Source organism: Pseudomonas sp. MF7453, assembly GCF_016405455.1.
Taxonomy (GTDB): Bacteria; Pseudomonadota; Gammaproteobacteria; order Pseudomonadales; family Pseudomonadaceae; genus Aquipseudomonas; species Aquipseudomonas paralactis.
The window spans coordinates 114217-171887 of sequence record NZ_JAEKCN010000012.1 but is presented as its reverse complement, the minus strand read 5'-3'; the positions used below and the strand labels follow the sequence as shown (position 1 = coordinate 171887).

The window sequence follows — 57671 nt, the reverse complement described above, 5'->3', positions numbered from 1 at the left end:
ACCGCCAGGAAACCACCGATAAAGGTGTAGGCAATCGTTGCCGCAGCACCGGCCCACAGCGCCGTCTCGTAGGACATGCCGAAGGTGCTTTCGAACAGGCGGGCACCGGCGACGATGCCGGAAGCACAGTAAATGGTGAAGAACACCAGGATCACCACCGCGGAGATGATCCGCAGCAGGCCGCTTTTATCTTCGAAGCGGCTGGAGAAGTAGTCCGGCAGGGTCAGGGCGTCGCCGTTGTGTTCGGTCTGCACCCGCAGGCGGCCGGCCACGAACAGCCAGTTGAGGTAAGCACCGACGATCAGGCCGATGGCAATCCAGCTTTCCGACAGGCCGGACATGTAGATGGCGCCCGGCAAGCCCATCAACAACCAGCCGCTCATGTCGGAAGCACCGGCCGACAAAGCTGTCACCACGCTACCGAGGCTGCGACCGCCGAGGATGTAATCGGAAAGGTTGTTGGTGGAGCGATAGGCCATCAAGCCGATCAGCACCATTGCTGCGATGTAGATCACGAACGTGATCAGGGTTGGATTGCTAACGCTCATATGAGTGACGCCCTGGCTTTGTTTTTATGTAGCGACGGTCTGTCAGTTCGCTACGGGTTGATAACCTAAGTAGACGAGCCTGCTAGCCGCGCATTTATGACTGGCGTTTCCCCAGGAAAGCCGCCAGCCGATGAACCAAACCTTAGAGGTGGTTGCACCTTGGTGCGCGAATGCTATTCAACAAAGCAAATAAGGTGCAACCAGTTTCTTGCGAATAAGTTGCACCCAAGCGTGATTTAGGACAAACGCCCTGTTTTTGCTCCTTTTCGGAGCAAGAACAGCCGATCTCAGAAGCAAATGCACCAATGCAAAGCGGATTTTGTCGAAGGCCTGTTTTTTTCCGATCAACCGTCGAAAATTTCCTGAACAAAAGGGTTGCACCCGGTTGCACCTCTGCATGGGCAAAGCTAATCTTGCCGCCAGCAGATGCCACTCGGTAGTGGCACCCATGAGGATAAGAAAATGGCAACGACCACCCTTGGGGTCAAACTCGACGACCCGACCCGCGAACGCCTCAAGGCCGCCGCGACCTCCATTGATCGCACGCCGCACTGGCTGATCAAGCAGGCAATTTTCAATTACCTGGAGAAACTCGAGGGTGGTGCAACCCTGTCCGAGCTCAATGGCTTGAGCAGCAAGGAAGCCGAAGACGCGGGTGAGATCCAGGTTGACCACGCCCACCAGTGCTTCCTTGAGTTCGCTGAAAGCATCCTGCCCCAATCGGTACTGCGCGCGTCGATCACCGCCGCTTACCGCCGCCCGGAGCCGGAAGTGGTGCCGATGCTGATCGAGCAGGCGCGCCTGCCGGCAGACATGGCCGAAGCCACCAACAAGCTGGCCGCCACCATTGCCGAAAAACTGCGCAACCAGAAGAGCGCCGGTGGCCGTGCCGGTATCGTCCAGGGCCTGCTGCAGGAATTCTCCCTGTCGTCCCAGGAAGGCGTGGCGCTGATGTGCCTGGCCGAAGCGCTGCTGCGCATCCCGGACAAAGGCACCCGTGACGCGCTGATCCGCGACAAGATCAGCACCGGCAACTGGCAGCCGCACCTGGGCAACAGCCCATCGCTGTTCGTCAACGCCGCCACCTGGGGCCTGCTGCTGACTGGCAAGCTGGTATCGACCCACAACGAAGCGGGCCTGACCTCGTCCCTGAGCCGCATCATCGGCAAAAGCGGCGAGCCGATGATTCGCAAAGGCGTCGACATGGCCATGCGCCTGATGGGCGAGCAGTTCGTCACCGGCGAAACCATCGCCGAAGCCCTGGCCAATGCGAGCAAGTTCGAAGCCAAGGGTTTCCGCTACTCCTACGACATGCTCGGTGAAGCCGCCCTCACCGAACACGATGCCCAGAAGTACCTGGCCTCGTACGAACAAGCCATTCACTCCATCGGCAAAGCCTCCCATGGCCGCGGGATCTATGAAGGCCCGGGCATCTCCATCAAGCTCTCTGCCCTGCACCCGCGCTACAGCCGTGCGCAGTACGAGCGCGTGATGGACGAGTTGTACCCGCGCCTGCTGTCGCTGACCTTGCTGGCCAAGCAGTACGACATCGGCCTGAACATCGACGCCGAAGAAGCCGACCGCCTGGAACTGTCCCTGGACCTGCTGGAGCGTCTGTGCTTCGAGCCGCAACTGACCGGCTGGAACGGCATCGGTTTTGTGATCCAGGCTTACCAGAAGCGTTGCCCGTATGTGATTGACTACGTCATCGACCTGGCCCGCCGCAGCCGCCATCGCCTGATGATCCGTCTGGTAAAAGGCGCGTACTGGGACAGCGAAATCAAGCGCGCCCAGGTCGAGGGCCTGGAAGGCTACCCGGTCTACACCCGCAAGGTGTACACCGACGTTTCCTACATTGCCTGTGCACGCAAACTGTTGTCGGTGCCGGAAGCCATCTACCCGCAGTTCGCCACGCACAACGCCCACACTCTGTCGGCCATCTACCACATCGCCGGTCAGAACTATTACCCCGGCCAGTACGAGTTCCAATGCCTGCACGGCATGGGTGAACCGCTGTACGAACAAGTGGTGGGCAAGGTTTCCGAAGGCAAGCTGAACCGTCCGTGCCGTGTGTACGCGCCGGTCGGTACCCACGAAACGCTGCTGGCCTACCTGGTACGCCGCCTGCTGGAAAACGGCGCCAACACCTCGTTCGTCAACCGCATCGCCGACCAATCGATCTCGATCCAGGAACTGGTGGCCGATCCAGTGGCCAGCATTGAGCAGATGGCCACGCTGGAAGGCGGCTTCGGCCTGCCGCACCCGCGTATTCCGCTGCCGCGTGACCTGTATGGCAGCGACCGCGCCAACTCGGCCGGTATCGACCTGGCCAACGAACACCGTCTGGCGTCGTTGTCCTGCGCCCTGCTGGCGACCGCCCACAACAACTGGAAAGCCGCGCCGATGCTCGGTTGCGCCTCCAGCCAGGAAGCCGCACAGCCGGTACTGAACCCGTCCGACCTGCGTGATGTAGTCGGTCATGTTCAGGAAGCCACCGTCGAAGACGTCGACAATGCGATCCAGTGCGCCATCAGCGCCGCGCCGATCTGGCAGGCCACCCCGCCCGCCGAACGCGCCGCGATCCTGGAACGCGCCGCAGACCTGATGGAAGGCGAGATCCAGCCGCTGATGGGCCTGCTGGCCCGTGAAGCCGGCAAGACCTTCGCCAACGCCATTGCCGAAGTGCGTGAAGCCGTGGACTTCCTGCGTTACTACGCGGTGCAGGCGCGCAACGACTTCACCAATGACGCCCACCGCCCACTGGGCCCGGTGGTGTGCATCAGCCCGTGGAACTTCCCGCTCGCCATCTTCAGCGGCCAAGTGGCTGCAGCGCTGGCTGCCGGTAACCCGGTGCTGGCCAAGCCTGCCGAGCAGACGCCGCTGGTGGCCGCCCAGGCCGTGCGTATCCTGCTTGAAGCCGGTATTCCGGAAGGCGTGTTGCAACTGCTGCCGGGCCAGGGCGAAAGCGTCGGTGCCCGCCTGGTGGGTGATGAGCGCGTCAAAGGCGTGATGTTCACTGGCTCCACCGAGGTTGCACGCTTGCTGCAACGCAATGTCGCCGGTCGCCTGGATGCCCAGGGTCGCCCGATTCCGCTGATCGCCGAAACCGGTGGCCAGAACGCGATGATCGTCGACTCCTCAGCGCTCACCGAACAAGTGGTGATCGACGTCGTGTCGTCGGCCTTCGACAGCGCCGGTCAACGTTGCTCGGCCCTGCGTGTACTGTGCCTGCAGGAAGATTCGGCAGATCGCGTAATCGAAATGCTCAAGGGCGCCATGGCTGAATGCCGCCTGGGTAACCCGGAACGCCTGTCGGTCGACATTGGCCCGGTGATCGACGCCGAAGCCAAGGCCGGCATCGAGAAACACATCCAGGCCATGCGCGACAAAGGCCGCAACGTCTATCAGGTTGCGATTGCCGACGGTGAAGAGATCAAGCGCGGCACCTTCGTGATGCCAACCCTGATCGAGCTGGAAAGCTTCGACGAGCTGCAACGCGAGATCTTCGGCCCGGTACTGCACGTGGTGCGCTACAAGCGCAAAGAAATCGACCAGTTGATCGGCCAGATCAATGCGTCGGGCTACGGCCTGACCCTGGGCGTGCATACCCGTATCGACGAAACCATCGCCAAGGTGATCGACAACGTCAACGCCGGTAACGTCTACGTCAACCGCAACATTGTGGGTGCCGTGGTCGGCGTGCAACCGTTCGGCGGCGAAGGCCTGTCGGGTACTGGCCCGAAAGCCGGTGGCCCGCTGTACCTGTACCGCCTGCTGTCGACTCGTCCTACCGATGCGATCGAGCAATCCTTCGTACGTGGCGACGCATTGACTGCACCGGACGTACGCCTGCGCGATGCCATGAGCCAACCGCTGACCGCTCTGAAAACCTGGGCTGACAGCCATAAGTTCAGTGAGCTGAGCGCGCTGTGCACGCAGTTCGCGGCGCAGTCGCAAAGCGGTATCACTCGCCAACTGGCTGGCCCGACCGGCGAACGCAACAGCTATGCGATCCTGCCACGTGAACACGTGCTGTGCCTGGCTGACGTGGAAGGCGATCTGCTGACTCAACTGGCGGCAGTGTTGGCCGTCGGCGGTTCGGCGGTATGGCCGGAAACCGAGCTGACCAAGGCCCTGTTCCCACGCCTGCCGCGAGACATTCAGACGAAGATCAAGCGCGTGGCCGACTGGACCAAGGACGACGTGGTGTTTGACGCCGTCCTGCATCACGGTGACTCCGACCAACTGCGTGCGGTGTGCCAGCAAGTGGCGCAGCGTGGTGGGGCGATTGTTGGGGTGCATGGCATGTCTCAAGGTGAGACGGCGATTGCCCTGGAGCGCCTGGTGATCGAGCGAGCGTTGAGCGTTAACACTGCTGCGGCAGGCGGTAACGCCAGCTTGATGACCATCGGCTAACTGACACAACGCGGTAAAAGTGTGGGAGCTGGCTTGCCTGCGATAGCGGTGAGCCAGTGACCTAGATGTCGACTGGCACAGCCTCATCGCAGGCAAGCCAGCTCCCACACTGATCGCGCTCCACCTTGCGCCAGCGTTCTGCCCTTCCATCACCCAGATCAATCTTGCTATCCAGCCTCTATTCACGCGCTTAGACTCGGGCCAATTCCTTCAAAGGTAATCCGCCATGTCCGAGACGCTGCTCAGTTCCCGCAATCTGGCTTTCGAGCTGTACGAAGTCCTCGATGCCGAGGGCCTGACCCAGCGTGAGCGGTTTGCCGAGCACAACCGCGAAACTTTCGACGCTGCAATCAGCACGGCGCGCAGCATCGCCGAAAAGTACTTCGCCCCCCACAACCGCAAGAACGACGAAAACGAACCGCGTTATGAGAACGGCCAAGCAATCCTGATCCCGGAAGTCAAACCCGCCGTAGACGCCTTCCTGGAGGCCGGTTTCCTCAACGCAGCCCGCAGCTTCGAAGCAGGCGGCATGCAACTGCCGACCTTGCTGTCCCAAGCCTGCTTCGCCCACTTCCAATCTGCCAACGCCGCTTCAACCTCCTACCCGTTCCTGACCATGGGCGCTGCCAACCTGATCGAAAGCTTCGGTACCGAGGAGCAGAAGCAGCGCTTCCTGCAACCGATGATCGACGGGCGCTTCTTCGGCACCATGGCCCTGACCGAGCCCCATGCCGGTTCCTCCCTGTCGGACATTCGCACTCGCGCAGAACCAGCGGCTGACGGCACTTATCGGCTCAAGGGCAACAAGATCTTCATCTCCGGCGGCGACCACTCGCTGTCGGAAAACATCGTGCACATGGTGCTGGCCAAGTTGCCGGACGCTCCCGCAGGCGTGAAGGGTATTTCGCTGTTTATCGTGCCTAAATTCCTGGTCAACGAGGACGGCAGCCTGGGCGCTCGCAATGATGTGCTGCTGGCGGGGCTGTTCCACAAGATGGGCTGGCGCGGCACCACATCCACGGCACTTAACTTCGGTGATAACGGCAACTGTGTCGGCTATCTGGTGGGCAAACCGCACCAGGGCCTGAGCTGCATGTTCCAGATGATGAACGAGGCACGCATCGGCGTGGGCATGGGCGCGGTGATGCTCGGTTACGCCGGTTACCTCTACTCGCTGGACTATGCCCGTGAACGGCCCCAGGGGCGCCTGCCCGATAGCAAAGACCCGAGCACCGCACCGGTGGCGATCATTCAGCACGCCGACATCAAGCGCATGTTGCTGACCCAGAAAGCCTATGTAGAAGGCGCCTTTGACCTGGGCCTCTACGCAGCCCGACTGTTCGACGACACCACCACCCTGGCAACCGACACCGAGCGCAAGCAAGCCCACGAACTGCTCGACCTGCTCACCCCCATCGTCAAATCCTGGCCGTCGGAGTTCTGTCTCAAAGCCAACGAACTGGCGATCCAGATTCTCGGCGGCCACGGCTACACCCGCGAATACCCGGTGGAGCAGTACTACCGCGACAACCGCTTGAATCCGATCCACGAAGGCACCCACGGCATCCAGTCCCTGGACCTGCTCGGGCGCAAATTGGCGCAGAACGGGGGCGCCGGTTTGAAGCAACTGATTCGCCTGATCGCCGAAACCGGAGCCCGGGCGCAAAAGTACACCTCACTCACGGCACTGCGAGAGCCTCTGGAGCAACTGGTAAACCGGCTGCAAAGCGTCACGCTTGGCCTGCTGACCGATCTCGCCCAGGGCAAGGTCAACAGCAGCCTGGCGAACTCGGCACTGTACTTGAAAGTGTTCGGGCACACGGTGATTGGCTGGCGCTGGCTGGAACAGGCGATCCGCGCCGAAGAAGGGCTGGCCAAGGATGACGCGGCCGATGCGGCCTTCTACAAGGGCAAGCTCCAGGCTGCCCGGTACTTCCTGACCTGGGAAGTACCGAGCTGCCATCATGAACTGGCGATTCTGGAGGCACGCGACGATACGTGCCTGGGGATGCAGGATGGGTGGTTCTAAGGCTGGATCGCCTTGGAAATCACCTCGACCGTGGCGCTGACTTGCTCTTGGTAACGGTCGAGTTCCTGCTGGTGAGCCTGTTGCATTTCGATCTGCTCGGCGCACAGGTTCAGCGCGGCCAATACCAATAATTTGTCACCGATCAGGGTCGGGTACTTTTTCTTGGTAACCGCCAGGGACGCCTTGAGCATGGTCACGGCATGCATCAGGGTCTGATCTTCGCCGGCCGGTGCCTTGATCGAGTAATCCTCTCCGAGAATCGAAACGACCTTTATCCCCTCATTCATGCGCTGACAGGCCCTGCACTCACACGCTCAACCAGTGCCTGGATGCGTGCGGCGGTGGCGCCGTGCTTTTCTTCCTGTTCCATCAGGTTCAGTTGCAGGCTGTCGTTTTCGTCCTTGGCGCGAGCCAGTTCGGCCTTAAGGGATTCGTTGCTGCCCAGCAGCTCTTGATTCTGCTGTACCAGGTCGCTGACCAGTTGTTCCAATTGACTGAGAGATGCTTCTAACATTTTGATTTCCAGGGCTTTTAAAAAGGGCGGTGACGATAAAGAAAATTCACCTCGGATGCCAGGGTTATCCCCCGGCGTGCAGCCCGATTTATCGGGGCCGGGCCGCACTATCGAGCCTTAGTGACTGCAATTACCCGATCTGGTTCCTCCAAGCCCCCCAACCCTTCGTCTGATGCGACAAAAGCGCGCAGCCCCTTAAGACTTTAGTCGCAGGGCCGATAACGCAGGCACACCTCGTCTCATGGCCGCACGGATCGCGCTTCCCTCCAGGATTCCAGCATGTCTCTTCGTAATATGAATATCGCCCCGAGGGCCTTCCTCGGCTTCGCGTTTATTGGCGCCCTGATGTTGTTGCTCGGTGTGTTCGCCCTGAACCAGATGAGCAAGATTCGCGCAGCCACCGAAGACATCACCTCTGCCAGCGTGCCGAGCATTCGTGCCCTCGACGAATTCACCCAATTGACCCTGCGCCTGCGCGTGCTGTCGTACCGCTTGCTGACCAACCGCGAGCCGGATGTACAGCAAAAGACCCTGGAAGCCTTCGAATTGCGCAATCAGCAGATTCGCACGGCCCAGGGCGTTTACGAAAAACTGATCGCCAGTACGCAAGAACGCAACGCCTACGACGAATACGTGCGCCTGCTGGGCCAGTACCGCCAGATTGAAGAGCGCATGAAGAGCCTGTCGCGCGCCAATCAGATTGACGAGCTGCGCAGCCTGCTGAACAACGAGCTGCTGAATAACTCCGAGCAGGTCAACGTGGTCTTGACCCGCTTGCTGGATATCAATAACGACGACGCCAACGCCACCAACCAGCGCGCCAAAGACCAATACGACATGGCCTTCAACCTGGTGGTGGGCCTGTTGGTGGTTGCCACGGCGCTGACCGTGTTATTTGCCTGGCTGCTGACCCGCAGTATTACCCTGCCCATTGCCCGCGCCCTTGAAGCCGCCGAAGAAGTGGCTGAAGGCAACCTCACGCGCCCGATCACCGTGGACGGCAACGATGAAGCCGGGCGCCTGCTCGCCGCCATGGCCAAGATGCAGAACAAGCTGCGCGACACCCTGCAACGCATCGCCGGCTCTGCCACCCAGTTGGCGTCTGCCGCCGAAGAGCTGAACGCCGTCACCGACGAAAGCGCCCGTGGCCTGACCCAGCAAAACAACGAAATCGAACAAGCCGCCACCGCCGTCAACGAGATGACCAGCGCCGTTGAGGAAGTCGCGCGCAACGCCGTGAGCACTTCCGAAGCTTCGCGCAACGCCACTACCTCTGCCGGTGACGGCCGTGACCTGGTGCAGGAAACCGTCAGCGCCATCGAGCGCATGAGCGCTGATGTGCAGGCCACCGCCTCCCTGATTGGCGACCTGGCCAATGAATCGCGGGATATCGGCAAAGTGCTGGACGTGATCCGCGGCCTGGCCGACCAGACCAACCTGCTGGCCCTGAACGCAGCGATTGAAGCTGCGCGCGCCGGCGAAGCCGGACGTGGTTTCGCCGTGGTGGCCGATGAAGTACGGGCCCTGGCCCATCGCACCCAGCAGTCCACCAGCGAGATCGAACGCATGATCGGCAGTATCCAGACGGGTACCGAACATGCGGTGGATTCGATGCGCAACAGCACCGAGCGGGCCGAATCGACGCTGAATATCGCCAAAGGCGCGGGCATGTCGCTCGATACCATCAACACTGCGATTGTCGAGATCAACGAGCGCAACCTGGTGATCGCCAGCGCGGCAGAAGAACAGGCCCAGGTGGCGCGGGAAGTGGACCGCAACCTGGTGAATATCCGCGACCTGTCGGTGCAATCGGCCACCGGCGCCAGCCAGACCAGCGCAGCGAGCAACGAACTGTCGCGCCTGGCCGTGGACCTGAACGGGATGGTTGGCCGTTTCCGCCTCTGAAATAAGCCTTTGCTCACACCGCATACCTTGTGGAAGCTGGCTTGCCTGCGATAGCAATCTGTCATCTGACGCCCATGGCGCTTGGCACACCGCAATCGCAGGCAAGCCAGCTCCCACATTTGAGCGATGTGCAGCTACAAAAGCTTTTTGACAGCGCAGCAATTCAACAGGTTAGAATCGCTGGCACGCAGACTGCATGGTCAGTTTGCGCCCCGTCTTCCCTGCTCTGGAGTACTGCCTTTGAATGCGACGACCATCAACAGCCTGTTCTTGATCGGCGCGTTGCTGGTAAGTGCGAGCATTCTGGTGAGTTCCCTTTCGTCCCGCCTGGGCATCCCGATCCTGGTGATCATCCTGGCCGTGGGCATGACCGCCGGTGTCGATGGCGGCGGCATCATTTTCGATAACTACCCAACTGCCTACCTCGTGGGCAACCTCGCCCTGGCCGTGATCCTGCTTGACGGCGGTTTGCGCACACGGGTGGCGAGTTTCCGCGTGGCGCTGTGGCCGGCCTTGTCCCTGGCCACGGTGGGGGTGTTGATTACCACCGGCCTCACCGGCATGGCCGCGGCCTGGCTGTTCGACCTTAATATCATCCAGGGCCTGCTGATCGGCGCCATTGTTGGCTCAACAGACGCCGCGGCGGTGTTCTCGCTGCTGGGCGGCAAGGGCCTCAACGAACGGGTCAGCGCCAGCCTGGAAATCGAATCCGGCAGTAACGATCCGATGGCGGTGTTCCTTACCGTCACCCTGATCGACATGCTCGCCAGCGGCCAGACCGGCCTGCACTGGAGCCTGTTGACCCATCTGATTCGCGAGTTCGGCATCGGTGGCCTGCTGGGCCTGGGCGGCGGCTGGCTGATGTTGCAGTTGGTCAACCGTATCAACCTGGCCAACGGTCTGTACCCGATTCTGGTGATCGCCGGCGGCCTGTTCGTTTTCGCCCTGACCAACGCCCTGCACGGCAGCGGCTTCCTCGCCGTGTACCTGTGCGGCTTGGTCATCGGCAACCGCCCGGTGCGCAGCCGCCATGGCATCCTGCATATGCTCGACGGCATGGCCTGGCTGGCGCAGATCGGCATGTTCCTGGTGCTGGGCCTTTTGGTCACGCCCCATGACCTGCTGCCCATCGCCCTGCCCGCCCTGGGCCTGGCGCTGTGGATGATCCTGTTTGCGCGGCCTCTTTCGGTGATGGTTGGCCTGTTGCCGTTCAAGGCCTTCCACGGTCGCGAAAAAGCCTTTATCGCCTGGGTCGGCCTGCGCGGCGCGGTACCGATCATCCTCGCGGTGTTCCCGCTGATGGCCGGCCTGCCCCATGCCCAGCTGTACTTCAACCTGGCGTTCTTTATCGTGCTGGTTTCGCTGCTGGTGCAAGGCACCAGCCTGCCGTGGGTGGCCAAGTTGCTTAAAGTCACCGTACCGCCGGACCCGGCGCCGATTTCCCGGGCAGCGCTGGAAGTGCACGTCACCAGCGAGTGGGAGCTGTTCGTCTACCGCCTCGGTGCCGAGAAATGGTGCATCGGCGCGGCCCTGCGCGAGCTGAAAATGCCCGAAGGCACGCGCATCGCCGCGCTGTTTCGTGGCCAGCAACTGCTCCATCCGTCGGGTAGTACGGTGCTGGAAGTCGACGATTTGCTCTGTGTGATCGGCCATGAACACAACCTGCCGGCCCTGGGCAAACTGTTCAGCCAGGCACCGCAACGGGGCCTCGATTTGCGCTTCTTCGGCGACTTCGTACTGGAAGGGGACGCCCAGCTGGGCGCGGTTTCCGCCTTGTACGGGCTCAAGCTTGAGGGTATCGACCCGGACATGCCGCTGAGCCGTTTCATCACCCAGAAGGTTGGCGGCGCACCGGTGGTGGGCGACCAGGTGGAGTGGAACAACACCATCTGGACCGTCGCGGTCATGGACGGGAACAAGATTGGCAAAGTCGGCGTCAGATTCCCCGAAGGAAGTCGCCCGGGCCCCGGACTCTTCCTCTAAACTGCGGGGCTATTACGCCCCGATTCTTCACCTTGCAAGACCGGTCTCTATGCCAACCCTGCGCACTTTTATCGCCACTGCCCTGCTGGGCCTGACCCTTTGCGTCGGCAGCGTTCACGCTGCCGACCCGCCCAGCGCCGACGCCATCCAGCAAACCCTGGATAAACTGCCCGACCGCAAGCTGCCCGACGCTGACATGAAGGCGTTGCAGGGCATCCTGCAGCAGACCCTGACGTACCTGGCGAACCAGCAGGATTACGAGCAGCGCCTGGCCGATCTCAAGCGCCAGCTGGAAGAGGCACCGCGCCAAACCAATGAGAACCAGCGTGAGCTGGCTCGCCTCAAGGCCACCAAAATCATCCCCGTGGCCCAACGCTATGCCTCCCTGCCCGTGCCGCAGCTGGAGCAATTGCTGGTGCAACGCAGCACCCAGCAAGGCGACCTGCAAAAAGAGCTGGCCGACGCCAACAGCCTGACCATCGCCGCCCAGACCCGCCCGGAGCGCGCCCAGACCGAAATCAGCAGCAGCCAGACGCGCATCCAGCAGATCAACGCCACGCTCAAGCTCGGCAAAGACAACGGCAAAGCCCTCAGCGGCGACCAGCGCAACCAGTTGAACGCTGAACTGGCGGCCCTGAATGCGCTGATCCCCCTGCGCCGCCAGGAGTTGGCCGGCAACAGCCAGCTGCAAGACCTGGGCAACAGCCAGCACGACCTGATCCAGGAAAAAACCGCACGCCTGGAGCAGGAAATCCAGGACCTGCAAACCCTGATCAACCAGAAACGCCTGGCCCAGTCCCAGCAAACGGTGACCCAACAGTCCATCGAAGCCCAGAAAGCCGGGGGCAGTAGCATCCTGGCCAAGGAAAGCGCAGACAACCTCAAGCTCTCCGACTACCTGCTCAAGAGCACTGACCGCCTCAATGACCTGACCCAGAAAAACCTGCAGACCAAGCAGCAACTGGACACGGTCAACCAGAGCGATTCGGCCCTGGACGAGCAGATCAACGTGCTCAAGGGCAGCCTGCTGCTTTCCAAGATTCTGTATAAGCAAAAACAGGCCCTGCCGCGCCTGACCGTCGACCGCGACCTGGCTGACGATATCGCCAACATTCGCCTGTATCAGTTCGAGGTCAACCAACAGCGTGAGCTGATCAGCTCCCCCAGCGCCTATGTGGATAACCTGCTGGCCAACCAGCCACCGGATGAAGTCACGCCGCAACTGCGTCGCACCTTGCTGGAACTGGCGATCACCCGCAGCGACCTGCTGGAGCGCCTGAGCCGCGAGCTGAGCGCGCTGCTGAACGAATCCATCACCCTGCAACTGAACCAGAAACAACTGCTCAGCACCGCCACCACCCTGCGCGCCACGCTGGATGAGCAGATGTTCTGGATCCCGAGCAACAAGCCGCTGGACACCGAATGGCTGGAAACCGTGCCGGCGCACCTGAGCAAGCAAGTCGCCACCCTGCCCTGGGCATCCAGTGTCAGCGAATTGTATGACGGCCTGACCCAGCGCCCATTGCTGTTCCTGCCGCTGCTGCTGTTGATCGGCGCGCTGTTGTGGCGGCGCAAGGCCTTGTACCAGCGCCTCAACAAGGTCCACCTGGACATCGGTCACTTCAAGCGCGACAGCCAGTGGCATACGCCGCAGGCGATCCTGATCAATATCTTGCTGGCAATGCCGGTGTCTCTGGGCCTGGCGCTGTGCGGCTATGCGTTGCAGATCGACGCCCGCGGGCAAAACGCCAACCTGGGCTCGGCCCTGCTGCAGATCGCCCAGGCGTGGCTGGTGTTCTATACCGCCTACCGCATCCTGGCGCCGGGCGGCGTGGCCGAACTGCACTTTCGTTGGGAGAAACCCCAGGTCCAGTTCCTCCAGGGCTGGGTACGCAAGCTCGGGCTGGTGGTACTGGCCCTGGTGGCGGTGGTGGCGATTGCCGAACACCAACCGGCGGCACTGGCCGAAGACGTGCTGGGCATCGCCGTGGTGCTCACCTGCTATGGCTTGATGGCGTGGCTGCTGGGTCGCCTGCTGCTCAACAGCCCTACACATGAAAAGGCCTCGCTGTTTCGCAAGGCCATCGGGGTGGTGTTCACCGCCCTGCCCATCGCCCTGTTTATTGCCGTGTGCTTTGGCTATTACTACACCGCGCTGAAACTCAGCGACCGGCTGATCAACACCCTGTACCTGCTGATGTTCTGGCTGGTGATCGAAGCCACCTTCGTGCGCGGTCTAGGCGTGGCCGCCCGGCGCCTGGCCTATGCCCGCGCCCTGGCCAAACGTCAGGCGGCCAAGGAAGCCGGGGATGGCGAAACGGTGATCGAGGAGCCGACCCTGGACATCGAACAGGTCAACGAACAGTCCATGCGCCTGATCCGCCTGGCGTTGCTCGGCGGCTTTATCGCGGCGCTGTACTGGGTGTGGTCGGACCTGATCTCGGTGTTTTCGTACCTGGATAACGTCACCCTGTACGAATACACCAGCGGTACGGGTACCAATATCAGCATGGTGCCCATCAGTATCGGCGACCTGCTCGGCGCGTCGATCATCATCGGCATCACCTTCGCCCTGGCGCGCAACCTGCCCGGTCTGCTGGAAGTGCTGGTGCTGTCCAAGCTGGACCTGGCCCAGGGCAGCGCCTATGCCACCACCACCTTGCTGTCCTACATCATTGCCGGCGTAGGGTTTGTCACCACCCTGTCCACCCTCGGCGTGAGCTGGGACAAGCTGCAATGGCTGGTTGCGGCGCTGTCGGTGGGCCTGGGCTTCGGTATGCAGGAGATCTTCGCCAACTTCATCTCCGGCATCATGATCCTGTTCGAACGCCCGGTGCGCATTGGCGACACCATCACCATCGGCAACCTATCGGGCACAGTAAGCAAGATCCGCATTCGCGCCACCACCATCACCGACTTCGACAACAAGGACATCATTGTCCCGAATAAGACTTTCATTACCGGGCAACTGATCAACTGGTCGCTGACCGACACCATCACCCGCGTCACCTTGAAACTCGGGGTGGACTACGGCTCCGATCTGGACTTAGTGAAGGAATTATTACTGAAAGCCGCACGGGAAAACCCGCGGGTACTGAAAGAACCCGAACCCCACGTGTACTTCCTCAACTTCGGCGAAAGCACCCTGGACCACGAGTTGCGCATGCACGTACGCGACCTGGGCGACCGCAACCCGGTGCTCGACGAGGTCAACCGCTTTATCAACCGTGAGTTCAAGAAACAGCACATCAACATCTCGTTCAGGCAGATGGAGATCTACCTGAAAAACCTCCACGGCCAGGAATACAAACTGGTGCCGGCCGAGGATGAGCGCAAGACCATCGTCGAGCCCGTCGACAAGCCCGACGCACCAGCGCCACCCGCCGGCAAAGTGGTGGATGCGCCGGAGCCGCCACCCAGCAAACTCGACTAAACGCCCTATCCCCAGCAGAATGCTCGGACATTCTGCTGGAGATGGCCGGTGAAAGCCCTCGACGAACTGACCTTCGACAACCGCTTCGCACGCCTGGGCGATGCGTTCTCAACCCACGTTCTGCCCGAGCCCCTCGACGAGCCGCGCCTGGTCGTGGCAAGCAAGGCCGCCATGGCGCTGCTCGACCTCGACCCGGCCGTGGCTGAAACGCCCGTGTTTGCCGAACTGTTTGGCGGCCACAAACTGTGGGCCGAAGCCGAACCACGGGCGATGGTGTATTCCGGGCATCAGTTTGGCGGCTACACCCCGCAATTGGGCGATGGCCGCGGGTTGTTGCTGGGCGAGGTCTACAACGAGGCCGGCGAACATTGGGATTTGCACCTCAAGGGCGCCGGGATGACGCCTTACTCGCGCATGGGCGACGGGCGTGCGGTGTTGCGCTCTTCGATCCGCGAATTCCTCGCCTCCGAAGCCCTGCATGCCCTGGGCATCCCCACCAGCCGTGCCCTGTGCGTGATCGGCTCCAGCACGCCGGTATGGCGGGAGAAACAGGAACGCGGCGCCATGGTTTTGCGCCTGGCCCACAGCCACATCCGCTTCGGGCACTTCGAATATTTCTACTACACCAAAAAGCCCGAGCAGCAGGCCGAGCTGGCCGAGCACGTGCTGAACCTGCACTACCCCGAGTGCCGCGAGCAGCCCGAACCTTACCTGGCGATGTTCCGCGAAATCGTCGAGCGCAACGCCGAAATGATCGCCAAATGGCAGGCTTATGGTTTTTGCCACGGCGTGATGAACACCGACAACATGTCGATCCTGGGCATTACCTTCGACTTCGGGCCCTTCGCGTTTCTGGATGATTTTGACGCGCACTTCATCTGCAACCATTCCGATCATGAGGGGCGTTATTCCTTCAGCAATCAGGTGCCGATCGGGCAGTGGAACCTGAGCGCCTTGGCCCAGGCGCTAACGCCGTTTATCAGCATTGACGCACTGAAAGAAGCCCTCGGCCTGTACCTGCCGCTGTACCAGGCCCACTACCTGGACCTGATGCGCCGCCGCCTGGGCCTGACCGCCGCCGAAGAAGACGACCAGACCCTGGTGGAGGGTTTGCTCAAGCTGATGCAGAACAGCGGCGTGGACTACACGCTGTTCTTCCGTCGACTGGGCGATGAGTCCGCGGAGCTTGCAGTGAAGCGGTTGCGCGATGACTTCGTCGACCTGGCCGGGTTTGATGCCTGGGCCGAGCGCTACAAGGCCCGCGTTGCGCGGGACGGGGATTACACCCAGGGACAGCGCCGCGAGCGCATGCATGCGGTGAACCCGCTCTACATCCTGCGCAACTACCTGGCACAAAACGCTATTGCCGCCGCCGAGTCCGGGGACTACAGCGAAGTGCGGCGGCTGCATGAGGTGCTTTGCAAACCGTTTGAGGAACAAGCGGGAATGGAGCAGTACGCGCAGCGGCCGCCGGATTGGGGCAAGCATCTGGAGATCAGTTGTTCGTCTTGACCTCTTAGATAAAGGTCTCCACCGACACCCCGAAACGCTCGGCCAGCCAACGAATCTGGCGCACGTTGAGCTGGCGTTTTCCGCTCAATATCTCCGAGACAACTGATTGCGCCCCAACGCCCGGAAGGTCACTCTGGGTGAGGTTGTGCTCGCGCATCATGTAGCGCAGCACATCGACCCCGCTGGCGACGGGCATTGGGCGATGCTCACGATCATAAGCTTCAATCCAGTCGCTCAAAATATCGACCAGGCTCATCAGCGGGCTGTCCTCGTCTTCACCCACCAGACTCAGTAGCTCATCCAAACCGCATACCAGCGCGTCGTAGTCTGCCTCGTTTTCCGGCTTGCGCAGCACAGGCGAAACGAACTGCCAGTGCTCTGCTGCAACGTGTATAAGTGCGCTCATCTGATTTTTTCCTTCCATTTGTCCTTCTCATAATCGCGATGGTCAAGCAGGTGCTTGATGTAAACGCGCTGCATTCGATACTGCACCGACGCAATCAACCTCAGCTTGTTACCGCCAATATCAAACACATGAAATTCACCCACCTTGTCCGTGGCGGGAAACATGGCTTTCATCGCAGCGAAGTCCTTGGGGGCGTTGCGCTTGATCACGCGATACCACTGATCCAAAGCCGTTGCCGAGCGCGGCCATTTTCCCTTTGCTTCCCAGATCCTGCTTTCACTGATGACTCGCATGCAACGTCCTTATCGCATCTTGCTATGAAGGTTAAACCTGAATTCGAACTATCGCAATTTGCTATAGCCGCAAACAGACCGGTGGCGCACAACGAAAGCCTAGTCACACGATTTATCCCGGCGCGGGCGAAACTGTGAGCGAATAAGTCCCCTGCACCCAGCCTTGATAAATCCCAGTTCCGGCACCAAATACACCTATTGGCCAGACCCCAAGGAGCCTCCGATGTCCGAACCTCTTGTCATCCCCTGCCCACATTGCAACGGCCTCAACCGCATCCCCAGCGAACGCCTGGGTGACGCGCCCAAGTGCGGGCGTTGCAAGCAGCCGGTGTTGCTGAACAAACCCTTTGATTTGAAACAGGGCGACTATGCCAGCCAGATCAAGGGCGACCTGCCGCTTTTGGTCGATGTGTGGGCCGACTGGTGTGGGCCGTGCAAGTCGTTTGCGCCGGTATTCGAACAAGCAGCCGGGCAGTTGGAAGGCAAGTGCCGGCTGGCGAAGCTGGACAGCGAGGCTAACCAGCAACTGTCAGCCCAGCTGGGGATTCGCTCGATTCCCAGTTTGATTCTGTTCAAGAACGGCCGCGAAGTGGCGCGCCAGAGCGGGGCATTCCCGTTGCCGCAATTGATGAGTTGGTTGCGTAGCCAGGGGGTGTAAACATTCCCCTTCCATCAACTCGGTCAATGTGGGAGCTGGCTTGCCTGCGATGCAGGCGACTCGGTCTGCCTGGTACACCGAGGTGATGCCATCGCAGGCAAGCCAGCTCCCACATTGAATGCATTTCAGCTTCAGGTCAGCGGGGCTTCGCGGTCCATCATCTGGCTGACCAGCATGACGCCCAGTTCGCTTAACTGGTGGATGGCCAGCGCTACGTCGCGGTGTTCGCCGGTGAGGTCGTTGGACAGGTTGAGCAGCAAGGTGCGCACCGAGGAGAAGGTTTCGTAGCTGTTGAGCACGAGGGTTTCGGTGGGGAGGTTGGGTAACACGGTATAGAGGTTAGTCATGGATCGTCTCCGGGTTGGGGAGCCGCAACCAGCCGCTACTAAACGGAGGGTGGCAGCTGTACGCAGGTTAGTAGACCGGGGAGACGCAACCGGCGCGCTCGAAAGCGCCCTCCGTACAGCCACCATCGAATCCAGGAAGATCCTGATCGACGATTTGCCGTACGTCTCACCACGGGCTACTAAACCCGATCACTGAACATTCAGCGACCGGCAAACCTTAGAGACGCCCATCCAGACGCACAAGCCGGCGGATTCTGGCGTAGCTGTAGGCAAGGTTACAAGGCACAAGCCCAATTGCCAGACCCGTCCTACAGACCCTGTGGGACAAATCCAACTCACCTGCCGGCATGCAATCCAAACTGTGGGAGCTGGCTTGCCTGCGATAACGGTGTTCCAAGCGACACATTGACTCAATGTGCCGCCCTCATCGCGGGCAAGCCCGGCTCCCACAGTGTTCGGTGTTGCCTGTGGGGTCAGGCGTTCTCAAGTAAGTTATGCAACTCCACAAACTGCTGAGTCAGCTTGTGCCGTGGGTCCAGATGAATCAGCGGCTTGCTCTCCTGGTGCGACTCGCGCATTCGCACCGAGCTGGCCAGGTACACGGGCAGCACCGGCAGCCCTTCGGCAATCAGTTCATCCAGAATCTGCTGCGGCAGGCTGGCCCGGGCCTGAAACTGGTTAACCACGATACCTTCCACTTCCAGGCCCTCATTATGGTCTTCCTTCAGTTCTTCGATTTCCGCCAGCAGGCCATACAGGGCCTGGCGCGAAAAGCTGTCGCAATCGAAGGGGATCAGCACACGATCAGCCGCAATCAGCGCAGAAACCGCATAGAAGTTCAACGCGGGTGGGGTGTCGAGGTAAATCCGGTCGTAATCCTCGCTCAACTCATCCAGCAGCTTTCGCAGCTTGTTGATCTTGTGCTTGGCTTCGAGCTTGGGCTGCAGGTCTGCCAGCTCGGCGGTGGCGGTGATGACGTGCAGGTTGTCGAACGGCGTTTCGTAGATATCAACCTTGTTCTTCTTCGAAAACGGCCCGGAAGACAATGTTTGCTTGAAAAAATCCGCGATCCCCATGGGGATGTCTTCGCCCGTCAGCCCAGTCAGGTACTGGGTTGAGTTGGCTTGTGCATCGAGGTCCACCAACAGGGTTCGGTAACCTTCGCTGGCGCTGACCGCCGCCAGGTTGCAGGCGATGCTGGACTTGCCCACGCCGCCTTTTTGATTGAACACCACGCGCCGCATGGAAAAACCTCCGTGTATCAATGAATGACCGAGTGTAGAGCGCAAAAGCGCCAGTTAGCTACCTCGTTCATCCGGGCGCCGCATCTGGCTAACAAACAAATAGGAGTGTGCCTATTCCACGGTCGGCCAGCGATGACTAACAATCTGTAAGTTCTTCCAACTTATTTGTGATCAATAGTGAACAAATTTTCACCAGTATTTGCTAGAACCCTGCGGCACCGGGATAATGCGCGCCATTCGGCCATTGCTCTCTGTCCCGGAATCCGGGGCCATTGGCCGCACATGGAAGCCCGCAGGGGCGGGATAACTTCTCAGTGATCAACTTCAACATCGCCCAATGGCGCGCCTGGGCTCCTGGCCTTGAGAGTGCGGACCACTGGCACGCCTGGTGCCGGGCCCCGGTGTTGCTGCCCGCCAGCGAAGCCTGCCCCGACGTGTCATTTTTGCCAGCGATGCAGCGCCGCCGCTTGAGCCGGCTGGCGCGCATGGCGTTCAGCGTCGGCTGGCCGCTGGCCGAGGGCCTTGCAGAGCTGCCACTGGTGTTTATTTCCCGCCACGGTGAAACCCCGCGCACCCTGAATATCCTCAGCGACCTGGCCAACGAGCAGCCGCTGTCGCCGACCCAGTTCAGCCTGTCGGTGCACAACGCGGTGATCGGCCTGTGGTCGATCCTGCGCAATGAAACCAGCGAGATGACCGCCCTCGCCGCCGTGGGCGATGGCCTGGAGCACGGCCTGCTCGAAGCCGCCGCACTGCTTAACGAAGGCGCCCCGGCGGTGCTGCTGGTGATCACCGAAGAACAGCCGCCCGAAGCCTACGCCGGCTGGATCCACGACGTACCGTTCCCCTATGCCCTGGGCCTGTTGCTCACACCGGGCGACGAGTGGCAGCTGGAACTCACCACCGGCACTGTCCAACCCACCACCATCACCCAGTGGCCCCACGCCCTGAACCTGCTGCGCACCCTGCTGACCGAACAGGGCGCCTGCCAACATGCCTGGAAGAACCGAGTATGGAACTGGCAACGCAAGCCCTGACCGACAAGCCTCGGGACGCCTATTACTGGCGCCTGTTCGCTACCGCCGCGAGCTTTTTCCTGTTCGGCGTGGGCGGCCTGTGCCTGCGTTTGCTGGTGTTTCCGCTGCTCAGTTGCCTGCCGGGCGACGCTATCGAGCACCAGCGGCGCGCACGCCATACCATCAGTTGCCTGTTCTGGTTCTTTATCCGCTTGATGAAATCCCTGGGCATCCTCACGTTCAGTGTCGAGGGCGCCGAAAAACTCGGGCGTCCTGGGCAGATGATCGTTGCCAACCACCCGTCGCTGATCGATGTGGTGTTCCTGATCGGCCTGATGCGCCAGACCAACTGCGTGGTCAAGCAGAGCCTGTTCCAGAACCCCTTCACCCGCGGGCCGGTGCGTGACGCCGGCTATATCAGCAACGACGGCAGCGCCGACATGCTTGATGCGGCGGCCGATGCCCTGCGCGCCGGCCAAACCCTGATCATCTTTCCCGAAGGCACCCGCACCACGCCAGGCGCGGCGCCCGCCTTTCATCGCGGCGGCGCGGCCATTGCCCTGCGGGGTGCGACAATCATCACCCCGGTGGTGATCAAGGTCAGCCCCACCACCCTGACCAAAGCCGAACCCTGGTATCGCATCCCCAAGCGTCGATTCCACTTCAGTTTGCGTGTGGGCGCCGATATAGAGCCACAGGCGTTCGCCGCGCTCGGCGCCGCGCCCCAGGCTTCACGCAAGCTCAACGATTACCTGCACCACTATTTCATTAAGGAGCTCGCCGAAGATGAGCGACCAACACCGCCTTGAGCACGACATAAAGACGCTGATCATCGAGGCCCTGGGCCTGGAAGACATCAGCGCCGACGACATTGGCAGCGACCAGACCCTGTTTGGCGAAGGCCTGGGCCTGGACTCGGTCGACGCCCTGGAATTGGGTCTGGCGATTCAGAAGAAGTACGGCATCAAAATCGATGCCGACGCCAAGGACACCCGCAATCACTTCACCAACGTGGCCAGCCTTGCGGCGTTCGTCACGGCCCGACAGGCAGCTTGAGACCGTACCATGCAAACTCGTGACGATATTTTCAACACCCTGCGCGACGCCTTGGTGGAACTGTTTGAACTGCCCCCGGAACGCGTCACCCTGGACGCCAACCTGTATCAAGACCTGGAAATCGACAGCATCGACGCCGTGGACCTGATCGACCACATCAAGCGCCAGACCGGCAAGAAGATCGCCGCCGAAGAATTCAAGGCGGTGCGTACCGTCAACGACGTGGTTGAGGCGGTGTACCGTCTGGTCCAGCCCGCCGCATGAGCCGGCTGATCGGCCTTGGCCTGTTGTTGGCGGGGCTGCTGTACCCCTTTGCGGTGTATTACGGCACCGAGCATTTTGCCCCTTGGCAATTCGGTCTGCTGCTGGGCAGCCTGTGGCTGTTGCGCGCTCTGACCGCTGCGCGGCGCCCGGGCAGCCGCTGGATGGCGGTGACGGTCATCGTGTTCTGCGTGCTGCTGGCCTGGTTCGATAACCCGCAGTGGCTGCGTTGGTACCCCAGCCTGGTCAGCGCGTTCATGCTGGCGCTGTTCGGCCTGAGCCTGCATTACGGCCCGCCGATGGTCGAGCGCCTGGCACGCATGACCGACCCGCACCTGCCGCCCCACGCGGTGGTGTATACACGCCGGGTCACCGTGGTGTGGAGCGTGTTTTTTCTGTGTAATGGCCTGCTTGCCGCCGCGCTCACCCTGTGGGCACCGCTGAGCTGGTGGACGTTGTACAACGGCCTGATCGCCTACGGGCTGATGGGGCTGTTGTTTGCCGTGGAATGGCTGGTACGACAAAGGGTTCGAGGCCGCGTATGAATGGGTTGAAACTTGAGCACTTGCTGCTTGAGCCGCTGCAAAATCGTTGGGTAGCCACTGAGCCCGAGATGAACCACGCGCAACTGTGGGAGCAGTCGCTGAGCCTGGCGGCGGGCCTGCAAGCCCGGGGTATCCGGCGCCTGGCCGTGCACCTGGAAGACGCCGGGCTGCTGGCGATTGCGCTGCTGGGCGCCTGGCGCGCAGGCGCGAGCGTGCTGCTGCCCGCCGACCTGCAACCCCAGACGCGCCAACGCTGGGCCGACGCCGTGGATGCCTGGCTGGTCGAAGCCAGCGACCTGGACGCGCTGTATCAAACGCCCTTGAGCGCCGCCGCCCTCAACCTGGACACTTGCCAACTGAGCCTGTGCACCTCCGGCTCCAGCGGCGAGCCCAAGCGCATCGACAAGTCCCTGCGCCAGCTGGCCAATGAAGTCGAGGCGCTGGAGGCCCTGTGGGGCAAAGACCTCAAGGATGCCTGCATCATCGGCAGTGTCGCCACCCAGCATATCTACGGCTTGCTGTTTCGCGTGCTGTGGCCGCTGTGCGCAGGTCGCACCTTTGTGCGCAAACAACTGGCGTTCCCCGAAGACATGCAGCGCGCCAGCCGCGAACATCCACAATTTGCCTGGGTGGCCAGCCCGGCGTTGCTCAAGCGCATGGGCGACAACCTCGACTGGCCGGCACTGAGCCAGGTTGCGCGAGTGTTTTCCTCCGGCGGTGCATTGCCGATTGAAGCTGCCGGCAGCCTCTACGACCGTTTGCAACAATGGCCGACGGAAATCCTCGGCAGCTCGGAAACCGGTGGCATCGCCTGGCGCCAGGGCGCGCAACCCTGGCAGCCGTTTGCCGACGTGCAACTGAGCCAGGATGCCGACGGCGCTCTGCGTATCGCCTCAAAATACCTGCCTGAAGGGCACATCGAACAGACTGCCGACGCTGCACGCATCCATGCCGATGGCCGTTTTGAGTTGCTGGGCCGCCTGGACCGTATCGTCAAGCTGGAAGAGAAACGCATCTCCCTGCCGATGCTCGAACAGGCGTTGATGACCCACCCGTGGGTCGCCGAAACCCGCTTGGGCGTGGTGCAGGAAAACCGCGCCTCCCTCGGCGCGCTGGTGGTGCTCAGCAGCGATGGTTTGCATGCCCTGCGCAACCAGGGCCGACGCACGCTCACCCAAACCCTGCGCCAGCACCTGAGCCAACATTGCGAAGCCCTGGCCTTGCCACGCCGCTGGCGCTTGTTGCGCCAACTGCCGCTGAACAGCCAGGGCAAGCTGCCCCAGGCCGATATCGAAGCTCTGCTACTGGCGCCTCGCCCCAAGAGCCCGGAAGTGTTGGCGCAAGTCGAAACAGAGGGTGAATGGACCTTGCAACTGAGCGTTCCGCCGGACCTGGCCTATTTCAGCGGGCACTTCCCGGTCACGCCGGTATTGCCCGGCGTGGTGCAAGTGGAATGGGCCTTCAACCTGGGCCAGCAACTGCTCGACTTGCCGAGCACCTTCGCCGGTATGGAAGTGCTCAAGTTCCAGCAATTGGTACGCCCGGGCGATCACATCGAACTGCACCTGCGCTTTGATCGGGAGCGTAGCAAGCTGTACTTCGCCTATCGCAATGGGGTTGCGGCGTGTTCAAGCGGGCGGATAGTGCTGGAGGCCGCGCATGCATAAGCCGGGTGAGCACTTCATGCCCAATCGCGGGCAAGCCCGCTCCCACACTGGATCAGTGTCGGCCAACAATCTTGTGTGCACAGCAAATCCAATGTGGGAGCTGGCTTGCCTGCGATGCAGACGGCCCGGTGTATCGGGTGCGCCCCATCATGCATAACCCCTGCGCTTTGATCCCGGTGTACAACCACGAAGCCGCCGTGCCGGCCGTGGTCCACAGTGTGCTGAAGAGCGGCCTGCCCTGCCTTTTGGTGGACGATGGCAGCAGCGCCGCGTGCGCAGCCGTGCTGGCGCAGTTGGCGACGCTGGACAACGTCACCCTGTTAACCCTGCCCAGCAACCAGGGCAAGGGCGGTGCGGTGATGGCCGGATTCCGCGAAGCGGCGCGCCTGGGCTACACCCACGCTCTGCAAGTGGACGCCGACGGCCAGCACGACTTACGCGAAGTCGAGACCTTTATCGACACCTCGCACCGGCACCCTGACGCCGTCATCTGCGGCTACCCCGAATACGACGACAGCGTGCCCAAAGGCCGCTTGTATGCGCGTTACCTGACCCACGTATGGGTGTGGATCAACACGCTGTCGTTGCAGATTCGCGACTCGATGTGCGGCTTTCGCGTATACCCGCTGGCGCCAACCCTGGCCTTGATGGACTCGGCCTATATCGGCACGCGCATGGATTTTGACTCGGACATCCTGGTGCGCCTGGCCTGGCGCAACCAGCCGATGCGCTGGCTGCCGACCCAGGTGCACTACCCCGCCGATGGCCTGTCGCACTTTCGCTTGTTTCGCGACAACCTGCGCATCAGCGCCATGCACACGCGCCTGTTCTTCGGCATGTTGGTGCGGGCGCCGATGATCCTGTGGCGGCGGTGGCAGGCATGAGCGACAGCACCAGGCACTGGGCCGACCGCGAGGAGCGCGGCAGCTTCTGGCTGATGAAGCTCACGGCGCTCGCCGCAAAAATCCTTGGGCGTCGCCTGTTGAGCCCCTTGCTCTACAGCATCGTTTTCTACTTCTTTCTGTTTGGCCGCACGGCGCGTCACAGCGCCTGGCAGTATCAACAGCGCCTGGCCCAATGGAGCGGGCGCGATGAACTGCTTCCCACCCACCGGAGAGTCTTTGGCCAGTTCATGGCCTTCGCCGACTCCCTGCTCGACAAGCTCGACGTGTGGAACGGCAAGCTGCGCCTGGAGCAGATCGAAATCAATGACCCGGCGCAATTGCGCGGGCAACTGCGTGGCGCACGCGGGCAGATGCTGGTGGGCGCGCACCTGGGTAACCTGGAAGTGTGCCGTGCCCTGGCGGAAATCGGTGAACAGGTCACCATGAACGTATTGGTGCATACCAAACACGCCGAACGCTTCAACCGCCTGCTGGGCGAAGCCGGGGCCAGCCATTTGCGCCTGATCCAGGTCAGCGAGCTGGACCCGGCCACCATGCTGCTGCTCAGCCAGCGCCTGGACGACGGCGAATGGCTGGCAATCGCCGGTGACCGCATCCCGTTGCACGGTGGGCGCACGGTGCGCGTGGATTTTCTCGGCCACGCCGCCGCGTTTCCCCAAGGCCCGTGGCTGCTGGCCGGGCTGCTCAAATGCCCGGTTAACCTGCTGATGTGCCTCAAGCATGAAGGCCGCTACCGCTTGAGCATCGAGCCCTTTGCGCAATTGGTCGAATGGAAGCGCAGCACCCGTGAGCAAGTCATTGCCCAATGGACCGCACGCTACGCCGCGCGCCTGGGCCAGTTTTGCCTGCAAGCGCCCCAACAATGGTTCAACTTTTACCCTTTCTGGAAGACCGATGACGACGCCTCTTGAGCCCATCACCTTTGGTGAACGCCCCCTGCGCATCGAAGACGTGCTGGCCCTGGCCAACCGCCAGGTGCCCACGCAATTACAGGGTGACGCGGCCTATCGCCAGCGCATCGCCAAGGGCGCGCAGTTCCTCGACTCGCTGCTGGACAAGGAAGGCGTGATCTACGGCGTGACCACCGGCTACGGCGACTCCTGCGTGGTAGCGGTGCCGCTGGAACATGTCGAAGCCTTGCCGCGTCATCTGTACACCTTTCACGGTTGCGGCCTGGGCAAGTTGCTCGACGCCCAAGCCACCCGTGCCGTGCTGGCGGCGCGTTTGCAGTCGCTGTGCCATGGCGTATCGGGCGTACGCGTGGAGCTGCTGGAGCGCTTGCACGCCTTCCTCGAACACGATGTGCTGCCACTGATCCCGGAAGAAGGTTCGGTGGGCGCCAGCGGTGATCTGACGCCGCTGTCTTACGTGGCCGCGACCTTGTCCGGCGAACGTGAAGTGCTGTTCCGTGGTGAACGCCGCCAGGCGGCCGATGTACACCGCGAACTGGGCTGGGAGCCGCTGGTATTGCGGCCCAAGGAAGCCCTGGCACTGATGAACGGCACCGCCGTGATGACGGGCCTGGCCTGTCTGGCCTTCGCTCGCGCCAACTACCTGTTGCAACTGGCCACGCGCATCACCGCGCTCAATGTGGTGGCGCTGCAAGGCAACCCGGAACACTTCGACGAACGCCTGTTCGCTGCCAAGCCGCACCCTGGCCAGATGCAAGTGGCCGCGTGGCTGCGCAAGGACCTGGCCATCGACGCGCCCACCGCACCGCTGCATCGCCTGCAAGACCGCTATTCGCTGCGCTGCGCACCCCATGTGCTCGGCGTATTGGCAGACAGCCTGAACTGGCTGCGCTCGTTCATCGAGATCGAACTGAACAGCGCCAACGACAACCCGATCATCGATGCCGAAGAAGAACGTGTGCTGCATGGCGGGCACTTCTACGGCGGGCATATCGCCTTCGCCATGGACAGCCTCAAGACCCTGGTCGCCAACGTGGCCGACCTGCTCGACCGTCAGCTCGCGCTGCTGGTGGACGTGCGCTACAACCATGGCCTGCCGAGCAACCTGTCGGGCGCCCCGGCTGACCGCGCGATGATCAACCACGGCTTCAAGGCCGTGCAGATCGGCACCAGCGCCTGGACCGCCGAAGCACTGAAAAACACCATGCCGGCCAGCGTGTTCTCGCGCTCCACCGAGTGCCACAACCAGGACAAGGTGAGCATGGGCACCATCGCCGCCCGCGATGCGATTCGCGTGCTGGAGCTGACCGAACAAGTGGCCGCCGCCACCTTGCTCGCCGCCAATCAGGGCGTGTGGCTGCGCGCCCAGGCCGAGGATGCCCGGCCACTGCCACCGGCGCTGGCCGCGATGCACGCCGAACTGGCCCAGGACTTTGCGCCGGTCATCGAAGACCGCGCCCTCGAAGGCGAACTGCGCCTGTGCCTGCAACGCATCGCCGCGCAACACTGGAGGCTGCATGCGTAGCCCCGGCGTGTTGCACAGCGACACTGAAATCCTCGTGCCGTTTTTCGACATCGACACCATGAATGTGGTGTGGCACGGGCATTACGTGAAATACCTGGAAGTGGCGCGTTGTGCGTTGCTGGACAAGATCGGGCATAACTACACGGCGATGCTTGAGTCCGGCTACGCCTGGCCTGTGATCGACATGCAGCTACGCTATGTGCGTGGCGCGACCTTCGGCCAGACCATCAATGTGCGCGCCAGCCTGGTGGAGTGGGAGAACCGTTTGAAGGTCAATTATTTGATCACCGACCTGGCCAGCGGCGAGCGTTTGACCCGCGCCAGCACGGTGCAAGTGGCGGTGCAAATCGCCAGTCGCGAAATGCAGCTTGCCTCGCCCACGATATTCACCGATGCCGTAGAAAGGGCCCTGAAATGCTGACCCCTGTGGGAGCGGGCTTGCCCGCGATGGTCGTTAACGATAACGCAAGACGCCTGACACTACGCAGCGTCCTCAGGTTCTTCGCGGGCAAGCCCGCTCCCACAGGGATTGTGCTTATCCTGCTGTTGGGCGTTCCAGGCTTGGCCCAGGCTTTTGACTTGCAGCAGTTGAGCGATCAGCTTGCCAAACCCTCCGTGATCCACGGCAACTTCACCCAGGAAAAACACCTGCGCGCCCTGCCCCAGCCGCTGGTGAGTAAAGGTACCTTCGTACTCGCCAAGGACCACGGCCTGTTGTGGCTGCTCAAAACCCCGCTGCAACAGGACTACCGCATCACCGGCAAGGGCATCGCTCGCCGTGACGCCAACGGCTGGCAACCGCTGCCGAACAAGAGCGCCGGGGCCGAGCAAAATCGCCTGTTTCTCGCCGTACTCCAGGGCGACAGCAGCGGCTTGCAGCGTGACTTCGACCTGCAACTGCAAGGCGAGGCCCAACAGTGGAAGCTCACGCTGACCCCGCGTTCGCTACTGCTCAAGCAAGTGTTCACCCGGATCAATATCGACGGCGGCGCGCTGGTGCAAACCATCGAGCTGCTGGAAACCCAAGGCGACAGCACGGTATTGCGTATGCAGGACAGCACGGCCGACCAGCCATTGAGCAATGCGGAGCAACACGACTTTGCCCAGTGAACGCCTGCTGCCACGCCTGTTCCTGATCCTGCTGGTGGCCGTGCTGGCCCTGGCCGGCTGGCAGTGGCGCCATGGCGCGCCGTTGTCGGCCAACCTGATGGAACTGGTGCCGGGCAGCACGCCAAACGCCCTGGAACAGCAGGCCGAACAGCGTATGCAAGAGCCGCTGAACCGCGAAATGCTGGTGCTGGTGGGCCATGCCGACCGCCAGCAAGCGCTGGCCGTGGCGCAGCAATTGGGTGAGCGCTGGCAGGCCAGCGGCGTGTTTGAACAGGTGCAATGGAACCTGCAAGCCGACTTGCCGGCGCTGCGCGAGCAACTGCTGCGTGGGCGCTTGTCGATGCTTTCGGCCAACGACCGTGAGCAACTGATCGAACACCCCGACGCCTTCATCCAGCAAAGGGTGCAAGCGCTGTTCGACCCCTTCACAGGTTTCAGCCTGGTGCCAAGCCAGGACGACTGGCTGGGCCTGACCGGGCGCATCCAGAACAGCCAGCCGCAACACGGTGCGGTGCAAATGGATATCGGCAGCGGCGCCTTGATCGCCGAAGCCGACGGCCAAAGCTGGGTGTTGCTGCGGGCACGTACCACCGGCAATGCTTTCGATATGAAACTGCCGCTGCAAGTAGCGGACTTGCTCCAGGCCAGCCGCGAGCAAGCTGGCGAGCACGGCGCGCAATTGCTCGCCGCCAGCGGCTTGCTCTACGCGGCCAATGGGCAGCAGCAAGCCACCCGGGAAATCACCTGGGTCGGCGGTGGCGCAACCGTCGGCATCCTGTTGTTGCTGTTGCTGGCTTTCCGCCGCTGGCGGGTGTTGCTGGCGTTCGTGCCGGTGCTGGTGGGCATGTTGTTTGGCGCAGTCGCCTGTGTGGCGCTGTTTGGGCATATGCATGTGATGACCCTGGTGCTGGGCTCCAGCCTGATCGGCGTGGCGGTGGATTACCCACTGCACTACCTGTCCAAAAGCTGGAGCCTGCAACCCTGGCGCAGTTGGCCGGCGTTGCGCCTGACCCTGCCGGGCCTGAGCCTGAGCCTGGCCACCAGTTGCATCGGCTACCTGGCGCTGGCCTGGACACCGTTTCCGGCGCTGACGCAAATCGCGGTGTTCTCCGCCGCCGGGCTGGTAGGCGCTTATTTGTGTGCGGTGTGCCTGCTGCCCGCGCTGCTCAAGGGCGTGGAGCTGCGCCCGGCGCAATGGCCGCTGCGTGTCGCCCAGACTCTGTGGCAACTGCGTACGGCCTTGATCAAACGCGTGCCCGGTTCAGTGCTGCTGGTGGGGGTGCTGGTGTTCTGCGCCGCCGGTCTGTGGCAGCTCGACAGCAAAAACGATATTCGCCAATGGATCGGCGCGCCGCCGCAATTGCTCCAGGAAGCCCAGGCCGTAGCGCGTATCACCGGGTTCCAGCCCACCAGCCAGTTTTTCCTGGTGCGGGCGGATAATCAGCAGCAGTTGCTGGAGCGCCAGGCCGCCCTGGGCAAACGCCTGGATCAGTTGGTGAATATGGACAAGCTCCAGGGCTACCTGGCGCTCAGTCAGTTGGTGAACCTGCCCGAAGAGCAGCAACAACTGCGCGATGCGCTGAACACTCTGGCGCAACACTGGCAACCGCTGCTGGACCTCGGCGTGCCCGCCAGCGCCTTGCAAGCCGAAGTCGCGCAATTGCAGGCGCTACCCACCCAAGACATCGACGCGGCCCTGCAAGGCCCGCTGGCCGAACCCTGGCGCACGCTGTGGCTCGGCCCGGTAGAGGGCGGCGTGGCGGCCATGGTCAGCCTGCAAGGCTTGAACAACCCGGCGTTGCTGCGGGTACAGGCGCTGGACTTGCCCGGCGTGCAACTGGTCGATCGCCTGGGCGACTTGAACCGCGTATTTGCCGACACGCAAATCAGCGCTGCCGAATTGAAGTTGTTGTCGTGCGGGCTGATCGTAGTGTTGCTGATTGTGCCCTTCGGTTTTGGCGGCGCCTTGCGTATCGTCGCCCTGCCGTTGCTGGCCGCGCTGTGTAGCCTGGCCAGCCTCGGTTGGCTGGGCCAGCCGCTGACTTTGTTCAGCCTGTTTGGCCTGCTGCTGGTCACGGCCATCAGCGTGGACTACGCGATCTTGATGCGCGAGCAGATCGGCGGCCCGGCCGTCAGCCTGTTGGGAACATTGCTGGCAGCGTTGACAACCTGGTTGTCGTTCGGCCTGCTGACGGTATCCAGTACACCGGCGGTGAGTAATTTTGGTTTGTCGGTCAGCCTGGGCCTGGCATTCAGCTTTATGCTGGCGCCCTGGGCCGGCCGGCAGAAACACACCTTATGAATGCGATTTTCGCCCATGCGGCAAGGAGCCCTCGTGCCCACAGTTGAAATGGAACGTCGCCAGGTAGTGGTGATCGGTGCCGGGCCATCCGGTGCCATCGCGGCCGCGCTGTTAAAGCGCAAGGGGCATGACGTATTGATCATCGAGCGCGAGCACTTCCCGCGCTTCTCGATTGGCGAAAGCCTGCTGTCTCACTGCATCGACTTTATCGAAGAAGCCGGGATGCTCGACGCTGTAGAGGCGGCCGGATTCCAGCTCAAAACCGGCGCCGCGTTCGCCTGGGGCGAGCGCTACAGTGCGTTTGATTTTGGCGACACCTTCAGCAACGGCAAGCCCACCACCTTCCAGGTGCAGCGCGGCGAGTTCGACAAGTTGCTGGCCGACCAGGCGGCGCTGCAAGGCGTGGAAATCCGCTACGGCCAAAGCATTGTCGGCGTGGATTTTTCCGGCGAATGCCGTTACCTGCATGTGCGCCGAGACAATGGCAGCACGTACCACATCAAGGCCAGGTTCGTACTGGATGCCAGCGGCTATGGCCGCGTGCTGCCACGCCTGCTGGACCTGGAGGCGCCGTCAAACTTCCCGCTGCGCCAGGCCGTGTTCACTCACGTCGAAGACCGCATCGAACACCCAGGCTTTGATCGCAGCAAAATCCTGGTCACCACTCACCCGACCCAGCGCGACATCTGGTTCTGGACCATCCCGTTCAGTAACGGCCGCTGCTCAGTAGGCGTAGTTGCGGCCAAGGAGCATTTCGATGGCCGCGACAGCGACCTCGACGCCTGCCTGCGCAGCTTCATCGAGCAAACCCCAAGCCTGTGCGCCGTGCTGCAAAACGCCGTATGGGACACCCCGGCGCGCAGCATCGGCGGCTATTCGGCCAACGTCAAAACCCTGCACGGTCCGGGCTTTGCGCTGCTGGGCAATGCGGCGGAATTTCTCGACCCGGTGTTCTCGTCCGGTGTGACCATCGCCATGCGCTCGGCCAGCATGGCCGCCGCTGTCCTGCACCGCCAGCTCAACGGCGAAACCGTGGACTGGCAAAGCGAATTTGCCGACCCCTTGAAGCGCGGTGTCGACACTTTCCGCTGCTACGTCGAAGGCTGGTATGCGGGCACGTTCCAGGACGTGATTTTCCATCCTGGCAGCTCCGCGGAGATTCGCCGCATGATCAGTTCGATCCTGGCCGGTTACGCCTGGGATGAGCGCAACCCGTTTGTCAGCGAGCCGAAACGACGGTTGCGGATGCTGTCGGAAATCTGTGCGAGTGAGCCGGTATGAACAGCCCTGCCGTTGGAAAAAACTACCTGAGCAAAAACTACGTCGAAGAAACCCGTTTCGGCTTCTGGTTCCTGCGCAGCCACACCTGGCAGCATCACGTATTGCGCGTGGCGATCAACGACCTGCGCAGCCTGTTCAGCGAGCCGCTGCCGGTGGCGCCGGTGCTGCTGGACGCCGGTTGTGGCCAGGGCAAATCCTTCCGGTTGCTGCAGCAGGTGTTTGCGCCTGCACGCCTGATCGGCCTGGATGCCGACCCGCACAGCCTGGAGCTGAGCCGTGAAGAGGCTGCGCGCCAGGGCCTGACTGTCGAGCTGATCGGCAGTGACTGCGCCACCCTCGATGTACCGGACGCCAGCGTCGATATCGTGTTTTGCCACCAGACCTTTCACCACTTGGTCGAGCAACATCGCGCACTCAAGGAGTTCTATCGGGTGCTCAAACCGGGCGGCTATCTGCTGTTTGCCGAATCCACCGAAGCCTATATCGACACTTGGGTGATTCGCTGGCTGTTCCGCCACCCGATGCATGTGCAAAAAAGCGCCGAAGAGTACCTGGAGATGCTGCGCGAGCAGGGTTTTGAATTCGACTCGCAGAATGTCTCGTACCCCTACCTGTGGTGGAGCCGCTCCAGCGACTTCGGCCTGTTGGAACGCTGGGGCCTGCGCAAGGCGCCGCCGGTGGGCCAGCGTGAGGAAACCCTGGTCAACTGCGTTGCGCGCAAACCTTTGGAGACCACCACCCCATGATGCGCCTGCTGTTGATGGGCTGCCTGTTGCTGCTGAGCGCCTGCGCCAGCCAGGCACCGTTGCCGGAACAAATCCCGGCCCTGGCCTTGCCGATGCAACTGCATGTGCAGCGCCAGGCGGACGGCCAGCACCAGGACTGGCTGCTGGTGATCCAGCGCGAAGGCAACGCGATTCGCTGGTCGATGATGGACCCTTTGGGCATCCCTCTGGCCCGGCAAAAACTGCTCGATGGGCAGTGGCAGGCCGACGGGTTGCTGCCGCCCAATCCCCAGGCGCGGGAGTTGTTTGCCGCGCTGCTGTTTGCCCTGACCCCGGCCGGTGATGTGCCGGCATTGTATCCGCACGCCCAGGCGATGGACCTGACGCGCACGCTGCCGGGCCACTGGCAAATCATCTATCAGTCTTCCGAGGTGTTCAGCGTGAACATGGCCGGCCAGCCGTTGAGTTATCGCATCACGCCGCTGGGTGTCAGCCGATGACCGCCTACCTCAATGCCCTCGGTGTGATCTGCGCCCTTGGCCGCGGCCAGGCCGAAGTCAGCCGCAACCTGTTTGCCGGCGACTGCTCAGGGATGCGTGCCGAAAGCGGCTGGGTGCCGGAGCGCGTGGTGCCGGTGGCCGGCGTCCAGGGCGAACTGGTGCCTCTGCCGGTGGCGTTGGCTCAACACAGCAGCCGCAATAACCAGTTGTTGCTGGAAGCGGCGTTGCAGATCGACGATCAGATCCGCCAGGCCATTCAAACCTATGGCCCCGGGCGAGTCGGCGTGGTGCTTGGCACCAGCACCTCGGGCATCGACGAAGCCAGCCGTGGCATTGCTCATTACCTGCGCGACCAGCAGTTCCCTGCCGACTACGACTACCAGCAACAGGAACTCAGCGCCCCGGCAAACTTCCTTGCCGACTGGCTGCAATTGAGCGGCCCGGCCTATGTAATTTCCACCGCCTGTACCTCCAGCGCCCGTGCCTTGATGAGCGCCCAGCGCTTGCTGAACCTGGGGGTGTGCGATGCGGTGATCTGCGGCGGCGTGGACAGCCTGTGCAAGCTGACCCTGAATGGATTTACCTCGCTGGAGGCGGTATCCAGCGAGCGCTGCAACCCGTTTTCGGTGAACCGCAACGGTATCAATATCGGCGAGGCGGCCGTGCTGTTCCTGATGAGCCGCGAACCGGCACCGATCGCCTTGCTGGGCAGCGGCGCCAGTTGCGACGCCCACCATATCTCCGCACCCGAGCCCAGCGGCAAGGGTGCATTGCAGGCGATGCGCAAAGCCCTGGCCAGCGCAAAGCTGGCCCCCGAGCAGATCGGCTACCTTAACCTGCACGGCACCGCCACCCAACACAACGACGCCATGGAAAGCCTGGCCGTCGCCAGCCTGTTTCCCGGCGGCGTGGCCTGTTCATCGACCAAGCCCATGACCGGCCACACCCTTGGCGCCGCCGGAGCGCTGGAAGCGGCGTTCTGCTGGCTGAGCCTGGCTCACGGCCAGTTGCCGCCTCACGTGTGGGACGGTCACGCCGATCCGGCGCTGCCCGCCTTGCAATGGACGCACAGCGGCGACACCTTGAAAAAAACCTGCCTGATGAGCAACTCGTTTGCCTTCGGCGGCAATAACGTCAGCCTGATAATCGCAGAGGCCCCATGAACGATTGGCCACTTGCCGAACTGCTGCCCCACGCGGGCGATATGATCCTGATCGACCAGGTGCTGTCGTTCGATGATGAGCAGATCCGCACCCGCGTCACCGTCAAGCCCGACGGCCTGTTCAATCGTGCCGACGGCAGCCTGCCGGCCTGGGTCGGTATTGAGCTGATGGCGCAAAGCGTCGCCGCCTTTGCCGGTTGCCATGCACGCCAGCAAGGCCGTGCAGTGGAACTGGGCTTCCTGTTGGGTACACGTAAGTTCGAGTGCAACGTGGAGCACTTCCCGGCGGGCGCCGAGCTGAATATCCACGGCCTGCGCTCGCTTGAAGACGACAACGGCATGGGTGTGTTCGAATGCCACCTCACCGGCGACGGCATCCAGGCCAGTGCGCGCCTGAACGTATTTCGACCGCCCCAGGCGGCCAACTATTTAGATGAATCGAAGGACCCAACGTCATGACTGAATCCGTACTGGTCACCGGCTCCAGCCGTGGCATCGGCCGCGCCATTGCCCTGCGCCTGGCCCAGGCCGGCCATGACATCGTGCTGCATTGCCGCAGTGGCCGGGCGCAAGCCGAGGCGGTGCAGGTGGAAATCGAGGCACTGGGGCGCAAGGCGCGGGTGCTGCAATTCGACGTGTCTGACCGTGCCAGTTGCAAAGCCATGCTTGAGGCCGATGTAGAGCAGCATGGCGCCTATTACGGTGTGGTGCTCAATGCCGGCCTGACCCGCGACGGCGCCTTCCCGGCCTTGTCGGAAGATGATTGGGACGTGGTGATGCGTACCAATCTCGATGGTTTCTATAACGTGCTGCACCCGGTGATGATGCCGATGATCCGTCGTCGCGCCGCAGGGCGCATCGTGTGCATCACGTCGGTTTCCGGGCTGATCGGCAATCGCGGCCAGGTCAATTACAGTGCATCGAAAGCCGGCCTGATCGGCGCGGCCAAGGCGCTGGCGATCGAGCTGGGCAAACGCAAGATCACCGTCAACTGCGTGGCTCCGGGGCTGATCGACACCGCAATGCTGGATGAAAACGTACCCGTGGAAGAGTTGATGAAGATGATCCCGGCGCAACGCATGGGCACACCGGAAGAGGTGGCTGGCGCGGTGAATTTTCTGATGTCGGCTGAAGCGGGCTATATCACGCGCCAGGTGCTGGCCGTGAACGGAGGCTTGTGCTGATGAAGCGCGTCGTCGTCACCGGCATGGCCGGCGTGACCTCCCTGGGAAGTGATTGGGGCACCATCGCCGCCAACTTTAGCGCCAACCGCAGCGGTATCCGGCGCATGGATGAGTGGGACCGTTTCACCGAATTGAACACGCGCCTGGCGGGGCCGATTGATGACTTTGTGGTGCCTGCGCACTGGACCCGCAAGCAATTGCGCAGCATGGGGCGTGTGTCGCGCCTGGCGGTGTGGGCGGCGGAGCAGGCGCTGCAGGACGCCGGCCTGCTCGGTGACCCGTCGATCAAGGACGGACGTATGGGCGTGGCGTGTGGCTCGTCCACCGGCAGCACCGATGAGATCAAGGCGTTCGGCAATATGCTGCTCAATTCGGTGGCCGAGGGGCTTAACGCCAACTCCTATGTACGCATGATGCCGCACACCACGGCGGCGAATATCAGCATTTTCTTTGGCCTTACCGGGCGCTTGATCCCTACCTCCAGCGCCTGCACCAGCGGTAGCCAGGGCATTGGCTATGCCTACGAGGCGATCAAGTTCGGGCGCCTGCCATTGATGCTCGCCGGCGGCGCCGAAGAGCTGTGCCCCACCGAAGCCATGGTGTTCGATGCGCTCTACGCCACCAGCTTGAAAAACGACGCGCCACAAACCAGCCCGCGCCCCTACGACAGCGGCCGCGACGGCCTGGTGATCGGTGAAGGCGGCGGCATGTTGGTGCTCGAAGAGTTGGAACACGCGTTGGCGCGGGGCGCGCATATTCACGCGGAACTGGTTGGCTTCGGCAGCAATGCCGACGGCCAGCACACCACCCGCCCGGAGCAGAAAACCATGCGCCGCGCCATGGAACTGGCCCTGGAAGACGCAGGTCTTGAACCGTCCGCCATCGGCTACGTGAACGGCCACGGCACGGCCACCGATCAGGGCGACATCGCTGAAACCCTGGCCACCAGCAGCCTGTTCGGCAGCCGTATGCCGATCAGCTCGCAGAAGAGTTTCCTCGGCCACACCCTGGGTGCCTGCGGCGCACTGGAGTCGTGGTTCAGCATTGAGATGATGAACCGCGACCAATACGTGCACACCTTCAACCTGGACGCGGTCGACCCGCAATGCGGCGAACTGGATTACCTGCAAGGTGGCTTTCGCCAGATGCACAACGACTACGTGATGAACAACAATTTTGCCTTCGGCGGCGTTAACACCTCGTTAATCTTCCGCCGCTGGGCCTGACTTTTTAATCGATTGGAGAAAACGGAATGTCTTCCCTGCTACGCGCTACCCTGATCACCCTGGCCCTGCTGACCACGGCTGGCTGCACCAGCAACCCCGTGCTCAACACCCAGCATGAGTTACCGGCCACAACCCAGGTCAGCGAAGAAAAAATGAAACAGGTGATCGTCGCCGCCCTGCAAAAACGCGAGTGGACGGTGCAACGCCTGAGCCCGCAACTGGTGCAGGCCGAGATCACCGTGCGCGGCCAGTTCTACGCCGCCATCGACATCCGCTACACCCGCAACAGCTACGCCATCACCTATCGCGACAGCCGCGACCTGGGCTACAAGGACGGCAAGATCCATCGCAACTACAACCGTTGGGTGAGCATGCTGGATCGGGATATTCTGGCGGGGTTGCGCTCGGCCGGAATGCAGTAAGGTCAAATGTGGGAGGGGGCTTGCTCCCGATAGCAGTGTGTCAGTCTCAGTCTCTCTAACTGAACCACCGCTATCGGGAGCAAGCCCCCTCCCACATGAGATATGCCATGTGCTCAAGGGCGTTATTGAGCGGCCTTACGCGTCAACAACTCCACAAACCCCTTCGCCATCGGTGTTTGCGCGCCCTTGCGCTGCACCAGCCACACCGCTGTCATCGCCTGCGGGTCCAGCAAGGTGCGATAGACCACGCCATCGATGCGGATACGTTGGTAAGACGCCGGCAACACCGACACGCCCAACCCCGCGGCCACCAGGCCGATGATGGTCATCGCTTCCCCGGCTTCCTGAGCGAAGTGCGGGCTGAACCCGGCATCGCGGGCCAGGCTGAGCAATTGGGCATATAAACCGCTGCCGTAGGTGCGCGGGAAAAATACAAAGGGTTCCTGCGCCAACTGCGCCAGGTGCAAGCCGCGCTCGCTGCCTTCCACCAACGGATGGCCGGCGCTCAACACGGCGACCAACGGCTCACGCATCAATTCGACCACGCTCAACGAGTCGGGCAGCGGCAAAGGCCGCATCAGCCCGACCTGAATCGACTCATCCACCAGCGACTCGGCCACTTGGGTGCTGCTCATTTCTTGCAGGTTCAGATGCACTGCCGGGAAGGCCTGGCGAAACGCAAAGATCGCCTGGGGAATACTGGAATTGAACGGCGCGGAGGACGTGAAGCCGATCTTCAGTTCGCCGAGTTCGCCCAATTGTGCCCTGCGCGCCACATCCGCCGCCTTGTCGACCTGGGCCAGCACCAGCCGCGCCTCTTGCAGAAACAGGCGTCCTGCCTCGCTCAGCTCGACCCGACGATTGGTACGCTCAAATAACCGCGCCCCCACCTCTTGCTCAAGTGCCTGGATCTGCTGGCTCAAGGGCGGTTGCGAGATACCCAGCACTTGCGCGGCGCGGCCAAAATGCAGTTCTTCGGCGACGGCGATGAAGTACCGCAGGTGACGTAATTCCATGCACACCTCATTAGGTCGTAGAACCTATCAAACAGGTCGAACAATATATTGGAAAGAAACATTAGCCAGCTATATTCTTTTTCGTATTGTCAGTCCTGGCAGACTTTCCTCCCCGAGGTCCCCGTGAATCCTGCTGTTGCTCCACTTGCTCAACACACTCCGCCCTCTGCCCTCGATGAGGTGGTGGCGCAGCTTAATGACGAGTACATCGAAAAAGGCACGCCGATGTTCATGCGCACCGTGCTGGCGCTGTTCTCCGGCGGGTTTGCCACCTTTGCGCTGTTGTATTGCGTACAGCCGATGATGCCGGCGCTGTCCCACGAGTTTTCCATCAATGCGGCGCAAAGCAGCCTGATCCTGTCCGTCGCGACCGCCATGCTCGCCTGCGGTCTGCTGGTCACCGGGCCGATATCCGACCGGCTGGGGCGCAAGCCGGTGATGGTTGCCGCATTGTTCTGTGCGGCACTGGCCACCATCGCCAGCGGCTTGATGCCGAGCTGGGAGGGGATTCTGCTGATGCGCGCACTGGTAGGCTTGTCCTTGAGCGGCCTGGCTGCGGTGGCGATGACCTACCTGAGCGAAGAGATCCACCCGCAGCACATCGGCCTGGCCATGGGTTTGTACATCGGTGGCAACGCGATTGGCGGCATGAGCGGGCGCCTGATCATCGGCGTGTTGATCGACTTCGTCAGCTGGCACACCGCAATGCTGATCATCGGCGCTCTGGCACTGATCGCCGCCACAGTGTTCTGGAAGATCCTGCCGCCATCGCGCAACTTCCGCGCCAGCAGCCTCAAGCCACGCAGCCTGGTGGATGGCTTTGTCATGCACTTCAAGGATGCGGGCCTGCCATGGCTGTTCCTTGAAGCCTTCCTGCTGATGGGCGCCTTCGTAACGATGTTCAACTACATCGGCTATCGCCTGCTGGCCTCGCCGTATGAGCTGAGCCAGGCGGTGGTGGGCCTGCTGTCGTTGGTGTACCTCTCGGGCATCTACAGCTCGGCCAAGATCGGCTCGCTGGCCGACCGCCTCGGCCGCCGCCGTGTGCTGTGGGCCACCATCGTGCTGATGCTCGCCGGCATGGCCCTGACGCTGTTCACGCCTTTGTGGCTGGTGGTGCCGGGCATGTTGATCTTCACCTTCGGCTTCTTCGGCGCCCACTCGGTGGCCAGCAGTTGGATCGGCCGCCGGGCAGTAAAAGCCAAGGGGCAGGCGTCGTCGCTGTACTTGTTCTGCTATTACGTGGGCTCGAGTATTGCCGGGACGGCGGGCGGGTTCTTCTGGCACTTTGCCGGATGGAACGGGATTGGCGGTTTTATCGTCGCGCTGCTGATTGGCGCGTTACTGGTGGCGTTGAAGCTGGCGAAGTTGCCGCCGTTGGGACGCACAGCAGCTTGAGGCATACCGTTTAATGAGAAAACCGCCTCACAGCGGTTTTTTCCCAATGGGCTTTCGCTTCATTCCAGTGCTGATCGAATCATGAAGCGCCATGGCACGTCCTCCATCCCACTCCGCCTGCATTGCCGAAAACAGCTCGAGATCGATACGCGCTTGATGGGCAATGAGCGCCTCGGACATTGCCTCGGCAATTCGCTCAATGATCAACAAAGGTTTCTCCACCGCACAGTGCTTACGACCAAATTCCATCAGTTGCTGGCGGTCGGGATAGTTTTTGACCTTGTTCATTTTTATCGCCAAGGTGCGATCTACCAATGAACGACCGGACTTGGGATTGTAGTTCTCATACACAGTAGTGGTGGTGACATCGAAGACGGGCGCTAATTGCACTGTTTCACGGGCGCCAGGATGGGTGTAGATCACACCAAAGTTTTTCAGGTGCGCATCACCATTACGCACCATGACTGACAAGCAAACCGAAGAGAAGAACCGCTCAAGCTCGCGTAACGGATCACCCTGCGCACAAACATGATTGATCACCGCAGCAAGGGTCTCGTAGCTCTGCGAGTACTTGTAATTGTCGTGGGGATCTTTGTTGAGGCCCAATAGAACGGCCATGTCCTCAAAACCAAGCCGCCCGGACGGGGTCAGGTCAAAGCGCTCCATCACAAACAGATCGCCTCCTTCGGACAACCAGAAAGGTGGTGTTTCCATGCCCGCAATACGCGCAGCTTCCATGCAGAGGAACTCGTTCTGTGCCAAATGAACGTATTCATCGGCACCCGACTTCACGATCAGGTCAGAACTGAGCATGGTTTTGCGACTGCCCGTCAGCTTGTCCAGGTCAGGTACCAGTACCTTGGGTTGCACACCGGAAATACCCGACTCGAAATATGTCTCCACTAGAAATTCGAATACACCCTGGGAGATATCGGCTGACAGTATTTGCTGGAGGCCCACCTGAGCCTTCACGGGCGCTGATGCCTCAACAGGGTTCTGGTAGGTAAGCCGCCCAATCTGGTTACCGCCGATCACCGATAACAGGCGCATCTCGTCTACCTGCATATGCTTGGCCATCCGTCGTTTGATCTGATCGGCCAGAAACCCTTCCGGTACGTTCATATCGAAAATCGGATGCAGTACGTTGCTGACAGCAGGCGTCGGGTCGTAGGGCATGACCAGGGATACTTCGCGCCCGGCATCAGCAGATGAATAAGCAAACGAGAATTGCGAGCCTTTGGACAAATCGCCTGCATGGCCCTGGGGTGTCACAACGTTGAGCAGCTTGATTCTACTCATCGTGCTCCACCAGATCGGCGAGGGATTTGAGATCGATGCGTTTATCCACAACTTCCAAGGCCATCCCCAGTGCGCAAATCACCCGGAACACCGTGTACATCGCGACGTTTTCACCCGCTTCAAGATCAATGATGGTCTTGCGGTTGCACTTGGCTCGGTCCGCCAGATACGCTTGACTAAAGCCCTTGGCACGGCGCAGTTGGCGGATTCTTTCGCCAAGATCAGGTGGAGTAGTCAGCAACATAATGTCACCCATGACGGACTTTTCAGTACAAGAAGCTAATTATGTCCGCAATGACGGACACCACAAGTACCATACGTCTGCTGACCACAAACAAGAACGCCCGGCCTAAGCCGGGCGTTCTTTATCAGGCAACTGTCACTCGTGGTACTGCGCCGACAACTCATGCACAGCCCGCAGGAACGCGCCCGCGTGCTCCGGGTTCACTTCCGGAGTAATGCCATGGCCGAGGTTGAACACGTGCCCGGTGCCCTTGCCATAGCTGGCCAGGATGCGCCCGACTTCGGTACGGATCGCTTCTGGCTTGGCGTACAGCACGGTCGGGTCCATGTTGCCTTGCAGCGCGACCTGGTTGCCGACGCGACGACGCGCGTCTCCGATATCGCAGGTCCAGTCCAGGCCCAATGCATCGGCACCAGCATCGGCGATGCTTTCCAGCCACAGGCCGCCGCCTTTGGTGAACATGATCACCGGAACCTTGCGGCCTTCGTGTTCACGGATCAGGCCGCTGACAATCTTGCGCATGTAGGCCAGGGAAAACTCCTGGTAGGCCGCCGCCGACAGGTTGCCGCCCCAGGTGTCGAAGATTTGCACCGCTTGCGCACCGGCCATGATCTGGCCGTTGAGGTAGGACGTGACCGACTGCGCCAGCTTGTCCAGCAACAGGTGCATGGCTTGCGGGTTGTCGTAGAGCATGGCCTTGGTCTTGCGGAAGTCTTTCGACGAGCCGCCTTCAACCATATAAGTGGCCAGGGTCCATGGGCTGCCGGAGAAGCCGATCAGCGGCACACGGCCGTTAAGCTCGCGGCGGATGGTGCTGACGGCGTCCATCACATAACCGAGGTCTTTGTGTGGGTCAGGGATCGGCAAGGCTTCGATATCGGCCAGGGTGCTGACGACTTTCTTGAAGCGCGGGCCTTCGCCGGTCTCGAAGTACAGGCCCTGGCCCATGGCATCAGGGATGGTGAGGATATCGGAGAAGAGGATGGCCGCATCCAGTTGTGGGTAGCGGTCCAGCGGCTGCATGGTGACTTCGCAGGCGAACTCCGGATTCATGCACAGGCTCATGAAATCGCCTGCATTGGCGCGGCTGGCGCGGTATTCCGGCAGGTAGCGACCGGCTTGACGCATCATCCACACGGGCGTGACGTCTACGGGTTGCTTGAGCAGGGCACGAAGGAAACGGTCGTTCTTGAGGGCAGTCATGTCGGCATCCGCAAAAAAAGTGCGGGCATTTTCTCAGAGCGCGACGCAAAAGGCACGGCAAGAGCGGAGCCTTTTGTCTATCGGGTCAATTTGTCGCAATGACTGGCAACACAAACCTCAATGTGAAATGAGGTTTGTGTGGGAGCTGGCTTGCCTGCGATAGCATCAACTGGGTCTGGCTGACAGACCGAGTTGCCTGCATCGCAGGCAAGCCAGCTCCCACATTTGATCGCATTTCAGACTGAAATTTGATCAGACCTGCAGGTAGTCCAGGATCCCTTCGGCGGCATTGCGGCCTTCGAAGATCGCGGTTACCACCAGGTCCGACCCGCGCACCATATCGCCACCGGCGAAGATCTTCGGGTTGCTGGTCTGGTGCTTGTACTGGCCTTGCTCCGGAGCTACCACGCGGCCCTGGCTGTCGGTCTGGATTTCAAACTGCTCGAACCAGGGCGCCGGGCTTGGGCGGAAACCGAAGGCGATGACCACGGCGTCGGCCGGGATGATTTCTTCGGAACCCGGGATCGGCTCGGGGCTACGACGGCCACGGGCATCCGGCTCGCCGAGACGGGTCTCGACCACCTTCACGCCTTCGACGCGGTCTTCACCCACGATGGCAATCGGCTGGCGGTTGTAGAGGAATTTCACGCCTTCTTCCTTGGCGTTCTTCACCTCTTTGCGCGAGCCGGGCATGTTGGCTTCGTCACGGCGATACGCACAGGTCACCGACTTGGCGCCCTGGCGGATCGAGGTACGGTTGCAGTCCATGGCCGTGTCGCCACCGCCCAGCACCACGACCTTCTTGCCCTTCATGTCGACGAAATCTTCCGGCGACTTTTCAAAGCCCAGGTTGCGGTTGACGTTGGCGATCAGGAAGTCGAGCGCGTCATACACGCCTGGCAAGTCCTCACCGGCAAAGCCGCCCTTCATGTAGGTGTAGGTGCCCATGCCCATGAACACGGCATCGTATTCGGCGAGCAGTTGCTCCATGGTGATGTCTTTGCCGATTTCGGTATTGAGGCGGAACTCGATACCCATGCCGGTGAACACTTCACGACGGTGGCTCAGTACGGTTTTTTCCAGCTTGAACTCGGGGATACCGAAGGTCAGCAGGCCACCGATTTCCGGGTTCTTGTCGAACACCACCGGGGTTACGCCGCCACGCACCAGCACGTCGGCACACCCAAGGCCCGCCGGGCCCGCGCCGATGATCGCGACGCGCTTGCCGGTCGGCTTGACCTTGGACATGTCCGGGCGCCAGCCCATGGCGAACGCGGTGTCGGTGATGTACTTCTCCACCGAACCGATGGTCACCGCGCCGAAACCGTCGTTGAGGGTACAGGCCCCTTCACACAAGCGGTCTTGCGGGCACACCCGGCCGCAGACTTCCGGCAGGGTATTGGTCTGGTGCGACAGCTCAGCGGCGGCGAGGATGTTGCCCTCGGCCACCAGCTTGAGCCAGTTGGGAATGAAGTTGTGCACCGGGCACTTCCATTCGCAATACGGGTTACCGCAACCCAGGCAGCGGTGGGCCTGGTCGGCCGAGTGCTGGGGTTTGAAGGGTTCGTAGATTTCCACGAACTCTTTCTTGCGTTGACGCAACAGTTTCTTCTTCGGATCTTTGCGCCCGACATCGATGAACTGGAAGTCGTTATTCAGACGTTCAGCCATGTTAAAACCTCATCAAACTGTTCAGGCGCATATCACTGCGGGTTGGCACGGATGCTGGAAAGCAACGATTTCAGGTTGGCAGCCTTGGGCTTGACCAGCCAGAAACGACGCAGGTAATCATCGAGGTTTTCGGCGAGGTTACGGCCCCATTCGCTGCCGGTTTCCTCGACGTACTCGTCCAGCACGTGCTGCAAGTGGTTCCGGTAGGATTCCATGGCTTCGCCGCTGATCCGCTGGATCTCGACCAACTCGTGGTTGACCTTGTCGACGAAGGTGTTGTCCTGGTCGAGCACGTAGGCGAAACCGCCGGTCATGCCCGAACCGAAGTTGTAACCGGTCTTGCCCAGTACCGCGACAAAGCCTCCGGTCATGTACTCGCAGCAGTGATCGCCAGTGCCTTCCACCACGGTGTGGGCACCGGAGTTACGCACGGCGAAACGCTCACCGGCGGTACCTGCGGCAAACAGCTTGCCACCGGTGGCGCCGTACAGGCAGGTGTTGCCGATGATGGCACTGTCCTGGGTCTTGTACACGCTGCCAGCCGGCGGAACGATGACCAGTTTGCCGCCAGTCATGCCCTTGCCCACGTAGTCGTTGGCGTCGCCTTCCAGGTACATGTGCAGGCCGCCGGCGTTCCACACGCCGAAGCTCTGGCCCGCAGTGCCCTTGAAGCGGAAGGTGATCGGCGCTTTCGCCATGCCCTGGTTGCCGTGCTTGCGCGCGATTTCACCGGAGATGCGTGCACCGATGGAGCGGTCGCAGTTACAGATATCCAGGGCGAATTCGCCACCGCTGGCGTCGCTGATCGAGGAACCGGCCATTTCGACCATTTTCTCGGCCAGCAGGCCTTTGTCGAACGGCGGGTTGCGGTCCACCTGGCAGAACTGTGGCTTGTCTGCCGGGATGTGATCGCTGCCCAACAGCGGTGTCAGGTCCAAATGCTGTTGCTTGGCGGTCTGACCTTCGAGGATGTCCAACAGGTCGGTACGACCGATCAGCTCTTCCAGCGAACGCACACCCAATTTGGCCAGCCACTCACGGGTTTCTTCGGCGACGTAGGTGAAGAAATTCACCACCATGTCGACGGTGCCGATGTAGTGATCCTTGCGCAGTTTTTCGTTCTGAGTCGCCACGCCGGTGGCGCAGTTGTTCAGGTGGCAGATGCGCAGGTATTTGCAGCCCAGGGCGATCATTGGCGCGGTGCCGAAGCCGAAGCTTTCAGCGCCGAGGATCGCGGCCTTGATGACATCGAGGCCGGTTTTCAGGCCGCCGTCAGTCTGTACCCGCACCTTGCCGCGCAGGTCGTTGCCGCGCAGGGTCTGGTGGGTTTCGGCCAGGCCGAGTTCCCACGGTGCACCGGCGTACTTGATCGAGGTCAGCGGCGAAGCGCCGGTGCCGCCATCGTAGCCGGAGATGGTGATCAGGTCGGCATAGGCCTTGGCCACACCGGCGGCAATGGTGCCGACGCCGGCTTCTGCCACCAGTTTCACCGAGACCAGGGCCTGGGGGTTGACTTGTTTCAAGTCGAAAATCAGCTGCGACAAATCTTCAATCGAGTAAATGTCGTGGTGCGGCGGTGGCGAGATCAACGTCACGCCCGGCACCGCGTAGCGCAGCTTGGCGATCAAACCGTTGACCTTGCCGCCTGGCAGTTGACCGCCCTCACCCGGCTTGGCGCCCTGGGCGACCTTGATCTGCAGCACTTCGGCGTTGACCAGGTACTCGGGGGTCACACCAAAACGGCCGGTAGCCACCTGCTTGATTTTCGAGCTTTTGAGCGTGCCGTAGCGCGCCGGGTCTTCACCGCCTTCGCCGGAGTTGGAACGCGCACCCAGGCGGTTCATGGCCTCGGCCAGGGCTTCGTGAGCTTCCGGCGACAAGGCGCCCAGGGAAATCCCGGCGGAGTCAAAGCGCTTGAGGATAGATTCCAGCGGCTCGACTTCGGCGATGTCCATCGGCGTGTCCAGGGTTTTCACCTTGAACAGATCGCGAATCATCGACACCGGGCGGTTATCCACCAGGCTCGTGTATTCCTTGAACTTGGCGTAGTCGCCCTGCTGCACGGCGGCTTGGAGAGTGTTGACCACATCCGGGTTGTACGCATGGTATTCGCCACCGTGCACGAACTTGAGCAGGCCGCCTTGCTGGATCGGCTTGCGCGCACTCCAGGCCTCCAAGGCCAGGGCTTTTTGCTCGGCTTCGATGTCGACGAAGCGCGCACCCTTGATGCGGCTCGGTACGCCACGGAAGCTCAGCTCGCAGACTTCCTCGGACAGGCCGATGGCTTCGAACAACTGAGCGCCACGGTACGAGGTGACGGTGGAGATGCCCATCTTCGACAGGATCTTCAGCAGGCCCTTGGTGATGCCCTTGCGGTAGTTCTTGAACACCTCGTAGAGGTCGCCCAGCACTTCACCGGTACGGATCAGGTCGCCCAGCACTTCGTATGCGAGGAACGGGTACACCGCCGAAGCGCCGAAACCGATCAGCACCGCAAAGTGATGCGGGTCACGGGCAGTGGCGGTTTCCACGAGGATGTTGGAGTCGCAGCGCAGGCCTTTTTCGGTCAGGCGGTGGTGCACCGCGCCGGTCGCCAGGGACGCGTGGATCGGCAACTTGCCTGGCGCAATGTGGCGGTCGGTCAGTACGATCTGGGTGCGACCGGCGCGTACAGCCTCTTCGGCCTGGTCGGCGACGTTGCGCACAGCGGCCTCAAGGCCCAGGCTCTCGTCGTAGTTCAGGTCGATGATCTGGCGGTCGAAGCCTGGACGCTCCAGGGTCATCAGCGAGCGCCACTTGGCCGGTGAAACGACCGGCGAGCTGAGGATCACGCGGGAGGCGTGCTCAGGCGATTCCTGGAAGATGTTGCGCTCGGCACCAAGGCACACTTCCAGGGACATGACGATGGCTTCACGCAGCGGGTCGATCGGCGGGTTGGTCACCTGGGCGAACTGCTGGCGGAAGTAGTCGTACGGCGTGCGCACGCGCTGGGACAGCACGGCCATTGGCGTATCATCGCCCATGGAGCCGACCGCCTCGTAGCCTTGCTCACCGAGCGGGCGCAGCACCTGGTCGCGCTCTTCGAACGTGACCTGGTACATCTTCATGTACTGCTTGAGTTGATCGATGTCGTAGAAAGCCGAACCGTGGTCGTTGTCTTCCATGGTCGCCTGGATGCGCAAGGCGTTCTTGCGCAGCCATTGCTTGTACGGGTGACGCGACTTCAAACGGTTGTCGATGGCGTCGGTATCGAGGATCTGCCCGGTCTCGGTGTCCACGGCCAGGATCTGGCCAGGGCCGACACGGCCTTTGGCGATCACGTCTTCTGGCTTGTAGTCCCACACGCCGATTTCCGAGGCGAGGGTGATAAAGCCGTTGGTGGTGGTGACCCAACGCGCCGGGCGCAGGCCGTTACGGTCGAGCAGGCACACCGCATAGCGGCCGTCGGTCATGACCACGCCGGCCGGGCCGTCCCACGGCTCCATGTGCATCGAGTTGTACTCGTAGAATGCACGCAGGTCCGGGTCCATGGTCTCGACGTTCTGCCACGCTGGCGGAATGATCATGCGCACGCCACGGAACAGGTCGATGCCACCGGTGACCATCAGCTCAAGCATGTTGTCCATGCTGGAGGAGTCCGAACCCACGCGGTTGACCAGCGGGCCGAGTTCTTCGAGGTCCATCAGATCGTTGGCGAACTTGGTGCGCCGGGCCACAGCCCAGTTGCGGTTGCCGGTGATGGTGTTGATCTCGCCGTTGTGGGCGAGGAAGCGGAATGGCTGAGCCAGCGGCCATTTCGGCAGGGTGTTGGTGGAGAAGCGCTGGTGGAACACGCAGATTGCGGTTTGCAGGCGCTCATCGCTCAGGTCTGGATAGAAGGCGGTCAAGTCCGCCGGCATCATCAGGCCTTTATAAATGATGGTCTTGTGCGAAAAGCTGCAGATGTAATGGTCGGTGTCGGCGGCGTTGAGCACCGACGAACGACGACGGGACGTGAACAGCTTGATCGCCATGTCCTGGTCGCTCAGGCCGTCACCTGCGATGAACACTTGTTCGATCTGCGGCAGGCGCTCCAGGGCCAGACGGCCGAGTACGCTGGTGTCGATGGGCACTTTGCGCCAGCCGACCAGTTGCAGGCCGGCGGCCACGATCTCGCGGTTCATGTTTTCGCGAGCGGCTTCGGCTTTTACCGGGTCCTGGTTGAAAAACACCATGCCCACGGCGTACTGCTTGGGCAGGTCGGCCGCGAAATGCTCTTTGGCGACAGCGCGCAGAAACTGGTCGGGCTTTTGAATCAGCAAGCCGCAACCGTCACCGGTCTTGCCGTCGGCGTTGATCCCACCGCGGTGGGTCATGCAGGTCAGGGCCTCGATGGCCGTTTGCAAAAGGGTATGACTGGGCTCGCCCTGCATGTGGGCTATCAGGCCGAAACCGCAGTTATCCTTGAATTCATCGGGTTGGTACAGACCTGCTTTCATAGACACTTTCTCACCAGGCTGCCTCTTATATCGAGGCAAATTTCTTTTCAATTCAACCGGTTACCTTCCACGCCGAACGTACGCCGGCTTAGCGGGGGCAAAAGGGAGGTCATTGTACACACCGACACAGACGCTCACAAATTTAGCGACGAAATGTCGCAAATCTATGTCGCATTTATGAAAGGTTTAAAGCGATATGCTGTGCTAGTCAAAACTTTTTTAATTCTGACCGCTACGACTCAAAAGCTACTGTGGCGCAGACACCACAAAGCGCGCGGCCTGTAAGGGCAGCACGCACTTGCGGATTTTTTTGAGGTGCCGGGAGGGCGGCCTGGGTAAGGCCGCCGAATCTTCAGCGAGTTGCTGCCAGTTCTTGTTGAACGCTGGCAACAGTGCGAGGCCAAGGTTTACCAGCCTGGACCTTCGCTGGCAAGGCCTTGATGGCAGAATCGGCTGCGGCGCGGCTTGGGAAGCTGCCGTAGGTGATCACGTAGAGAGGCTTGCCGTTGAGCACTTTCTTGAAATAACGGTACTGACCGCCCTGCTCTTTGACGAACGCCTGGGCGTTGGCTTCGGAGCTGGTGCCGAGGATCTGTACCACAAAGTTGCCGGTAGGCTGGCTGCTGTACCAGCTGCTGCCGGCGGCGCCGGCCTTGGCCACGGTGGCGGCTGGTTTTTCCGCAGGCTTGGCGGCCGGGGCTGGTTTGGCGGCTGGCGCCGGTGCAACAGGCTTGGTCACCGGAGCAGGCTTGGCGGTGGCCACGGTCGGCGCCGGAGTCGGAGTCGGAGCAGGCTTGGCGACCGGAGCAACCGGCGTCGCAGGCACACCGGCCGGTACGCCTGCAGGTGGCGCGGTGGTGGTCACAGTCGGCGGCGTGGCGCTGGAGCCTTCCACCGGCACACCGTCGTCGCCTTCGGAGATGCCACCGGCCTCTTCGGCCAGCGGGCCGCGCATCACAGGTTGGCCGACCATCGGCAGGTTGGTCGGTTGGCCGGAGTTGGCGAACTCGACATTGGGAGTGGGCTTGCCCAGTGGCAACTGCGCCTGCTCAGTTGGCGCGCCGGTGGTTGTCGGTGCCTTGTTGCGACCCGGGATCAACCAGGCGGCGGCTACAGCGACCACGACAACGGCGGAAATAGCCAATACGTGCTTCTTAGGCATAGTGAACCCCATCTTTGGACGCTTGACCGCAGAGCGGCTGGCAATCATGGCTTCGATCATCGCATCGCGGGCAACCTGGTTGATGTTTCCAGGCCAACCATCGGAGCTTTCGTGAATATCAGAGATCTGCGCAGCGGAGAAAAGTTCGATACCGGCCCCGGCACCTTCGAGGCGCTGAGCCAGGTATTCGCGGGTCTCTTCCTCTTCGTACGGCTGCAATTCGATGACGTGGAACAGCTCTTGCTCACCGCTGATCTGCTCCAGGTCGGCGATCAACGACGACTCGCCAAACAGGAACACATGCGGGCGGCCTTCCGGCGTGCCTGCGGCCAGCGCCAACAGCGCTTCCAGGGCGGACTCGTCGAGCTGCTCGGCGTCGTCGACCAGCAGGTAGACTTCCTGGCCGGTCAGGCCCAGTTGCACCACTTGCTTGAGAATCGCATTCGGCTCGGCGTTGGCTACGTCCAGGGCCTGTGCAACCTGGCGCAGCACGCCCGCGGCATCACCGGCGCCACGGGCCGATACCACCACGCTCTGCACCGATTGCTTGTTGGTGCTGGCGACCAGCGCCTGGCGCAGCAAGGTCTTGCCACTGCCCAACGGCCCCGTGACCACCAGCAGCAACTGGCTGTAACGCGCCAGATGATGCAGTTGCCCCAATACCGGCTTGCGCTGGGCGGGGAAGAATTTGAAACCGGGCACCCGTGGAGCGAAAGGGTCATGGCTCAAGTGATAATGGCCGAGGAACGCCTCGTCGGCATGCAAACTAGTCATCGGGATCTTATTAACCTTTAAGCTGGGCCAGGGCGCGGTAATCCGCTCCCAGCGTGGCCTGTAAAATCTCTTTCGGATAATCGTCGGTCACGACCGCCTCGCCCATGTGGCGCAGCAGTACCAGTCGCAGTCGACCGTCGATCACTTTCTTGTCTATTGCCATATGTTCGAGAAAATCTGCCTCGGTCATCTGTGCTGGAGGGATGACCGGCAAACCGGCGCGCTGGAACAGGCGGATACCGCGATCGCGCTCTTGAGCGCTGATCCAGCCCAGGCGTTGCGACATTTCCAATGCCATCACCGTGCCAGCCGCTACGGCTTCCCCATGCAGCCACACACCATAGCCCATGTGCGTTTCGATCGCATGGCCGAAGGTGTGGCCCAGGTTCAGGGTAGCGCGCACGCCAGACTCCCGCTCGTCGGCATTGACCACCAGTGCCTTGGCGGCGCAGGAGCGGGAAATCGCTTCGGTCAGGGCCACTTGGTCGAGCGCGCGCAGAGCGTCTACATGTTCTTCAAGCCAGCTCAGGAAGGGCTCGTCGCAGATCAGCCCGTACTTGATGACTTCCGCCAGGCCCGCCGACAACTCACGCGGTGGCAGTGTGTTGAGGGTCGCGGTGTCGATCAGCACGGCCTGTGGCTGGTAGAACGCACCGACCATGTTCTTGCCCAGCGGGTGGTTGATACCGGTCTTGCCGCCCACCGACGAATCGACCTGGGACAACAAGGTGGTCGGCACCTGGATAAAATCCACGCCGCGCTGGTAGCAGGCTGCGGCAAAACCGGCCATGTCGCCGATCACACCGCCGCCCAAGGCAACCACGGTGGTTCGACGGTCATGGCGCGCAGTCAGCAGGCCATCAAAGATCAGTTGCAGGGTTTCCCAGTTCTTGTGGGCTTCGCCATCAGGCAACACCACAGAGATCACCGAATACGCCGCGAGGCTGCGGCTCAAACGCTCAAGATACAGCGGCGCAACCGTTTCGTTGGAGATGATCGCCACCTGCCGACCAGCAATATGCGGCGCGAGCAGTTCGGGCTGGTCCAACAGACCTTCGCCAATGTGGATCGGGTAGCTGCGCTCGCCTAGATCGACCTTAAGTGTCTGCATGTTTCCCCGCGTTGAAGATGTATTGACGATCGGCAATGCCGAGATCCGACATTACCTGATGGCTCTACGCCACACCTCACAAGGTTATGGCGCGCCGCCGAGAATAGCGCATTTCGGGCCAGGCTTTAACGGGGTGGCAACCGGTGCAGACGCTCAAGAATATCGAGCACCACCATCCGAGGGGGTCGCTCATCGGTTTCCACCACCAGATCGGCAATTTCCCGATACAGCGGATCACGCAGCGCCAGCAGGTCCCGCAGGGTTTTTTCCGGGTTAGCCGTGCGCAGCAACGGGCGATTGCGATCGCGGGCGGTGCGGCCCACCTGCTGCTCGACCGATGCGTGCAAATACACGACCCGACCACCGGCATACAGCGCTCGACGGTTTTCATCGCGCATGACGGCACCGCCGCCGGTCGCCAATACCACGCCATCGCAGCCACACAGCTCGGCAATCATCGCCTGCTCGCGGTCACGAAAACCCAGCTCGCCTTCTTTATCGAAGATCCATGGGATATTGGCACCCGTGCGCAATTCAATTTCCTTGTCGGAATCTTTGAACGGCAGGCGCAGCTCTTTGGCCAGCAAACGGCCGATGGTGCTCTTTCCAGCCCCCATCGGCCCTACAAGAATCAAATTTCGCACAGAATCAACGACTCACAGCAATCGCCTGGTTATTCATGATACGCGGAGTCAGGAATACCAGCAGCTCGGATTTTTTCTCCGCCAGCACATCGCGCCGGAAAAGGCGGCCAAGATACGGCACATCGCCCAAAAATGGCACTTTATCTACCACTTTGCTTTGGGTATTGGAGAAAACCCCACCGATGACGATGGTCTCGCCATCTTTGACCAGCACCTTGGCGTTGACCTCGTTTTTCTTGATCGGCGGTACGTCATTGAGCCTGTTCAAGTAATCGGGCTCATCCTTGGTGACCTTGACCGCCATGATCACATGATCGTCGGGGGTGATTTGCGGCGTGACCTCCAGCGAAAGCGAAGCCTCCTTGAACGACACCGAAGTAGCGCCCTGGGAGGTGGACTCCTGATAGGGAATTTCGGTGCCCTTGAGGATGCGTGCGGTCTCTTTGTCGGAGGTGACCACCTTGGGCTGGGAGACGATTTCGCCGTTGCCGGTTTTTTCCATGGCCGTCAGCTCAAGGTCCAGCAACAGATTGTCGGTGATGTAGGCCACACCCAGGCCCGAGGTGCCGGCCAGCGAACCCAAGTCGACAAACGGGGAGCTGGGCGGGTTTTGCGGCGGCTCGGCACCGCCTGCCACAGGCTTGGAAATACCTCCCACACCTGCACCGCCACGACTGAGCCGCCCACCCCAGCGCACGCCCAGGCTTTTGTCGTAGTCGACATTGGCCTCGACAATTCGCGCCTCGATCATCACTTGGCGCACGGGAATATCCAGTTGCGCCACGATGCGCCGCAGCTCTTCGAGCCGTTCGCCGGTCTGGTAGGCGATGATGTTGTTGGTGCGGTCATCCACCGCCACCGAGCCGCGCTCATCCGTGGCGCCCTCAAAACCTGTAACTGACTGGAACAACTTGGCCAGGTCCGCTGCCCTAGCGTAATTAACCTGCAGCAGCTCCCGGCGCAGCGGCGCCAGTTCCGCCATTTGCTTGCGCGACTCCAGCGCCAGCAGTTCGCGAGCGGCCAACTCATCGGCAGGCGCCACCAGCAACACGCCGGCTTTCACGCGTTTATCCAAACCTTTGGTTTGCAGCACCAGATCCAGCGCCTGATCCCAGGGTACATCCTTGAGCCGCAGGGTAATTGAACCCTGCACTTCATCGCTGGCCACCAGGTTGAGCCCGGCGACATCGGCGATCTGTTGCAAGACCGCCCGCAGGTCGATGTTCTGAAAATTAAGGTTCATCCGCGAGCCTGTATAGCTGACCGACGCTGCACTGTCGGGCGGCGGCAGGTGGGTCAGGTCCAGGCGATTGGGCACAGCAGCAGCCATCGGTGCCGTGAACGCTATCCATAGCGCCACACCGAAGGACGAGAAAGTCCTTTTCATTGTTTTATTCCGTTATGAGTTGACGTTCAACACAAGGGTTCGAGGGCGCTCAAGCCAGCCGCCCTGTTCATCGGGAAACCGCTCGACCAGGTCGATAGACGCGTCTTGAATGGCCGTGACCTGACCATGGTCCGGGCCCAGGTAGTCACCAACCGCAATCCGGTGCACCCTGGATCCGGCACGCAGCAGGGCAAAAGCTTGTGCCCCCAGCGACAGCGTGCCGACCATTTCGAACTGTTCAATGGTCATGCCTTCCAGCAGCCCCCGTGGCCGAGCGAGATCCGGCGCAAGGGCCGGTCGCCCCGGCACACGGGTCACTTGCAACGCAGGCGGCTGAAACGGGTCGCGCACAAACGATGGCGTGTAGACAAATGGCTGGCCCGGGTCAACCGCTTCGCGGACCGTGGCGCTTTGCGTGGTCCGCCGATAGGCCTTTGCCAGCATGTTCAGACGCAGCAAGGCGCCGTCATGCCCCAGAGCAACATCCTGCACGGTGACGACTCGCGGCAGCCCACCCAGGGCAGCGACGAATGCCGCCAAATCGTGGTACGCCCCGGTGGCGCCGATTTGCATGGGTTGCTCGATAAAGAGCGGACGAGGCTCTTCATCCAACACCGTGATGCCTTCAACCCACACCCCATTGGCAACCGCCAATCGCGCGATATCTTCAAGCAAGGCAGGCACCTCGGACTGGCCGGACAACTGCCCTAGAAGGCCTGCGACCTTGTTCTCCATTGCCCTGAACTGATCAGTGCGCGCCTCAAGGCTGGCGGCCAGCTCGGCTTTTTCCGCCAACTGCTGCTGTAACGCTTGCTCCCGCGCCTCGAACCCGTGCAGTCGATCACGCGAGGGGCTCAGGTACACAACCTCTCCCATCAGCAGCACCAGAGCGGCCAGCCCACAGCCAGCCAGGACCTTGCCAGGCAAGGGCCATTTAGCAGCGTTGTGCAAGAGCGCGGGAAAATCGGGCCTGGGCAGGCTCATGGCTGCGCCTCGCTGGATTCCCCCTGGCGCACCATCAGCTGAAATTCACTTTCGCCACGTGCACCTTCGGCCTGCACGCGCTGCAGACGAGTCGAGCTGGAGCCCTGGGATGGCTTGAGCTGCTGCATCAAACGGGCGATATCCTGGTTGCTTTCAGCCGTGCCGCGAATGCTGATGGTGTCGCCATTTGCGACCACCTCATGCAAATGGACACCTTCAGGCATTGCGCGAGCCAATTGCTCGAACAATCGAGCGCCCGAAGAACGGGAATCATGCAGGTCCTGCACTACCTTCATACGCTCGGCCACTTGCTGGCTACGCTCCTGCAGGTCGTCGATGGTCCTGATGCGCGAATCCTGGGCAGCCACATCCTCACCCAGGCGACTATTGCGGCTCACCTGCCGGTCTATTGCCTGGTCGATCACCTGGTCAGCCAGCCACACGGCCGCCAGCGCCACGCAGGCAAATGCCAGCAATAGCACCATGAAATATCTGCGCTTACGCTCTGCCAGCGCCTGGCGCCAAGGCAAAAGATTGATTCGTGTCATCCAGCGAAACTCCTCAGGGCCAACCCGCAAGCTACTCCCATCCCTTGGGCATCCACGGCCCATTGTGCACCATCGACTCGATGACCCGGCGTGAAGCTGGCAAAATCCTGACGGCAAGCGCGCGCCAATGCAAACCCTTCGACATCGACCACCCGCGGCACCAGCCCCGCCAGGGCCAAAACTGCGACTCGTGCGTCGACCTGCTCGCGCAGACAAGCCGCCAACATCACTTCAACCCACTGCGGCCCTTGGGCCGATGGGCCCTGGACCTGAAAGTCGATCGCCACCTCATCCAAAGGGTAAGGAATGAACTGATCGGCTTCCATCTGGATCTTCCAGGCCATTTCTTCGTCGCTAAGGGCCGCGTCCATCTCGACCAACCGCGTAATCACCGAAGGGCCCGCCACTGCCACAGCGGCGTGCCTGGCCGACGTGCGCAGGCAGGATAACGCCTGTTGCAGGGCGCGCCCCACGCCCTGGATGTCCAGCACGGCGCCATCGACCACCGCATGGGCGGGCAGCGCTTGAGTGGCATAGCCCTGGACACTGAAACCAGCCGGTGAACGACCCAGTTCGATCAGCTTGATACCGCTGTCATTGATGTCGACACCCAAGACGGTGTCGGCTTTTCGCCTGAAAAATCCCTTTCCCATAAAACTCCCTAAAACTTTCCCTGTCATACCGGCTGTCATATTGATTGCTGCCAGGCACCCTGCATTCGGTCGGCTTGTTCGCGGCACGCGAATGACGCCCCAAGCTGAAAAATGCTTTAATGCCCAGCGTTTTTTCCCGCTTTTTATCTGCTGCCCGGGTCGATCCATCGTTTGCCATGCATCCCCGACGCGTAACTCATTCTTTTCTCTGGAAATCCAAAAGCCTTGATTCGTCTGCTGAAGTTTTTCGGGTACTCCATTGTCGCCATCGTTTGCGGGCTGCTGCTCGTACTCAGCGGGGCCTACCTCTACCTTAGTCCGGGTTTGCCCTCCGTAGAGGCCCTCAGAAGTATCCAGTTGCAGATTCCTTTGCGGGTCTACAGCAGCGATGAAAAACTGATCGCGGAGTTCGGCGAAATGCGCCGCACACCGATCCGTTTCGCCGACATTCCACCCAATTTCATCAGCGCATTGCTGTCGGCAGAAGATGACAATTTCGCCAACCACTACGGCGTCGACCCCAGCAGCCTGGTGCGAGCAGCCACGCAGTTGGTAAAAAGCGGACACATTCAATCCGGCGGCAGCACCATCACCATGCAGGTGGCGAAGAACTTCTTCCTCACCAGCGAGCGCAGTTTTTCGCGTAAAGCCACCGAGATCCTGCTGGCGCTGCAGATTGAACGTCAGCTGACCAAGGACGAAATCCTGGAGCTGTACGTCAACAAGATCTACCTGGGCAACCGTGCCTACGGCATTGAGGCCGCCTCCCAGGTCTACTATGGCAAGTCGATTCGTGACGCCAGCCTTGCGCAGATGGCCATGATTGCCGGCCTGCCCAAGGCGCCGTCGCGCTTCAACCCGCTGGCCAACCCGGCGCGCAGCAAAGAACGTCGCGACTGGATCCTGGGTCGCATGTACAAGTTGGGCAAGATCGACCAGGCCGCTTACGAAAGCGCCGTGGCCGAGCCGCTGAACGCCAGTTATCACGTGCCGACGCCGGAAGTGAATGCGCCGTATATCGCCGAAATGGCCCGTGCCGAAATGGTTGGCCGTTATGGCAGCGATGCCTACACCGAAGGCTTTCGCGTGACCACGACGGTTCCGAGCAACTTGCAGGAAATCGCCAACCACTCGGTGCATGAAGGCTTGATCACTTATGATCAGCGTCACGGCTACCGCGGCCCCGAGTCGCGCCTGCCGGGCAAGACCCTGAGTGCCTGGACCACCGAACTGGGCAAACAGCGCTCGATCAGCGGCCTGGAGCCGGCCATCGTCACCGAGGTGACCAAAGACGGTATCCAAGTGTTGACCCGCGCTGGCGAAGCCCACGTGGCCTGGGACAGCATGAAATGGGCGCGCCCGTTCCTAAACACCAACAGCATGGGCCCGATGCCCAAGCAACCGTCCGACGTGGCCAAGGTGGGTGATTTGATCCGCGTGCAACGCCAGAAGGATGACAGCCTCAAATTCAGCCAGGTGCCAATTGCCCAGGGCGCCCTGGTATCCCTTGATCCGCAGAACGGCGCAATCCGCGCGCTGGTAGGCGGCTTTGCCTTTGAGCAGAGCAACTACAACCGCGCGATCCAGGCCAAGCGCCAGCCGGGTTCAAGCTTCAAGCCATTCGTCTACAGCGCCGCCCTGGACAACGGCTACACCGCCGCCAGCCTGGTCAACGACGCGCCGATCGTGTTTGTCGACGAATACCTGGACAAGGTCTGGCGTCCGAAGAACGACAACAACACCTTCCTGGGTCCGATCCGCATCCGCGAGGCGCTGTACAAGTCGCGCAACCTGGTGTCGATCCGCCTGTTGCAGGCCATGGGCGTGGGCAAGACCATCGACTACATGACGCGCTTCGGCTTCGCCAAGTCGGACCTGCCGCCCAACCTGTCGCTGGCGCTGGGTACCGCAACCCTGACGCCGATGGAAATCGCCACCGGCTGGAGCACCTTTGCCAACGGCGGCTACAAGATCGCGCCGTACCTGATCGACAAGATCGAAAGCCGCAACGGC

General features: G+C 61.5%; 49 protein-coding genes and 1 pseudogene (2 of these 50 only partly in view). 30 read left to right on the top strand and 20 right to left on the bottom strand.

Translation table 11 applies throughout. The annotated features are described in order from the left end of the window. Window positions 1–548, bottom strand: partial view of a sodium/proline symporter PutP gene (gene putP, locus JFT63_RS19655; RefSeq protein ID WP_043050728.1) — the beginning only. The gene continues 937 nt to the left of window position 1, outside the view; 548 of the gene's 1485 nt are visible here — the first part of the coding sequence; the start codon lies at window positions 546–548; its stop codon lies off the left edge, out of view. A gap of 462 nt (window positions 549–1010) precedes the next feature. Between putP and putA the strand changes: the two genes are divergently transcribed. Both putA and JFT63_RS19645 read left to right on the top strand, forming a co-directional pair. Continuing rightward, complete coding sequence (gene putA, locus JFT63_RS19650) at window positions 1011–4964, top strand: trifunctional transcriptional regulator/proline dehydrogenase/L-glutamate gamma-semialdehyde dehydrogenase (protein WP_198844564.1); 3954 nt, start codon at window positions 1011–1013, stop codon at window positions 4962–4964. Window positions 4965–5190: 226 nt separating this feature from the next. Then, window positions 5191–6993: an acyl-CoA dehydrogenase gene (locus JFT63_RS19645; protein ID WP_198844563.1), complete on the top strand. Its 1803-nt coding sequence runs from the start codon at window positions 5191–5193 to the stop codon at window positions 6991–6993. Here JFT63_RS19645 and JFT63_RS19640 read toward each other — a convergent pair. Further along, window positions 6990–7280, bottom strand: coding sequence for a cell division protein ZapA (locus tag JFT63_RS19640; RefSeq protein ID WP_005784113.1), 291 nt, complete (start codon window positions 7278–7280; stop codon window positions 6990–6992). The two genes, JFT63_RS19645 and JFT63_RS19640, sit on opposite strands and share 4 nt — an antisense overlap. Then, window positions 7277–7507: a hypothetical protein gene (locus tag JFT63_RS19635; RefSeq protein ID WP_003187970.1), complete on the bottom strand. Its 231-nt coding sequence runs from the start codon at window positions 7505–7507 to the stop codon at window positions 7277–7279. The genes JFT63_RS19640 and JFT63_RS19635 overlap by 4 nt, the downstream gene beginning before the upstream one ends. Before the next feature lie 279 nt (window positions 7508–7786). Between JFT63_RS19635 and JFT63_RS30135 the strand changes: the two are divergent. The 5 genes and pseudogenes from JFT63_RS30135 to selO all read left to right on the top strand — a co-directional run. Further along, window positions 7787–8509 (top strand): annotated as a pseudogene (locus tag JFT63_RS30135) (MCP four helix bundle domain-containing protein); the annotation flags it as partial. A gap of 30 nt (window positions 8510–8539) precedes the next feature. Continuing rightward, a complete protein-coding gene (locus tag JFT63_RS30130) occupies window positions 8540–9412 on the top strand; it encodes a methyl-accepting chemotaxis protein (RefSeq protein ID WP_436976874.1) in 873 nt (290 codons plus the stop codon). 240 nt (window positions 9413–9652) lie between these two features. Further along, window positions 9653–11395 carry a potassium/proton antiporter gene (locus JFT63_RS19625; protein ID WP_057702530.1) on the top strand — a complete coding sequence of 581 codons (1743 nt, stop codon included), beginning with the start codon at window positions 9653–9655 and terminating at the stop codon, window positions 11393–11395. Window positions 11396–11444: 49 nt separating this feature from the next. Beyond that, window positions 11445–14828 (top strand): mechanosensitive channel MscK, encoded by a 3384-nt coding sequence (mscK, locus tag JFT63_RS19620; RefSeq protein ID WP_198844561.1) that lies wholly within the window; start codon window positions 11445–11447, stop codon window positions 14826–14828. 48 nt (window positions 14829–14876) lie between these two features. Next, window positions 14877–16340 (top strand): protein adenylyltransferase SelO, encoded by a 1464-nt coding sequence (gene selO / locus JFT63_RS19615; protein WP_198844560.1) that lies wholly within the window; start codon window positions 14877–14879, stop codon window positions 16338–16340. Between the two features lie 4 nt (window positions 16341–16344). Here the strand turns inward: selO and JFT63_RS19610 are convergent, their stop codons facing one another. Both JFT63_RS19610 and JFT63_RS19605 read right to left on the bottom strand, forming a co-directional pair. Next, window positions 16345–16746 (bottom strand): helix-turn-helix domain-containing protein, encoded by a 402-nt coding sequence (locus tag JFT63_RS19610; protein ID WP_057702527.1) that lies wholly within the window; start codon window positions 16744–16746, stop codon window positions 16345–16347. Next, window positions 16743–17039, bottom strand: coding sequence for a type II toxin-antitoxin system HigB family toxin (locus tag JFT63_RS19605; protein ID WP_043047206.1), 297 nt, complete (start codon window positions 17037–17039; stop codon window positions 16743–16745). Before JFT63_RS19605 ends, JFT63_RS19610 begins: the two co-directional genes overlap by 4 nt. Window positions 17040–17262: 223 nt before the next feature. On the opposite strand from JFT63_RS19605, the gene trxC reads away from it, so the two are divergent. Then, window positions 17263–17697 carry a thioredoxin TrxC gene (gene trxC / locus JFT63_RS19600; RefSeq protein WP_057702526.1) on the top strand — a complete coding sequence of 145 codons (435 nt, stop codon included), beginning with the start codon at window positions 17263–17265 and terminating at the stop codon, window positions 17695–17697. Between the two features lie 131 nt (window positions 17698–17828). Here trxC and JFT63_RS19595 read toward each other — a convergent pair whose 3' ends face one another. Next, window positions 17829–18044 carry a DUF6124 family protein gene (locus tag JFT63_RS19595; RefSeq protein ID WP_198844559.1) on the bottom strand — a complete coding sequence of 72 codons (216 nt, stop codon included), beginning with the start codon at window positions 18042–18044 and terminating at the stop codon, window positions 17829–17831. Between the two features lie 473 nt (window positions 18045–18517). Then, complete coding sequence (locus JFT63_RS19590; RefSeq protein WP_032878281.1) at window positions 18518–19288, bottom strand: ParA family protein; 771 nt, start codon at window positions 19286–19288, stop codon at window positions 18518–18520. Window positions 19289–19602: 314 nt separating this feature from the next. Between JFT63_RS19590 and JFT63_RS19585 the strand changes: the two genes are divergently transcribed. From JFT63_RS19585 to JFT63_RS19490, 20 genes are all read left to right on the top strand, one after another. Further along, window positions 19603–20325, top strand: coding sequence for a beta-ketoacyl synthase chain length factor (locus JFT63_RS19585; protein ID WP_198844558.1), 723 nt, complete (start codon window positions 19603–19605; stop codon window positions 20323–20325). Then, the gene (locus tag JFT63_RS19580; protein ID WP_057702523.1) at window positions 20301–21113 is read left to right on the top strand and encodes a lysophospholipid acyltransferase family protein; all 813 of its coding nucleotides are present in this window, start codon (window positions 20301–20303) and stop codon (window positions 21111–21113) included. The genes JFT63_RS19585 and JFT63_RS19580 overlap by 25 nt, the downstream gene beginning before the upstream one ends. Continuing rightward, the gene (locus tag JFT63_RS19575; protein ID WP_010563239.1) at window positions 21091–21360 is read left to right on the top strand and encodes a phosphopantetheine-binding protein; all 270 of its coding nucleotides are present in this window, start codon (window positions 21091–21093) and stop codon (window positions 21358–21360) included. The genes JFT63_RS19580 and JFT63_RS19575 overlap by 23 nt, the downstream gene beginning before the upstream one ends. A 9-nt stretch (window positions 21361–21369) precedes the next feature. Then, window positions 21370–21624 (top strand): acyl carrier protein, encoded by a 255-nt coding sequence (locus JFT63_RS19570; protein WP_003187949.1) that lies wholly within the window; start codon window positions 21370–21372, stop codon window positions 21622–21624. Continuing rightward, entirely contained in the window at window positions 21621–22166 is a 546-nt protein-coding gene (locus tag JFT63_RS19565) for a hypothetical protein (RefSeq protein WP_198844557.1), read from the top strand. Before JFT63_RS19570 ends, JFT63_RS19565 begins: the two co-directional genes overlap by 4 nt. Continuing rightward, window positions 22163–23833 carry an ApeI family dehydratase gene (locus JFT63_RS19560; RefSeq protein WP_198844556.1) on the top strand — a complete coding sequence of 557 codons (1671 nt, stop codon included), beginning with the start codon at window positions 22163–22165 and terminating at the stop codon, window positions 23831–23833. The genes JFT63_RS19565 and JFT63_RS19560 overlap by 4 nt, the downstream gene beginning before the upstream one ends. Before the next feature lie 149 nt (window positions 23834–23982). Then, window positions 23983–24717, top strand: coding sequence for a glycosyltransferase family 2 protein (locus tag JFT63_RS19555; RefSeq protein ID WP_198844555.1), 735 nt, complete (start codon window positions 23983–23985; stop codon window positions 24715–24717). Next, entirely contained in the window at window positions 24714–25649 is a 936-nt protein-coding gene (locus tag JFT63_RS19550) for an LpxL/LpxP family acyltransferase (protein ID WP_198844554.1), read from the top strand. The genes JFT63_RS19555 and JFT63_RS19550 overlap by 4 nt, the downstream gene beginning before the upstream one ends. Further along, a complete protein-coding gene (locus JFT63_RS19545; protein ID WP_198844553.1) occupies window positions 25633–27174 on the top strand; it encodes an HAL/PAL/TAL family ammonia-lyase in 1542 nt (513 codons plus the stop codon). The genes JFT63_RS19550 and JFT63_RS19545 overlap by 17 nt, the downstream gene beginning before the upstream one ends. After that, window positions 27167–27595: an acyl-CoA thioesterase gene (locus JFT63_RS19540; protein WP_186559599.1), complete on the top strand. Its 429-nt coding sequence runs from the start codon at window positions 27167–27169 to the stop codon at window positions 27593–27595. Before JFT63_RS19545 ends, JFT63_RS19540 begins: the two co-directional genes overlap by 8 nt. Further along, window positions 27589–28284 (top strand): outer membrane lipoprotein carrier protein LolA, encoded by a 696-nt coding sequence (locus JFT63_RS19535; RefSeq protein ID WP_233102351.1) that lies wholly within the window; start codon window positions 27589–27591, stop codon window positions 28282–28284. The genes JFT63_RS19540 and JFT63_RS19535 overlap by 7 nt, the downstream gene beginning before the upstream one ends. Continuing rightward, window positions 28256–30586 carry an MMPL family transporter gene (locus JFT63_RS19530; RefSeq protein WP_198844552.1) on the top strand — a complete coding sequence of 777 codons (2331 nt, stop codon included), beginning with the start codon at window positions 28256–28258 and terminating at the stop codon, window positions 30584–30586. Before JFT63_RS19535 ends, JFT63_RS19530 begins: the two co-directional genes overlap by 29 nt. 33 nt (window positions 30587–30619) lie before the next feature. Then, complete coding sequence (locus JFT63_RS19525; protein WP_057702515.1) at window positions 30620–31867, top strand: NAD(P)/FAD-dependent oxidoreductase; 1248 nt, start codon at window positions 30620–30622, stop codon at window positions 31865–31867. Further along, a complete protein-coding gene (locus JFT63_RS19520) occupies window positions 31864–32613 on the top strand; it encodes a class I SAM-dependent methyltransferase (protein ID WP_198844551.1) in 750 nt (249 codons plus the stop codon). Before JFT63_RS19525 ends, JFT63_RS19520 begins: the two co-directional genes overlap by 4 nt. Beyond that, on the top strand, window positions 32610–33092 hold the full coding sequence (locus JFT63_RS19515) for a DUF3261 domain-containing protein (protein WP_186559605.1): 483 nt from the start codon (window positions 32610–32612) through the stop codon (window positions 33090–33092). Before JFT63_RS19520 ends, JFT63_RS19515 begins: the two co-directional genes overlap by 4 nt. Next, complete coding sequence (locus JFT63_RS19510; RefSeq protein ID WP_198844550.1) at window positions 33089–34255, top strand: beta-ketoacyl-[acyl-carrier-protein] synthase family protein; 1167 nt, start codon at window positions 33089–33091, stop codon at window positions 34253–34255. Before JFT63_RS19515 ends, JFT63_RS19510 begins: the two co-directional genes overlap by 4 nt. After that, window positions 34252–34713 (top strand): hotdog family protein, encoded by a 462-nt coding sequence (locus JFT63_RS19505; RefSeq protein ID WP_057702511.1) that lies wholly within the window; start codon window positions 34252–34254, stop codon window positions 34711–34713. The genes JFT63_RS19510 and JFT63_RS19505 overlap by 4 nt, the downstream gene beginning before the upstream one ends. Further along, on the top strand, window positions 34710–35438 hold the full coding sequence (gene fabG, locus JFT63_RS19500) for a 3-oxoacyl-ACP reductase FabG (protein WP_057702510.1): 729 nt from the start codon (window positions 34710–34712) through the stop codon (window positions 35436–35438). The genes JFT63_RS19505 and fabG overlap by 4 nt, the downstream gene beginning before the upstream one ends. Beyond that, window positions 35438–36664 (top strand): beta-ketoacyl-ACP synthase, encoded by a 1227-nt coding sequence (locus JFT63_RS19495; RefSeq protein WP_198707412.1) that lies wholly within the window; start codon window positions 35438–35440, stop codon window positions 36662–36664. Before fabG ends, JFT63_RS19495 begins: the two co-directional genes overlap by 1 nt. A 26-nt stretch (window positions 36665–36690) precedes the next feature. Further along, entirely contained in the window at window positions 36691–37086 is a 396-nt protein-coding gene (locus JFT63_RS19490; RefSeq protein WP_198844549.1) for a hypothetical protein, read from the top strand. A 122-nt stretch (window positions 37087–37208) separates the two neighbouring features. Here JFT63_RS19490 and JFT63_RS19485 read toward each other — a convergent pair whose 3' ends face one another. After that, the gene (locus tag JFT63_RS19485; protein WP_186559613.1) at window positions 37209–38102 is read right to left on the bottom strand and encodes a LysR family transcriptional regulator; all 894 of its coding nucleotides are present in this window, start codon (window positions 38100–38102) and stop codon (window positions 37209–37211) included. Window positions 38103–38225: 123 nt separating this feature from the next. Between JFT63_RS19485 and JFT63_RS19480 the strand changes: the two genes are divergently transcribed. Further along, window positions 38226–39500 (top strand): MFS transporter, encoded by a 1275-nt coding sequence (locus tag JFT63_RS19480; RefSeq protein WP_198844548.1) that lies wholly within the window; start codon window positions 38226–38228, stop codon window positions 39498–39500. A 27-nt stretch (window positions 39501–39527) separates the two neighbouring features. On the opposite strand, the gene JFT63_RS19475 is transcribed toward JFT63_RS19480, so the two are convergent. The 12 genes from JFT63_RS19475 to pilM all read right to left on the bottom strand — a co-directional run bounded on the left by JFT63_RS19475 (window position 39528) and on the right by pilM (window position 55658). Next, window positions 39528–40799 carry a type II toxin-antitoxin system HipA family toxin gene (locus JFT63_RS19475; RefSeq protein ID WP_186559617.1) on the bottom strand — a complete coding sequence of 424 codons (1272 nt, stop codon included), beginning with the start codon at window positions 40797–40799 and terminating at the stop codon, window positions 39528–39530. Beyond that, on the bottom strand, window positions 40792–41055 hold the full coding sequence (locus JFT63_RS19470) for a helix-turn-helix transcriptional regulator (RefSeq protein ID WP_186559619.1): 264 nt from the start codon (window positions 41053–41055) through the stop codon (window positions 40792–40794). The genes JFT63_RS19475 and JFT63_RS19470 overlap by 8 nt, the downstream gene beginning before the upstream one ends. Window positions 41056–41178: 123 nt before the next feature. Then, complete coding sequence (gene hemE / locus JFT63_RS19465) at window positions 41179–42246, bottom strand: uroporphyrinogen decarboxylase (protein ID WP_198844547.1); 1068 nt, start codon at window positions 42244–42246, stop codon at window positions 41179–41181. A 252-nt stretch (window positions 42247–42498) separates the two neighbouring features. Continuing rightward, window positions 42499–43917, bottom strand: a complete 1419-nt coding sequence (locus tag JFT63_RS19460; RefSeq protein WP_003187920.1) for an FAD-dependent oxidoreductase — start codon at window positions 43915–43917, stop codon at window positions 42499–42501. A 32-nt stretch (window positions 43918–43949) separates the two neighbouring features. Then, on the bottom strand, window positions 43950–48395 hold the full coding sequence (gltB, locus tag JFT63_RS19455; RefSeq protein ID WP_186559622.1) for a glutamate synthase large subunit: 4446 nt from the start codon (window positions 48393–48395) through the stop codon (window positions 43950–43952). 352 nt (window positions 48396–48747) lie between these two features. Then, window positions 48748–50331 carry an SPOR domain-containing protein gene (locus JFT63_RS19450; RefSeq protein WP_198707417.1) on the bottom strand — a complete coding sequence of 528 codons (1584 nt, stop codon included), beginning with the start codon at window positions 50329–50331 and terminating at the stop codon, window positions 48748–48750. A 10-nt stretch (window positions 50332–50341) separates the two neighbouring features. Then, window positions 50342–51442: a 3-dehydroquinate synthase gene (gene aroB / locus JFT63_RS19445; protein ID WP_057702502.1), complete on the bottom strand. Its 1101-nt coding sequence runs from the start codon at window positions 51440–51442 to the stop codon at window positions 50342–50344. 125 nt (window positions 51443–51567) lie between these two features. Then, a complete protein-coding gene (gene aroK, locus JFT63_RS19440; RefSeq protein WP_057702501.1) occupies window positions 51568–52086 on the bottom strand; it encodes a shikimate kinase AroK in 519 nt (172 codons plus the stop codon). Window positions 52087–52090: 4 nt separating this feature from the next. After that, window positions 52091–53416 (bottom strand): type IV pilus secretin PilQ, encoded by a 1326-nt coding sequence (locus JFT63_RS19435; RefSeq protein ID WP_198844593.1) that lies wholly within the window; start codon window positions 53414–53416, stop codon window positions 52091–52093. 69 nt (window positions 53417–53485) lie between these two features. Beyond that, on the bottom strand, window positions 53486–54457 hold the full coding sequence (locus JFT63_RS19430; protein WP_198844546.1) for a pilus assembly protein PilP: 972 nt from the start codon (window positions 54455–54457) through the stop codon (window positions 53486–53488). Continuing rightward, window positions 54454–55005, bottom strand: coding sequence for a PilN domain-containing protein (locus JFT63_RS19425; RefSeq protein ID WP_057702498.1), 552 nt, complete (start codon window positions 55003–55005; stop codon window positions 54454–54456). The genes JFT63_RS19430 and JFT63_RS19425 overlap by 4 nt, the downstream gene beginning before the upstream one ends. Further along, window positions 55002–55658 (bottom strand): type IV pilus biogenesis protein PilM, encoded by a 657-nt coding sequence (gene pilM / locus JFT63_RS19420; RefSeq protein ID WP_198844545.1) that lies wholly within the window; start codon window positions 55656–55658, stop codon window positions 55002–55004. Before pilM ends, JFT63_RS19425 begins: the two co-directional genes overlap by 4 nt. A gap of 228 nt (window positions 55659–55886) precedes the next feature. Between pilM and JFT63_RS19415 the strand changes: the two genes are divergently transcribed. After that, window positions 55887–57671, top strand: the 5' portion of a protein-coding gene (locus tag JFT63_RS19415; RefSeq protein WP_442963718.1) for a penicillin-binding protein 1A. The gene runs 687 nt beyond the window's last position; the window shows 1785 of its 2472 coding nt (coding positions 1–1785); its start codon is at window positions 55887–55889; its stop codon lies beyond the right edge, outside the window.

Bases quoted from the DNA above. Each gene is read 5' to 3' on its own strand.
- putA (WP_198844564.1), top strand. From the start codon at position 1,011: ATGGCAACGACCACCCTTGGGGTCAAACTCGACGACCCGACCCGCGAA.
- JFT63_RS19645 (WP_198844563.1), top strand. From the start codon at position 5,191: ATGTCCGAGACGCTGCTCAGTTCCCGCAATCTGGCTTTCGAGCTGTAC.
- JFT63_RS19640 (WP_005784113.1), bottom strand. From the start codon at position 7,280: ATGAATGAGGGGATAAAGGTCGTTTCGATTCTCGGAGAGGATTACTCG.
- JFT63_RS19635 (WP_003187970.1), bottom strand. From the start codon at position 7,507: ATGTTAGAAGCATCTCTCAGTCAATTGGAACAACTGGTCAGCGACCTG.
- JFT63_RS30130 (WP_436976874.1), top strand. From the start codon at position 8,540: ATGGCCAAGATGCAGAACAAGCTGCGCGACACCCTGCAACGCATCGCC.
- mscK (WP_198844561.1), top strand. From the start codon at position 11,445: ATGCCAACCCTGCGCACTTTTATCGCCACTGCCCTGCTGGGCCTGACC.
- JFT63_RS19610 (WP_057702527.1), bottom strand. From the start codon at position 16,746: ATGAGCGCACTTATACACGTTGCAGCAGAGCACTGGCAGTTCGTTTCG.
- JFT63_RS19605 (WP_043047206.1), bottom strand. From the start codon at position 17,039: ATGCGAGTCATCAGTGAAAGCAGGATCTGGGAAGCAAAGGGAAAATGG.
- trxC (WP_057702526.1), top strand. From the start codon at position 17,263: ATGTCCGAACCTCTTGTCATCCCCTGCCCACATTGCAACGGCCTCAAC.
- JFT63_RS19595 (WP_198844559.1), bottom strand. From the start codon at position 18,044: ATGACTAACCTCTATACCGTGTTACCCAACCTCCCCACCGAAACCCTC.
- JFT63_RS19590 (WP_032878281.1), bottom strand. From the start codon at position 19,288: ATGCGGCGCGTGGTGTTCAATCAAAAAGGCGGCGTGGGCAAGTCCAGC.
- JFT63_RS19580 (WP_057702523.1), top strand. From the start codon at position 20,301: ATGGAACTGGCAACGCAAGCCCTGACCGACAAGCCTCGGGACGCCTAT.
- JFT63_RS19575 (WP_010563239.1), top strand. From the start codon at position 21,091: ATGAGCGACCAACACCGCCTTGAGCACGACATAAAGACGCTGATCATC.
- JFT63_RS19570 (WP_003187949.1), top strand. From the start codon at position 21,370: ATGCAAACTCGTGACGATATTTTCAACACCCTGCGCGACGCCTTGGTG.
- JFT63_RS19565 (WP_198844557.1), top strand. From the start codon at position 21,621: ATGAGCCGGCTGATCGGCCTTGGCCTGTTGTTGGCGGGGCTGCTGTAC.
- JFT63_RS19560 (WP_198844556.1), top strand. From the start codon at position 22,163: ATGAATGGGTTGAAACTTGAGCACTTGCTGCTTGAGCCGCTGCAAAAT.
- JFT63_RS19555 (WP_198844555.1), top strand. From the start codon at position 23,983: ATGCATAACCCCTGCGCTTTGATCCCGGTGTACAACCACGAAGCCGCC.
- JFT63_RS19550 (WP_198844554.1), top strand. From the start codon at position 24,714: ATGAGCGACAGCACCAGGCACTGGGCCGACCGCGAGGAGCGCGGCAGC.
- JFT63_RS19545 (WP_198844553.1), top strand. From the start codon at position 25,633: ATGACGACGCCTCTTGAGCCCATCACCTTTGGTGAACGCCCCCTGCGC.
- JFT63_RS19540 (WP_186559599.1), top strand. From the start codon at position 27,167: ATGCGTAGCCCCGGCGTGTTGCACAGCGACACTGAAATCCTCGTGCCG.
- JFT63_RS19535 (WP_233102351.1), top strand. From the start codon at position 27,589: ATGCTGACCCCTGTGGGAGCGGGCTTGCCCGCGATGGTCGTTAACGAT.
- JFT63_RS19530 (WP_198844552.1), top strand. From the start codon at position 28,256: ATGCGGAGCAACACGACTTTGCCCAGTGAACGCCTGCTGCCACGCCTG.
- JFT63_RS19520 (WP_198844551.1), top strand. From the start codon at position 31,864: ATGAACAGCCCTGCCGTTGGAAAAAACTACCTGAGCAAAAACTACGTC.
- JFT63_RS19515 (WP_186559605.1), top strand. From the start codon at position 32,610: ATGATGCGCCTGCTGTTGATGGGCTGCCTGTTGCTGCTGAGCGCCTGC.
- JFT63_RS19510 (WP_198844550.1), top strand. From the start codon at position 33,089: ATGACCGCCTACCTCAATGCCCTCGGTGTGATCTGCGCCCTTGGCCGC.
- JFT63_RS19505 (WP_057702511.1), top strand. From the start codon at position 34,252: ATGAACGATTGGCCACTTGCCGAACTGCTGCCCCACGCGGGCGATATG.
- fabG (WP_057702510.1), top strand. From the start codon at position 34,710: ATGACTGAATCCGTACTGGTCACCGGCTCCAGCCGTGGCATCGGCCGC.
- JFT63_RS19495 (WP_198707412.1), top strand. From the start codon at position 35,438: ATGAAGCGCGTCGTCGTCACCGGCATGGCCGGCGTGACCTCCCTGGGA.
- JFT63_RS19490 (WP_198844549.1), top strand. From the start codon at position 36,691: ATGTCTTCCCTGCTACGCGCTACCCTGATCACCCTGGCCCTGCTGACC.
- JFT63_RS19485 (WP_186559613.1), bottom strand. From the start codon at position 38,102: ATGGAATTACGTCACCTGCGGTACTTCATCGCCGTCGCCGAAGAACTG.
- JFT63_RS19475 (WP_186559617.1), bottom strand. From the start codon at position 40,799: ATGAGTAGAATCAAGCTGCTCAACGTTGTGACACCCCAGGGCCATGCA.
- JFT63_RS19470 (WP_186559619.1), bottom strand. From the start codon at position 41,055: ATGGGTGACATTATGTTGCTGACTACTCCACCTGATCTTGGCGAAAGA.
- hemE (WP_198844547.1), bottom strand. From the start codon at position 42,246: ATGACTGCCCTCAAGAACGACCGTTTCCTTCGTGCCCTGCTCAAGCAA.
- JFT63_RS19460 (WP_003187920.1), bottom strand. From the start codon at position 43,917: ATGGCTGAACGTCTGAATAACGACTTCCAGTTCATCGATGTCGGGCGC.
- gltB (WP_186559622.1), bottom strand. From the start codon at position 48,395: ATGAAAGCAGGTCTGTACCAACCCGATGAATTCAAGGATAACTGCGGT.
- JFT63_RS19450 (WP_198707417.1), bottom strand. From the start codon at position 50,331: ATGACTAGTTTGCATGCCGACGAGGCGTTCCTCGGCCATTATCACTTG.
- aroB (WP_057702502.1), bottom strand. From the start codon at position 51,442: ATGCAGACACTTAAGGTCGATCTAGGCGAGCGCAGCTACCCGATCCAC.
- JFT63_RS19435 (WP_198844593.1), bottom strand. From the start codon at position 53,416: ATGGCTGCTGCTGTGCCCAATCGCCTGGACCTGACCCACCTGCCGCCG.
- JFT63_RS19430 (WP_198844546.1), bottom strand. From the start codon at position 54,457: ATGAGCCTGCCCAGGCCCGATTTTCCCGCGCTCTTGCACAACGCTGCT.
- JFT63_RS19425 (WP_057702498.1), bottom strand. From the start codon at position 55,005: ATGACACGAATCAATCTTTTGCCTTGGCGCCAGGCGCTGGCAGAGCGT.
- pilM (WP_198844545.1), bottom strand. From the start codon at position 55,658: ATGGGAAAGGGATTTTTCAGGCGAAAAGCCGACACCGTCTTGGGTGTC.